The sequence below is a fragment of the uncultured Sutterella sp. genome, from assembly GCF_937923675.1.
Taxonomy (GTDB): Bacteria; Pseudomonadota; Gammaproteobacteria; order Burkholderiales; family Burkholderiaceae_F; genus Sutterella.
Genome location: NZ_CALDXB010000018.1, coordinates 1 through 56,740, shown reverse-complemented (window position 1 = coordinate 56,740; position 56,740 = coordinate 1). Strand labels below are relative to the sequence as shown.

The window sequence follows — 56,740 nt, the reverse complement described above, 5'->3', positions numbered from 1 at the left end:
CTGGGCCTGCGCAGCATCGTCAGACTGTTTGGAAACAGCATTGATCTTCACGAGTTCGCGGGAGCGTTTGGCATCAGCCTGCGCCTGTACGAGCGTCGCGCGCGCCTGAGCAAGGGTTGCTTCAGCAGTCTTCAGCTGCGCGTCATAGATGGCAGGATCAATCTGATAGAGCTGTTCGCCCTCCTTAACTTCCTGACCTTCCTTGAAGAGACGCTTCTGGAGAATGCCGTTTACCTGCGGACGCACCTCGGAAACGTTATACGCGCTGGTGCGGCCCGTCAGAACCGCATCAATGCGCACTGCCTGAGGCTTCACGGTGACCACCACCACTTCAGAAGGCGGCCGGGACTGTCCCTCAGCGGCCTGAACCTGATTAATCAGGCCCTCATGATGGAAATTTGTCAGCAGGAGAGCCGCTCCAAGGGCTGCGCCAACGGCGACATGTATCGCTTTTCTTGTAAACAACATTCTCAATCCAACCTGATTGACGTTTCAATATTGAAATTCGGCATCACCCTGAACATTTGTTCAGGAGTGAACGAGGGTTCAGTTTATAGCACAAGACTGAGGCAAAAATTGGCATCTGCAGAACCTTTACTCAGACTGACGGATGAGGTTGCAGGTAGAATTGCTTAATTTGAAAGCTCTGCTTACATTTTTTGTGCCTTGCATTGAGGAGGCGCCGTACTTTCCTTGAATAACGGCCCGGAATCATGTTCGAAGCCATACATTTCCAATATTTCTTGGGCGGCCTGATCTCGCTCATCACGATTACCAACCCGCCCTCCAAGATTCCGCTCTTCATCAGCCTCACTCAGGGGATGAGCGAAGAGAGAAAGCGCCAGCAGGCCAAATGGGCATTCATCTATGCCGCAGCCATCATGCTTGTCTCTCTGGTTGGCGGCAATGTTCTTCTTGCCTTCTTCGGCATTTCCTACGGCGCCATGCGTATCGCGGGCGGACTTGTCGTTGCGGCCATCGGCTACCAGATGCTGTTCGGCGGCAATACCCCGAACAAAGCGCCGATTGTGCGCCGCGATAGAGAAGACTATGCATTCTTCCCGATTGCCATGCCGGGCATTGCTGGTCCGGGCACGATCGCCGTCGTCATCGGCTTTTCAACGGAAATCGCTGAACTTTCCGACTATATCGACATGACGATTGCATTTGCCTGGACTGCGCTTGCGATCATCTGCGCGACTGCCACGTCATGGTTCGTCATGCGCTATTCGGACGTCATCTCCAACCGGCTCGGACCTTCGGGCACGCTGGTGCTCGGCAAGCTCATGGGATTCCTTCTCATCTGCATCGGCGTGCAGTTCGTCGGATCAGGCATCCGCACGTTTATTGCCGGAAGCTGATTTCGCTTTCAGCTGACTCAAAGAAAAAGCCGCGACATGTCGCGGCTTTTTCTTTGAGTTCAGGCGGAGGTTATTCCACCGTTACGCTCTTCGCAAGATTGCGCGGCTTATCCACATCGGTGCCGCGGACAAGCGCTGCATGATAAGCAAGAAGCTGCAGCGGAACGACATGAAGAATGGGAGAAAGCATGCCGTAATTTTCCGGCAGTCTGATGACATGCATCCTCTCATCAGGAACAATATTGGAGTCGCCATCCGCAAAGACGTAAAGCTCTCCGCCTCTGGCTCTCACCTCAGCCATATTGGACTTGAGTTTTTCCAGCAGCCTGTCATTAGGCGCAACCGTCACCACCGGCATATTGGCATCCACAAGAGCAAGCGGCCCGTGCTTCAGCTCGCCAGCCGGATAAGCTTCGGCGTGAATGTAGCTGATCTCCTTGAGCTTCAATGCCCCTTCGAGAGCAATCGGATAATGCACGCCGCGCCCGAGGAAGAGCGCATGATCCTTGCCTGCGAACCGCTCCGCCCAGTCCATAACCTGAGGTTCAAGAGCCAGCACTGAAGAAAGCGCTGAGGGAATGTGACGCAGCCGCTTGAGTTCTTCTGCTTCCGCTTCCTCATTGAGGCGTCCGTTCATCTTCGCGAGCGTGAGCGCGAGCAGATAAATTGCCGCGAGCTGCGTTGTGAACGCTTTTGTCGATGCCACGCCGATTTCAACGCCGGCACGCGTGATGTACGCAAGACGGCTTTCCCGAACCATGGCGGAAGTCGAAACATTGCAGATCGTGAGCGTGCGCTTCATGCCAAGGTCATCTCTAGCGTGACGCAGCGCAGCAATCGTGTCCGCAGTTTCGCCGGATTGAGAAATCGTGATTACCAGCGCATCCGGATCCGGCACTGAAATTCGGTAGCGGTATTCGCTTGCGATCTCGACATCGCAATGGATGCCTGCCAGTGCTTCAATCCAGTATTTCGCTGTCAGCGCTGCGTAATAAGAAGTGCCGCATGCAAGAAAGAGAAGTCTCGATACGCCGGAAAGCACCTTTTCTGCATCTGCGCCGAAAAGCCTTGGCGTGATGCCTGCAACACCTTCAAGCGTGTCGGCAATGGCGCGGGGCTGCTCAAAAATCTCCTTCTGCATGTAGTGGCGGTAGGGGCCAAGATCCACGGCCCCCGAATAAGCCTGCACCACACGAATTTCACGCTCAACCGGAACAAATTCTCCCGATTCAGTGCGCCTCCATACCTGACACGTATGCGGCGTAATTTCGCAGACATCGCCTTCTGCCAGGTACATGATGCGATCCGTCACTCCGGCGATAGCCATTGCATCCGAGGCGCCAAGCATCTCGCCTTCACCGATGCCGACAACAAGCGGAGAGCCCTGGCGAGCGAGAACAATCTTATGGGGCTCATCGCGGCAGATGATCGCGAGCGCATAGCTTCCGCGCAGTTCCAGAACAGACTTTTTAACCGCCGCCAGAAGATCTCCCTGATAGTTGGAATAAACCAGATGCGCGATCACTTCCGTATCGGTCTGACTCGTGAATTCGTAACCCTGATCCTGAAGCCTCGCACGAATGGACTCGTAGTTCTCAATGATGCCGTTATGCACCAGACCGATGAAATCGTGCGAAAAGAGCGGATGAGCATTCCTCACGGCAGGAGCACCGTGCGTCGCCCAGCGCGTATGCGCAATGCCGGTGACGGCGTTGAGGCCGGCTTCCTTAGCTTCCTCAGCGAGCTGCGCAACACGTTCCGTCGATCGGCAGCGCCGGAGACCGTCAGGACCGACAGTTGCAATGCCGCAGGAATCGTACCCGCGGTACTCAAGACGCCGAAGGCCTTCCAAAAGCAGCGGGACAATATTGCGGCTGCTTGCAGCAGCGACGATTCCACACATGGTTCCTTTCCTTTATTTCTTGACCGGACGATGCCAGCCTTCAATTGTGACCTGCCTCGACCGGGCAACCGTGAGTTTGCCCTCCGGGACCTTTTTGGTAATGGTGGATCCTGCGCCGATCGTAGCGCCTGCACCCACTTCCACCGGAGCAACAAGTTCCGTTCCCGACCCGATAAAGGCGTCGTCTCCGATACGCGTGCGGAATTTATTCACGCCGTCGTAATTGCAGGTAATGGTGCCGGCTCCGATATTGACATGTGCGCCGATATCAGCGTCGCCGATGTAGGTCAGGTGATTAATCTTGGTGCCGATTCCCACCACCGACTTCTTAACCTCAACGAAATTGCCGATATGGTTGCCGCCAATGAGTTCCGCACCAGGACGGAGTCTTGAATAAGGCCCGATCCTGCCGTTCGTGCCGATGCGGGCGCCTTCAATGTGACAGAAGGGAAGAATCTCTGTTTCTTCGCCGATTTCAGCATTCCGAATAACGCAGTTTGCGCCGATGCGCACGCCGTCAGCAATTCGAACGTGTCCTTCGAACACGCAGTTGACATCAATCTCCACATCCTTGCCGCACTCCAGGATTCCGCGAATGTCAATGCGGGAAGGGTCAATCAGCGTTACGCCGGCATCAAGAAGGCGGCGGGCCTGCTCTTTCTGCCAGACACGCTCGAGACTTGCGAGCTGCGCTTTGGAATTCACCCCTTCGACCTCCCAGACGTGCCCGGGATGAACCGTTGTAATCCTTAACCCTTCGTCTGCGGCAAGGCCGATAACGTCCGTGAGGTAATACTCGCCCTGCGCATTTGCGGCCTTAAGCGAAGAGAGCCAGCCATCAAGCCGTGATGTCGGCAGGCACATGATTCCGGTATTCACTTCGCGGACAAGGCGTTCCTCGGGCGAGGCGTCCTTTTCCTCGACGATCGCGCGCACGAATCCTTCATTGTTGCGGAGAATCCGGCCGTAGCCTGTCGGGTTATCCAGTTCAACCGTAAGGAGCACCAGGTCGGACTTATCGGCTTCACTGGCAATTGCCGCCAGCGTCTCTTTTGAGAGCAGCGGAACGTCGCCCAGACACACCAGCGTTTTCGGCTCATTTCGATCAAGCTGTCCGAGCGCCTGGCGAAGCGCATGCCCGGTACCGAGCTGCGGCGACTGCAGGGCAAAGGTCACATCAGACCTGTCCGCAAGATGCTCCATCACGCTTTCAGCGCCGTGCCCCACAACGACAACCCGGGGAGATGCGCTCAGACCTTCTGCGGCATCGAGTACATGGTCGATCATGGGACGCCCGGCAATGGGCTGGAGCACTTTCGGAAGCCGGGAATGCATGCGCTTTCCCATGCCTGCAGCAAGAATGACTATGTTCATCTTTTTTTCACTAAACGCCAGAGGACGGCCGACAGGGCGGCAGATGAACAAAATTGTAGAAGAAGCGGCCCCGCCTCGCGGAGCCGCTTTCATGTCGTTGCAATCAGGCTGTTGCGCTTACCGGCGTAATGGCAGGGAGCCGGCCGCTGCCAATCTCGGCATCCACCGGTCGCTTCATCATGTTCCGGCGGCGTTCCTCGAGAAATCGCTTGTTGTCAGTGGTCGGCAGGAGCGATCCGACAACCATGCCGGCCGCCGCGGCAATAAAGCCGCCCAACACGTTCGGGAAGATTTCTCCTGCAGACGTCCAGGTGAGGAAGACCCACACAGCGCTGCCAAAGAGAATCGAAACGTAGCAGCCCTGGCGCGTCGCCTTCTTCCAGTAGAGACCGCAGACAAGCGGCCAGAATGCCCCTACCACCGGGAACTGATAGGCCATCGCCACCATGTCGTAGATCGGCGCGCCTTCGAGAGCGATCGAATACATCAGCACCAGGATGGCAAAGCAGGCAACCGTAGCGCGCATGGCAAAAAGCATGTTGCGGTCATCGACGCGGGCAAAGTGGCGAAGCACGTTTTCCACGAAGATCGTCGAAGGCGCCAGCATGGTTGCCGATGCAGTCGACATCACGGCCGAGAGCACGGCGCCGAAGAAGAGCACGCGCAGCCACATCGGCATGTAGTCGCGCACGAGCGTCGGAAGAAGCTGCTGAGGATCCTCGGCAAGCATCTTCTGAGCCGCTTCCGGCATCACCAGCACAGCAGCCACAACGATGAACATCGGCACAAAGGCAAAGAGAATGTAGAAAGAGCCGCCGATGATCGGGCCTGCGACGGCCGTCTGCACATTCTTCGCCGACATGACGCGCTGGAAAACGTCCTGCTGAGGAATCGAGCCGATCATCATGGTCATGGCCGCAGAGATCCAGAAAAGCCATCCGGAAGGCGTCGGTTCGGGAAGCGCATGGAAGAGATCCTTGCCGCGGGCATATTCGATGACATTGCCGAAGCCGCCAGCCAGATCAGAAGCGAACCAAAGAATCGCCACCAGACCGAGCACGATGATGATCATCTGGACGAAATCCGTCACGGCAACAGACCACATGCCGCCTACCATCGTGTAGGCGAGCACGATGCCGGCGCCGATCACCATGCCGGTCGTCATGGATACCGCCCCCTCGGTGATCAGATTGATCACCAGCCCAAGCGCGGTTACCTGAGCACCAACCCAGCCAAGGTACGAAATCACAATGGCAACAGAGCAAAGGAGTTCCACGCTTCTGCCGTAACGATCGCGATAGTAGTCGCCGAGCGTGAGAATCTTCTGCTTGTAGAGCTTCTGCGCGAAGAAGGTGCCCACAAGAATCAGGGCCATGCCGGACCCGAAGGGCTCTTCAATCACGCCCGCAATGCCGCTTTCGATGAAACGTCCCGGAAGACCGAGAATGGTTTCCGAACCGAACCAAGTGGCAAATGTAGCGGTAATCACCATCGGCAGCGGAAGGCTGCGTCCGGCAAGTGCAAAATCGCTGGTGCTCTTCACGCGGGTGGAGGCCCACACGCCAATCGCAACGGTTGCGAAAAGATAGAGCAGAACAAAACCAGTCAGCGTCATCCCTTTTATGTCCTTGTAAAAACGACGTTGAACGGAAAATCCAAGAAGGATTTGATTTTTTCGCGCATTGTAGGAATCAATGCGCCGATGCGTTCCTTCAGAAAGGCGCGTTTTTCCCGGCTAATCGGCAGCAATCGGGCAATGTTTCATCGAGATCAAAAAAAATACGCCGCGCTTCAATAAAAACGCAGCGTATTCAATTAGATAAGAGAGAGGCAAATCACCTCTCTCCTCTGGCTATCAAGCCGTGGGGCCGTTCTGACGAATAGCGCAGAGCAGCCAGCCGCGATCTCCCTCAACAGGCTTCGAAAGAACCCAAGTTTCATCGAGATCTTCCGCCTCGCCATTGATGACAAGACGTCCGGTAAAGCGCACGCTGGCAAAGTACTCCTTGCCTTCCTGAGCAATGCCGAGAAGCTCGTTGTCAAGCTTTTCAACTTCCGTCTTGTAGACCTCGCCCTTGCGCTCACGGAGCTGATGCGTAACAGCCGTGAAGATATCGTTGTCGGTGAAGTCCGAAATCTCCATGACGTTGCCGGTATCCCATGCTTTCTGGAGCTTGATGTAGTTCTCACGCGCTGCCTTGAGGAAGCCTGCACGATCGAAATCTGCGGGAGTCACATCCACCGGATTGGCATCTGCGGCGGTCGATCCATTTCCCCCCATCAGCTGATCCATGACGCTTCCGGAACGGGGCGCCTGACCGGAAGGCTGCTGCCAGCTCTGGGGTTCAGGCATTGCCTGCGACTCCATCGGGCGCGAGGGTTCTGCCGGACGCGCAGCTGCGAACGGATCGGAGGAAGCTCCCCCGGCTGCCGCGGTCTGAGTTTGGGGACGCCGACGCGAAAGGAGCATGCGCACCACAAAGAAGGCAACGACAGCAAGAAGCAGTACTGTAATGATGCCCGAAAGACCAGCCCCGCCGAGACCGAGCATGGACAGAAGGGCAGTAATGCCAAGCGCCGCAGCGATGCCTCCGAGCACGCGTCCCATCATGGAAGGCTGCTGCACAGGCGGAGTCGCGGCGGGACGCTGAGCCGCGCCCTGTTGCTGGCGCTGTTGAGCTGCAGGGGCCGCAGCAGGAGCTGCCGGAGCTTTCTGAGAAAAAGTCGGGGCAGGACGGCCGAGGCTGCCGCCGCCGCCAAATCGCTTGGCTGCATCTGCATCAAAAGACGCGGTTGCAAGAGCGACGCAGACTACGAGAGCTGCTACGAGGTTTTTCATCTTGGTCTTTCCTTTTTGATCTGATCTGCACAGGAATGCTTTCCTCAAACATCATCGGGCATCCCGGTAATCGAGTTTCTTTCAGTTTTTCTTCCCGATGTGCAATGCGCAGATTCCGAATGTCAGATTGTGCCATTTCACATCAGAAAAACCTGCGTCGGTCATGAGTTTTGCAAAGGCCTGCTGATTCGGATGCATGCGGATGGATTCCGCTAGATACCTGTAGGACGCCGCATCCGAGACGATTTTCCCTCCCAGCCAGGGCATGAAACGGAAAGAGTAAAAGTCGTAAAAAGGCTTTAAAAAGGCTGAACAACGCGAAAATTCAAGGACCAACAGCTTGCCGCCCGGACGAAGCACGCGAAGCATTTCTCTTAGAGCCCGATCCTTGTGCGTCATATTTCGGATGCCGAAGGAAACCGTCACGACATCAAAGGAATTTTCATCAAAGGGCAGACACTCCGCATCGGCAAGCACTACGTTCGAGCGCACGCCGTGTGCCCGCAGGCGGTCTCGTCCGCAGGCGAGCATTTCGTGATTAATATCCGTTGCCGTAACGTTTTCATCTCCCGCAAGCCTTGCAAACGCCATGGCAAGATCGCACGTCCCGCTGGCGATATCCAGCACCTTCATGCCGGGCTTGACGGCAGCGCTGGCAATGCAGCGCCGCTTCCAGAGTCTGTGCATGCCGAGGCTGAGGAGATCGTTCATCAGATCGTATTTTTTCGCCACACTGTCGAACACATGGCGTACTCGCTCTTCCTTTTCGGCTTCGTCGATCTGGCTGAAGCCAAAATCAATCTGATGCTTTTCGGAAGCTGAATTGCTCTTCGGCTTTTCTTCCATCTTCTCTGCCTTTTTATCCATGGCTGCAGGTCTTCTTGGGCTTCATTCGGGCAAGAAACGGTGCATTTGCAGGATCAGCCGGGTCTCTCGAAGCACCGACGCTTGCGAGCTCTTCAAGATAAGCGCCCCACAGCGCATCATGCTCAGCGCGAAGCTTTTCAAAATAATCCCAGCTATAAATTCCCGTGTCATGCCCGTCGTCGAACATCAGCCTGAGAGCGTACTGTCCGACCGGCTCAACACCCCGCAAGCCAACGTTGGCGCAGCCGACCTGAAGCACAGCTTCCGCCGGTGAGTGTCCCTGAACTTCTGCCGAAGGAGAAAAAACACGCAGAAATTCAAATGGGAAAATCGCTCGCGTACCGTCCTCATAAGCAAGCTCAAGCGTCTTCGCCTTGCTGTGAACAAGCACTTCTACAGGTACTTTCATAGCTAATCCACCACACAAAAAATCCCGCGCCGCATCTGGGAGCGGTACGGGATAACAGGACTTGAGTTTCTCGAAAAAAAGCTCATAAAAATTGGTCCTCGCGTCAGGAGTCGAACCTGAGACACGGCCTTCGGAGGGCCGTATGATATCCATTTCACCACGCGAGGAGGTTTCTGATTATACAGAGCTTCATGCTTCGAGGGGATCAACCTCAAGCGCCCATGTGGTCTTCCCTGGCTTGGGGAGCTTCATCAGTATTGAACTCCACTCAACGAGAAAGCGGTGCAGCGCCATCCGATCCGAACTTTCAACTAGAAGCTGCCCTCTTTCCCTATTCATAAGCCTTACTAAAGGCATAGGCACAGGATCGTATACAAGCACGGCATCACCGCACATATTCTGAGCTGCATTCGCAGCTGCTTCCAGGAAGCCGAGCGACTGCGACAGCATGTCGGCTTCTGCCGTCAAAAGCGCCTGACGAATAAAAGGTACACCCGAACTCTCTTTACGCTCTCTGAGAGCATCCTCTGCGAATTCCACATAGTTCTGATGCGCAAGAGCGGCAAAAAGCGGGTCCTCAGGGAAACGAGTTTGAATCATCACGCGTCCCCGCTCACCCGTACGACCGGCGCGTCCGGCAACCTGCATCAGCGTGGCAAAAAGCTGTTCTCGAGCTCGCGTGGAGGGACTCAATATCTGGGCATCAGGATTCAGTACCAGCACCAGACCTACATTCTGGAAATCATGTCCTTTCGCGACCATCTGAGTGCCGACAAGAATATCCACTTCACCCTGATGAACTTTTTTAAACGCTTCTTCTGCGGCATGTTTTTTTGACGCACTGTCGCGATCGATGCGCAATATCCTCTTGCCAGGGAAAAGTACCGCGAGATCCTCTTCAATACGCTCGGTTCCGGTACCTCTCGGCAAAATATCCACATTGCCGCACTGCGGACAGGCTTCCGGCACCGACCGCCTCCATCCGCAATGGTGGCAGATCAGCGCATTCTCGCGTTTGTGGTAGACCGTAAAGGCTGAACACCTTGCACAAGTACTCACCCATTCACATGCAGGACACGAAAGCACCGGTGAATATCCTCTGCGGTTGAGAAACACCAGTACCTGCCGGCCTTCTGTCAGACAGGACTCCATGGCTTCCCGCGATACCTCGGTAATCATGCTGCGCGCCCCCTTAATCGGCGGAGGCGTTAAAACAACTGCCGGCAATTGAGCATGCTGAGCCGCACGCTTGGTAAGCGTGAGAAGCTTATAGGCTCCCGACTGAGCTTTTGCCCAGCTCTCGAGCGACGGCGTTGCGGATCCCAGAACAACCGGACACTGAAGCCTGGATGCGCGCCAGACGGCAAGATCGCGCGCACTGTAGCGCAGTCCGTCCCCGGCTTTATAAGAGTGATCATGCTCTTCATCGACCAGAATGAGCCTGAGATGGGGCATGCTGGCAAAGATAGCCATTCTCGTACCCACAAGAATTCTTGCCTGCCCCTCATGTGCAGCCAGCCAAGCTGCGGCTCTTTCCCTTTCTGTAAATTCTGAATTCAGCGCTGCAACAACTTCTTCAGGAAACCGGGCGCGAACGCGGTCCACGAGCTGCGGCGTCAGATTAATTTCCGGAACAAGCAAAAGGACCTGAGCTTCAGGATCTCCCTTCAGCACGGCGTCCATCAAATGAAGGTACACCTCCGTTTTCCCGGATCCCGTCACGCCAAAAAGCAGGAAAGAAGCGAATCCGTCCTGCGACAGCACAGCGTTAACTGCTGCACGCTGCTCATCGTTGAGCGCCGGTGCTGCCGCTTTGCTTTTCAGGCATGCATCAATCTTCGGCATGACATTGCGTATGCCGGCTATGCGTTTTTCCTGCTGCGGGGTCGGAGCTCTTCGAAGCGCAAGCGGTATTGCCGGAAGCGCAGCTTCCCCCCATGAACGTATGTAGTAAGAGGCCGCAAATCGCGTAAGCTGTAGCCATTCAGAGCCGAGAGGAGCCGTTATCTTCAAATTCTTCAGAATGCTCTTCAGCCGGCGGGACTCGATATCTGAAGCTGAATGAAGTTCCGCAATCAAACCCACAACCCGGCGCGCCCCCAGGGTAACCAAAACCAGATCCCCCGCGGCCGCGAGCATATCCTCAGGCACCCGATAGTCAAGCGGCGGCAGGCCGGGCGCATCTACAAGCACACGGGCAAACTGATCGATTCTGGTCATGGCTCATTGTTTAAAAATACTGACAGAACTTCTGATTTTATTTATGAATCACTGCTCAGAATGACTCCCAAAATCGAGCGAAAGATGATGAGGGTTGTGGATAACTTTGTGGATTGTTCTTGCGCCAGAAGATCCCTCCGGTGCATTTTTCCATGAGGAAGTCAGGAAATAAGGAGTGGCTCGCATTTTCCGCCTTACTCCCACAACGAAAGATAAGAACTAAATAAGCCCGCCGGGAATCGACGGGCTTATTCACTTATCGGCATCGTCAGCACAAGATCTGTGCACAACTCGTTGATAAGAACTCAACCGGCAGTGTGGTAGCGACGGCTGTACTGATGAACTTCGTCAACAAGGATCTGTACGCTTTCTACTGGCGTGAACTGATTGATGCCATGCCCAAGGTTAAACACATGACCGCCAGCCCCAACAGGACCGAAAGCATCCAAAACCTTGCGCGCTTCACGGCGAATCGTATTCTCGTCCGCAAAAAGCACGAGCGGATCCATGTTGCCCTGCAGAGCAACACGATCGCCTACAACCTTGCGGGCTCGCGAGAGATTGGTCGTCCAATCAAGACCCAGCGCATCACAGCCTATTGCCGCGCAATCAGCCAGCCATTCACCACCGCCCTTTGTAAAGACGATGACAGGCACTTTCTCGCCATCAGGGGTCGTACGCGTCAGGCGATCAACCACTTTCTTCGTTGCTGCCAGTGAGAAGCGCTGGAAATCGCCATCTGCAAGCATGCCGCCCCAGGTGTCGAAAATCTGCACAGCCTGGGCCCCCGCAGCAATCTGAGCATTGAGATACGCCGCCACCGCATCGGCATTAATGTCGAGCACGCGTTCGAAGAGATCCGGACGACGGAACATCATCGTTTTGGCAGTCCGGAAATCACGGCTGCCGCGCCCCTCAATCATGTAGCAGGCAAGCGTAAAGGGAGAGCCGGAAAAGCCGATCAGCGGAACCCGATTATTGAGTGCAGCACGGATGCTTCTCACTGCAGCCATGACATACCCGAGTTTTTCCTCGGGATCGGGCACATAAAGCTTCTCAACCGCTTCTTCGCTCTGTACGGGATGAGCAAAAACAGGACCCTCACCCTGCACGAACGAAAGCCCGAGATCCATCGCATCGGGAACCGTCAAAATGTCCGAAAACAGAATGGCGGCATCCAGACCATATCGGTCAATCGGCTGCAGCGTCACTTCTGTAGCGTAATCCGGATTCTGCGCAAGCCCCATAAAGCTGCCGGCCTGAGCTCTGGTGCGGCAGTACTCCGGCAGATATCGACCTGCCTGGCGCATCAACCAGAGCGGAGTGAAGTCCGTATGTTCGCGCTTAAGCGCACGCAGGAAGCAGTCATTCTGAGGGATCATTTCTTTTTTCCGTTTATTTGCCGCGCTTTTCGCGCAGTCCTTCGCCAGCGAACAAGAAAAAACCGCGCACATAGGCGCGGAATTTTCTAATTAATCTAACTGTGAGAATAAATTCTCATCAGCGGACAATCAGCACCGGACGATCCGCCTGGCTGAGCACTTTCTGCGTCTCGCTGCCCAGAAGCAGTGCGCCGAAAGTGCCGAGTCCGCGGCTTGCCATCACGATATAGGAGGCATTGCACCTGGCCGCACAGGCAAGCACCCCCTGCGCAACCGTTTCAGCATGCTCGGCGATTACCTCGCAGGGGACCTCCGCTTCGGCAGCCTTGCGGGAAATGGCTTCAAGACGCTCCTTGACGACCGGGTCCTCGTCCTCGAAGCCGCCAGCCGGAGCCGGCGTAAGCACAGCCGTCATGCCGACAACCGAGCCGCCTACCTGTTCAGCAAGTCCGATGGCGGTATCCACCGCCTTGTCGCTTAAATTAGAACCGTCCGTCGTTACGAGGATCTTAACTGCGCTCATACTTAAACCTCCATTCAGTTGAGCTCTAATCCCAGCACACTTATTTTTGGTCTGCGAGGGACGAGTGTATGGCTGCAACAAGACCAACATTTCAATGCTTGAAACAGTGGTCCAGTTCAAACTGCTTATGCAGAATGCTAGCGCTTTGACGGAAAGTATGGGTAAGAAAAAGCGGAGATGCTCGTAAGCAGCTCCGCTTTAAAAGGCGTCGTTGGCTTTAGTTGATCAGAGCTTGCTGCGCAGTTTCTTGATAACCGCGAGCTCCGCAGCCAAGGCAGCGATTTCCGCTTCAATGCGTGCAATCTCGATGCTGCCGGTAGCAGTCGCACGGGACGCTTCCGCTGCGGCAAGGGCTTCCTTGGCGCGAGCTTCGTCAAGATCCTTGCTACGGACTGCAGTGTCGGCCAGAACGGTGACTCGATCAGGCTGAACCTCCAGAACACCACCCGCCACAAAGATCTGTTCGACTTCAGATTCACCGGGCTTGTGCACGCGCACAAAGCCAGGACGAATCAGAGTGATAAGCGGGAGATGCCCCGGCATGATGCCAAGTTCGCCAGACGTTCCGGGCAGCGACACGAGTTCGGCCTCGCCGGAGAAGATATGTTCTTCGGCGCTGACGACGTCGACTTTAATGGTAGCCATATAGGTTGCTCCGTTTGTCGGGCGCTTGCGGCAACCCGCTTTTCAGCCGGCTGCCGCAAAGCATTACTTGAGGGTCTTCGCCTTCTCGAAGGCTTCGTCGATGGTACCGACCATGTAGAACGCCTGTTCGGGCAGTTCATCACATTCGCCATCAACAATCATCTTGAAGCCGCGGATGGTTTCCTTGAGCGGAACATACTTGCCGGGAGCGCCAGTGAAGACCTCAGCAACGTGGAACGGCTGCGAGAGGAAGTTCTGGATCTTACGAGCGCGCTGCACCACCAGCTTGTCTTCGGGAGCAAGTTCATCCATGCCGAGAATGGCAATGATGTCGCGAAGCTCCTTATAGCGCTGCAGGGTTTCCTGAACGCGACGAGCGGTCGTGTAGTGCTCAACACCGATGATGTTCGGGTCGACCTGACGGGACGTGGAGTCGAGCGGGTCAACAGCCGGATAAATACCGAGAGCAGCAATATCACGCGAAAGAACCACGGTCGCGTCAAGGTGACCGAAGGTCGTAGCGGGGGACGGGTCAGTCAAGTCGTCAGCAGGGACGTACACGGCCTGAATCGACGTAATGGAGCCAGTCTTCGTGGAAGCAATACGCTCCTGAAGCTTGCCCATTTCCTCAGCCAGAGTCGGCTGATAACCCACGGCAGACGGCATACGGCCGAGCAGTGCGGACACTTCCGTACCCGCGAGGGTGTAACGGTAGATGTTGTCGATGAAGAGCAGAATGTCGCGGCCTTCGTCACGGAAGGCTTCTGCCATCGTGAGGCCCGTCAGAGCGACGCGAAGACGATTTCCCGGGGGTTCGTTCATCTGACCGAACACCATGGCGACCTTATCGAGAACCTTCGACTCGCCCATTTCGTGGTAGAAGTCGTTGCCTTCACGGGTACGTTCACCAACGCCGGCAAACACGGAGTAGCCGCCGTACTGCTTAGCGATGTTGTTGATGAGCTCCATCATGTTGACGGTCTTGCCCACGCCGGCACCGCCGAACAGGCCGACCTTGCCGCCCTTGGCGAACGGGCAGATAAGGTCAATAACCTTAATGCCGGTTTCAAGGAGGTCAACGGACGGAGAAAGGTCGTCAAACTTCGGGGCTTCATTGTGAATCGGACGGATTTCCTCGGCCTCGATCGCACCGCAGTCGTCGATCGGGCGGCCAAGAACGTCCATGATGCGGCCGAGGGTCTTCGGACCAACCGGCACCGAGATTTCACGGCCGGTGGATTCGACAGACATGCCGCGGCGAAGGCCTTCAGACGAGCCCATCGCAATGGTGCGGACAACACCATCGCCGAGCTGCTGCTCGACCTCAAACACCAGGCCCTGTTCGGCGAGGGAGTTCGCGTCGTCGTTCTTAAGGACGAGCGCTTCGTAAATCTTCGGCATCGCGTCGCGCGGGAATTCAATATCCACGACCGCGCCGATCACCTGAACGATCTGTCCGATACTCATGGGTTTTCCTCAGTTATCGATTTTTTAAATTCGATTAAGAAGACACGGCGGCGGCACCACCGACGATTTCGGTGATTTCCTTCGTAATGCCGGCCTGGCGAGTCTTGTTGTAGACGAGCTGCAGATCGTCGATAAGCTTCTTCGCATTATCGGAAGCGGCCTTCATGGCGACCATACGGGCGCTTTGCTCAGAGGCCATATTTTCTGCAACTGCCTGGTAAATCAAAGCCTCGACGTAGCGGCGGAGCAGCTCGTCGAGAACGGTTTGGGCGTCAGGCTCGTAGATGTAATCCCACGAGAATTTGCGCTGAGGCTCCTCGGCCGAAAGCTGTTCGTCCGAAAGGGGCAGAAGCTGCTCAACGACCGGGATCTGCTTCATCGCGTTCACAAAGCGGCTGTAGCAGAGATAGACCTTATCGACCTTCCCTTCCTTATACGCTTCAATCTGAACAGCAATGGCTCCAATCAGACGGTCAATCGACGGGCGGTCACCGAGCTGAACCGCCTGGCTCAGCACGGGCACTCCCAAGCGCTGAAGGAAGCCAAGGCCCTTGTTGCCAAGGGCGGAAGCTTCAACCTGAATGCCCTCAGCCGACCATTCACGCATGCGCTGCAGGAGCACACGCTGAATGTTCGTATTGAGAGCACCGGCAAGGCCCTTGTCGGTGGACACAAGAATAATGCCCACCTTCTTGGCGCCTTCATTCTGATTCAGGAACGGATGACGATAGTCCGTCACGTTCGCGCGCGCGAGATGCGAGCAGATTACTCGAATCTTGTCGCCGTACGGGCGGGCAGCGTGCATCCGATCCTGCGCCTTGCGCATTTTCGAGGCCGCAACCATCTCCATCGCTTTGGTGATCTTGCGCGTGTTCTGCACGCTCTTGATCTTGCCGCGAATTTCCTTTGTACTGGGCATGGAATTGGGTCCTCGATTAGACGTTAGACAGCGCCGTTCTTCTTGAACTCGGCGATAGCACCCTTCAGGCGCTCTTCATCTTCCTTGGAGAGAGCCTTATTGGTTTCGATCGAGTCAACGAGATCAGCGTAGTGAGTCTTGAGGTATTCGCGCATAGCACGCTCAACCTTCATGGCATCACCAACGTTGACATCGTCGTAGTAGCCGTTGTTGACGGCGTACAAAACGAGAGCTTCTTCCCAAACCTGAAGCGGCTGATACTGGGGCTGCTTCATGAGTTCGGTAACCATGCGGCCGCGTTCGAGCTGCTTGCGGGTAACTTCGTCCAGGTCAGAAGCGAACTGAGCGAAGGCCGCGAGAGCGCGGTACTGAGCAAGGGCGAGACGAACACCGCCGCCGAGCTTCTTGATGACCTTGGTCTGAGCCGCACCGCCCACGCGGGACACCGAAATGCCCGGGTTGATAGCAGGACGAATACCAGCGTTGAAGAGGTCGGTTTCAAGGAAGATCTGGCCGTCGGTAATCGAAATCACGTTGGTCGGAACGAACGCGGTGACGTCGCCTGCCTGCGTTTCAATGATCGGCAGAGCGGTCATCGAACCGGTCTTGCCCTTGACGGCACCCTTGGTGAAGCGTTCCACATACGTGGGATTCACGCGGGCAGCACGTTCAAGCAGACGGCTGTGCAGGTAGAAGACGTCGCCAGGATAGGCTTCACGTCCAGGCGGACGACGCAGCAGCAGGGAGATCTGACGATATGCCCAAGCCTGCTTGGTCAAGTCGTCATAAACGATCAGGGAGTCTTCGCCGCGGTCGCGGAAGTATTCGCCCATCGTGGCGCCGGCGTACGGAGCGATGTACTGCATGGCAGCAGACTCGGAAGCCGTAGCGGCAACAACGATGGTGTAGTCCATAGCGCCATTCTCTTCGAGCTTGGCGACGACATTGGCGATGGTAGAGGCCTTCTGACCGATAGCGACGTAAACGCAGATCAGGTCCTTACCCTTCTGGTTAATGATCGTGTCAATGGCGACAGCGGTCTTACCCGTCTGACGGTCGCCAATGATCAGCTCACGCTGACCGCGGCCGATCGGCACCATCGAGTCGATGGACTTCAGGCCGGTCTGCACCGGCTGAGAAACGGACTGACGATCGATGACGCCAGGGGCGACCTTTTCGATAACGTCAAATTCCTTGGCTTCAATCGGACCCTTGCCGTCGATAGGCTGGCCGAGCGCGTTGACAACGCGGCCGATCAGCTCGCGGCCGACCGGAACCGAAAGAATGCGGCCGGTGGTCTTCACCGTGTCGCCTTCGGAAATACCTTCGTAGTCACCGAGAATAACGGCGCCGACGGAATCGCGTTCGAGGTTCAGAGCGAGGCCATAAACCTCACCCGGGAACTCCAGCATTTCGCCCTGCATCACGTCGCTCAGGCCGTGAATACGAGCAATGCCGTCGGACAGCGAGACCACGGTGCCCTGTGTGCGAAGATCAGCGGAAACGCCGAGGCCTTCGATACGCTTCTTCAGCAGTTCACTGATTTCACTGGGATTGAGTTGCATCTTACAGCTCCGAATTTTATGCGGTAAGCGCCGTCTTCATCTGACTGAGACGCGCGCGGATCGAGGCGTCGAGGAGCTTGTCGCCAACGTGCACGCGCACGCCGCCGATCAATTCCTTCTCGACCGAGACGACCGGGTGAAGCTTCACTCCCGGGAACTTCTTCGCTAGCGCTTCCAGCAGTTCCTTCAGCTCATCATCGGTGAGCGGGAAGGCCGTCTCGATGTAGGCGTCAGCGACGCCTTCGGAACGGTTCTTCAGGATGCGGAATTGCCGCGCGATTTCAGGCAGCGCATCGATGCGCCCGTTCTGAACCACGACGCGAAGCAGATTCTTGACTTCTGCCGGCTGATCGGCGTCAAGCATGCCGTCAAGCACACCATAAAGCTGATCTTCCGTAAGTCCGGGATCACCCGCGAGCTGATTGACCTGAGGATCACGAGCCACCTGCGCAAGCTGCGCAACGGCGTCAAGTACCCGAGTCATTTCTTCTGCGCTGGCTTTACGCTCCTGGAGGGCCTCCATGAGGCCTTCAGCGTAAGGGCGCGCTATCGTAGAAAGTTCCGCCATAGTTAGAGCTTCGCCTTCAGTTGATCAAGCAGTTGAGCATGAACGTTCTTGTCGACTTCGCGAGCAAGAATCTGTTCAGCACCCTGGACAGCAAGCGCAGCCACCTGATCGCGGAGCTGATCGCGAGCGCGCTGAACCTGCGTGGCAGCTTCAGCTTTAGCGGACTCGATGATGCGGTCGGCTTCAACCGTAGCCTGAGCCTTGGCATCCTCAACGATCGCAAGCGCACGCTTTTCGCCATCGGCAACGATGGTGGAAGCACGGGCGCGAGCGGCCGCTTCAATGGCCTTGCCCTGCTCGGTAGCCACAGCAAGAGCCTTCTCGCCCTTGTTGGCTGCGGCCAAGCCGTCAGCAATCTTCTTCTGCCGCTCTTCAATCGCGTGAATCAGCGGTGGCCAGATGTACTTCATGGTGACCCAAGCACCAAGGAAGAACACGACCATCTGTACAAACAGAGAGGCATTAATGTTCATTGTTGAACCCCGTTAAGTCAGCAGCGCCGCGCATGTCTTTGGGCGGCGCCGCGGACAGCGTCATTGAAAAGAAAGACGTTGGTCGTACGGCTGAGTATTAGCCGACGAAGGGGTTGGCGAAGGCGAACATCATGGCGATACCGACGCCGATCAGGAAGGCCGCGTCGATCAGGCCGGCGAGAAGGAACATCTTCGTCTGGAGCGGCTCCATGAGCTCGGGCTGGCGAGCAGAAGCTTCGAGGTACTTCGCACCCATCAGAGCGATGCCAAGGCAAGCACCGAGAGCGCCGAGGCCGATGATGATACCGCAGGCGATAGCGACTAAAGCGACGTTGGTCATTTTTGAAAGACTCCTAGATCTATAAAAAAGGGAGTTGACAAAGTTGAAGAAAAAAATTGTCTGTTAGTGGCTGCTGTGAGCTTGCCCGATATAGACCAGCGTCAGCATCATGAAAATAAACGCCTGCAACAGAACAATCAGCACATGGAAGAGCCACCAGACCAGGCCGGCGATGACTTGTCCAAGTCCAGCAGCTGCAGCGCCCGGGAGAGCAAAATCAAGCATGAAGCCGCCCAGGAGCGCAATCAGGAAGAACACGAGCTCACCGGCATACATATTGCCGAAGAGTCGCATACCGAGCGAAACGAACTTCGCGCAGTACTCAATGAGGTTCATCAGGAAGTTCACCGGCCAGAGCAGCGGGAACTTGCCGAACGGAGCAGTAAAGAGTTCAACGATAAAGCCGGAGAAGCTCTTGACCTTGATGCCGTAATAGAAAAGAAGAAGCAGAACGCCGAAAGACAGACCGAGCGTACCGTTAAGGTCTGCCGTCGGAAGCGGGCGAAGGTGATCAAGACCAAGGAAGCCGGCGATCCACGGGAACAGATCGACCGGAATAAGGTCGATGCAGTTCATCATGGCAACCCAGCAGAACACCGTCAGAGCGAGCGGCGCAATATAAGTGCGGTCGCCATGAACAATATTCTTGGCCTGGTTATCCACCATTTCGACCAGCATCTCTACTGCACACTGCATCTTCCCCGGAACGCCGGAGGTAGCCTTTTTGGCCCCCATGCGAAGCAGGAAGAACACAACCAGGAGCGCAGCAAGCGAAAAGAAGATCGTGTCGTAATTGATGACCGAGAAGTCAACGATCACGTTCTGATGCATTGACTGCAGATGCGCCATGTGATGCTGAATGTACTCAGTAGCGCTAGGGCTCTCGACTGCCATGAGGACCTATCCTTAGTTTTTCTTGAACAGCAACACAAAGTAGCTGTTCACCACCGCTATCAATGAGATGAGGAAAGCGGGCCAGTTCAACGCGTCATATTGCTGAGCTACAACGAGCAACAACACTATAACGCTTAAAATTTTTACAAATTCGCCAAGCAGCATTGCCATAACGCCGGCACCAACGCTGATTTTCATTTTTCTGCCCATGATCAAAAAGAGCATGAGCAGAGTCGACATAAACGCATAAGAGAGCCCCCCGAGCAGAGCAGACAATCCAGCGTCGACATTGAAAAATAGCGCCCCCATAAGGGCTGCCAGCACAGCAACAACGTACTGCGCAAGAACGACGCGCATCATATCAGAACAGCCGAACATTCTTACGCACTACAAGCTTGAATTTGAGTCGGTGGAAGTTTACTTCTTGAAGCATCTCGCAACAATCTACGAAAGCACTATAGAAAGTAACACTTCAGAGATAGATTGCACCATAAAAGGACGTGTAAAGACAAGAAATTTATTTTCGAATGTGATCCACAATTCCCTGGAGCTGATCCAAGTTGGAGAATTCAATCACAATTTTTCCCTTGCCTTTTGTATTTGCCGTGAGCTTCACAACGGCGCCCAGCGTTTCCGCCAGCGCCTCTTCCAAACGTTCGTTATCGCGCGTCTTGATCACGACTTTTTTCTGAGGCTGAGGGCCCTCAAGCAAACGCCGGACAAGATCTTCCGTCTGGCGCACAGAGAGGCAACGGGCAACCACAGTTTTGGCAGTTGTGATCTGATCTGCCCCGGAGAGAGCGAGTAGGGCACGGGCATGCCCCATCTCCAGCTCGCCCTGCATGACCATGTCTTTCACTTCATCTGTGAGTGACAACAGACGAAGAAGGTTGCTTGTGGCAGGCCGGGAACGACCAATTGCCTTAGCGGCATCCTCATGCGTGAAGGAAAACTCGCTGATGAGCCGCTGAAGGCCCTGAGCCTCTTCAATCGGATTCAGGTTTTCACGTTGGATGTTCTCAATCAGCCCGATGACTAGTGCATGCTCATCATCAACGTTCTGTAGAAGAACCGGAACCTTTTCAAGCCCAGCCAGCTTTGCTGCTCGCAGACGACGCTCACCGGCAAGAACCTCATATTCTCCGTCGTTAAGTGCACGAACAAGAATAGGGCTGAGAAGCCCCTGTTCTCGAATTGAGTCAGCCAATTCACTGATAGACGCTTCGTCCATGCGCGTACGCGGCTGATAGCGCCCCGGATGAATATGAGCGGTCTCAACCTCCAGCAATCGACGTTCGTTTACAGCATCATCCAGTGCATCCGGACCTACTTCCCCCATGAAAAGGGCATCCAGACCGCGTCCAAGTCCTTTTTCTTTCTTTTTCACAGCATTCACCCGTTTGTCTTTTTCGCTTCCATGCGGGAGATGATCTCGTCGGCAAATGCTTTATACGCCATGGCGCCTCGGCTCGACCGATCGTAGACCACCCCTGGCTTGCCATAGCTTGGCGCTTCCGCGAGCCGAACATTGCGGGGAATAATCGTATTGAAGACCTTATCCCCAAAATGCTTCTTGAGCTGCTCACTTACCTGTTGCTGGAGCGTAATTCTGGGGTCGAACATAACGCGCAGAATGGAGATGATCCGCAACCCGGGATTCTTTTCGTTATGAACCCTGCGAATGGAGGCAACGAGATCCGTGAGCCCTTCGAGCGCAAAGTATTCGCACTGCATCGGCACGATAACGCCGTTGGCGAAGCAGAGTGCATTAAGCGTGAGCATGGAAAGGCTGGGCGGACAATCGATCAGGATATAGTCATAGCGATCCATGACCGGTCCAAGCGTCTTCTTCAGCCTCTGATCTCGTTCCCTGATGCTGATAAGCTCGATTTCAGCGCCCGAAAGCTCACGATTAGCCGGAAGGACATCAAAGCCGCCTGTTTCGCTGCGTCGCACAACATCATCAAACGACTTCAGCCCCAGAAGAAGCTGGTAAACAGAACATTCAATTTCCCGCTTATCGATCCCACAACCCATCGTGCCATTACCCTGAGGATCGAGGTCGACAAGCAGCACCCGACGATCCCGGAGCGCCAGAGCAGCCGCAAGATTGACAGTTGTTGTGGTTTTGCCCACGCCGCCCTTCTGATTGGCAATGCAGAAAACTTGAGCCATGAGAAATAAAAATCCCGCGGTCGGTCTTTATCTGGACTCTGGCCGCGGAAAATCACAAAGAGGTTAAAAAACAGACCCTATTTTATAGAACAAGGCTATGACGTCCCGTTCCGGCTTATTGCTGACCGAGCTGGAGCCAAAGCTCGGAGAAGCCCTGCCAGAAAATTGACACGCCGAGGCAAATCAAAATAAAGGCAAAAATTCTCGCAAGGGCATCTGCGCCTGCAGCGCCGACCGATCGACTGACGCGATCGCTGTATCGGAAGCAGATCCAGATCACGAGGACGGTAGCAAAAATCGCAAGAATCGTTCCCCCTAAATTACTGGCGGTATAAGGGAGTGTGGTACCTAGAGCCACCGTCACAGCGATTGCCCCGGGTCCCGTTGTGAGCGGCAGTGTAAACGGATAGAACGCCATTGCCTTCAGGCGAGAACGAGGCAGCGCCAGAGGCGGCTCCTTAGAGCCTTCATCATGAGATGGAGCATTCAATGCATTCCAGCCTGCAGCAAACAGCACCAACCCGCCGGCACAGCGCAGAACACCGACGGAAATGCCGAAAAATCCAAGAATCAGATGCCCCGCAAAAAGGCATACTACAAGGATAACAAAGGAAAAAATGGCAATACGTCCAGCAACATAAGCCCGATCAGAGTCAGAAAGGTGACTCGACAGCGTCACAAAAAACATCGCGCCACTGAACGGATTGATCACCGGAACGAGCGTCGTGAATGTATAGATGAAGGCGCTCAATAATGTAGCAGGAAGGAAATCCATTCTTTTTCATCCCTATCAGGACTGAGACAGCACTATCAGATGCCGAGTTTCTTCAAGACCAGGAACATGAATCGGCTCAAGCATTTCAACAGTTATGCCTTGAGGAAGTGCAGAAATCTCCTCTTCTGTTTTTGCACCTTTCATAGCCAGCCAACGCCCCCCTGGAGAAAGGAGAGGGCGAGTCAGCGTAACAAAGTCGGTGAGCGATGCAAAAGCCCGGCTCGTAATCATGTCCCATTTGCCCTGGAGTTTTTCTACCCGAGAGTGCCGTGCTCGCAAATTTCTGAGGCCCAGCTCAATCGCAGCCTGATTTACGAACGCCACTTTCTTCCCTACAGCATCAACGCCTGTAACTTCCAGATCCGGACGAAGGATAGCTACCGGCACCGATGGCAGCCCGCCTCCGCAGCCAACATCGAGAATATTTTTAGCATTCGGAACCACACGCCTCAGCCATGGCACCAACGCAGCTGAATCGAGCAAATGGTGCGTAAGCACCTCTTCTGGTCTGCGTATCGCCGTCAGGTTGTAAACGCGATTCCACTTCAGGAGAAGTTCTGCATAGCCTAAGAATGAATGAATTATGTTTTCATCGACAGGCAGGCCTTCAGCCTCCAGTCCGGCACGCAGCTGGGAACTATCAATTGCAATTGAATTCATTAGAGAAGCATTCCGAAGAAACACTTTAATTTCCAGCCGCCGGCCGATCAACCGGTACTGAGCCCTTATCCCGCTGATAGTAATAGCGGCGCTTTAGGTGAACAAGCAGAAGCGCCACTGCTGCGGGCGTCACTCCAGAGACACGGGATGCCTGACCAAGCGTTTCCGGTCTTGACGCTTTGAGCTTCTGTCGAACTTCAAAAGAAAGTCCTGTCACCGCGTCATAGTCCATAGCATCCGGAATTGCCAGCGTTTCATTGGCGAGCGCTTTTTCGATTTCATCCTTCTGCCGCTCAACGTATCCAGCGTACTTCACTTCAACCTCAACCTGAGCCTTTTCGACCTCATTGAGTTCAGAGAAATCCGCAGCCAGAGTGCCGTCCGTACGACGAAGTGTCGCCAAGTCAGACATCCGGACATTCGGTCTCGCAAGCAAGCTTCTGAGAGGATATTCCCGTTCAATCGAGGTCCCTAGAACGCGCTCAGCCTCCGCTGCGGCAATGATCTTGGGATTCACCCAGGTATCCTTGAGCCTTTCCAAGGCTTTCTGCACACGCTCGATTTTTCGATTGAAGTACTCCCAGCGCGCATCGTCCACCAGGCCAAGACGACGACCAATCGGCGTGAGACGGGTATCGGCATTGTCCTCTCGCAAAGAAAGCCGATATTCCGCACGACTTGTAAACATGCGGTAGGGCTCCGTAACGCCCTTTGTCGTCAGATCATCCACCATAACGCCAAGGTAGGCTTCATCGCGGCGGGGCGTCCAGCCTTCATCTCCTCTTGCGTAGAGAGCAGCGTTTAGGCCAGCCAGAATTCCCTGTGCAGCTGCCTCTTCATAGCCCGTTGTCCCGTTAATCTGCCCGGCAAAAAAGAGGCCCGGCATTGCCTTCGTTTCCAACGTGCGCTTAAGACCGCGCGGATCGTAGTAATCGTATTCAATGGCATAGCCCGGGCGAATGAGATGTGCATTCTCCAGTCCCGGCATCATCCTGACCATGCGGTACTGCACGTCAAATGGGAGACTCGTAGAAATGCCGTTTGGATAGAACTCCTGAACGTCAAGCCCTTCAGGCTCAAGGAACACCTGATGGCTATCCTTCGAAGCAAAACGCTTGACTTTGTCCTCAATCGAAGGGCAGTAACGAGGGCCAACCCCCTGGATCACTCCGGCGTACATCGGCGAACGATCGAGGTTGGCCAGGATGAGTTCATGCATCTCCTTTGTCGTGCGCGTGATCCAGCAGGGCATCTGCCTCGGGTGCGCATTTGCCGGTCGAATCAGCGAAAAATCCGGAACAGGATCCAAATCACCCCACTGCTCCTCGCAGCGGCTGAAATCAATTGAACGGCCATCGATTCGAGCGGGAGTTCCTGTTTTCAGACGCCCCTGAGGCATACCGAGTTCCTTTAAGCGCTCGGCAAGCCTGACGCTCGCAGGATCTCCCATGCGTCCCGCCTGATAATGCTCCAGTCCGATATGCACCAGACCATTAAGGAAAGTGCCGGAGCAAATAACTACAGACCGAGAGTGAAATCGTATGCCTGTCTGCGTGACTACGCCGCGAGCTTCACCGTTTTCGACGATCAGATCATCAGCCGCCATCTGGAATACGGTAAGGTTTTGCTGCGCCTCAATGCGCCTGCGCATCTCCCGCCGATAAAGCTGACGGTCAATCTGCGCGCGCGTTGCGTGTACAGCCGCACCTTTAGAGCTATTCAGAATACGGAACTGAATGCCTGCGGCATCTGTCACCTGAGCCATGGCTCCGCCCAGGGCATCAAGTTCTTTAACGAGATGTCCCTTGCCGATGCCACCGATCGATGGATTGCAGGAAAGCTGCCCGACAGTGTCGAGATTATGCGTAATAAGAAGAGTCTTTCGTCCCATGCGCGCAGCAGCAAGCGCAGCTTCAGCACCCGCATGTCCGCAACCGACAACGATGACCTCGTAGCTTTCTGGGTATTCCATAGCTTTCAAATCCAGAGTCTTTGACTCACTTGCCGATGCAGAATCGGCTGAAAATGATGTCGAGGAGTCCTTCCGCATCCGTCTCCCCAAGGATTTCTCCAAGGGACCGACCAGCAAGGCGCAGCTCTTCGGCAAGGAGCTCCATCATACCGAAGCCGCTGTCGGCAATCTCCAGGGCTTTGCGGATGTGAAGGCCTGCGCAGCGCAAACATTCGAGATGACGCTCTCGTGCAAGAAACACCTCTTCGGTGCCTCCCGCCATATCGGAAAGGTCGAGAACTCTTGATTTCAATTCCTCGAGTCCCGCGCCTGTTTTAGCTGAAATTGCAATGGCGCCCTTTGAATGCAGTTCGTTGAGAACGCTTTCCGAAGCCAGATCGCACTTATTGGCAATATGGAGAACCGGAGTTCCGAAACGGACCGTCTCTTCGACGCGTTTTAATGCGTCGCCATCGTCCGCCACGCGCCCCGAAGCATCCGACAGCGCCAGGACAATATCAGCTTCCTTAAGGGCCTGCAGCGAGCGCTCAATGCCTTTCGATTCAACCACATCGGTTGTATTTCGCAGACCTGCCGTGTCCACGATGCGAAGCGGTACGCCGTTAAATGCCGTCCAGTGCTCGATCCTGTCCCGCGTAGTCCCGGCAATATCCGTCACAATGGCAATTTCCTCTCCGGCCAGCGCATTGAGCAGACTCGATTTACCAACATTTGGCGCGCCGACAAGAGCAACAGTGAGCCCCTCTGCAAGCACAGCACCTTTCCGTGCAGTCTTCAGAAGTTCATCTATGCGGCTTGCTGCAGTTGCCATTCTTTGAATAATTTCATCCGCCATCAGGTCATCGAGTTCCTCTTCCGGGAAATCGAGCTGCGCTTCCGTAAGCGCCCGTGCTTCATCCAAAAGATTTCCAACGTCATGAATGCGTCTGGAGAAGTCGCCGGAAAGGGAGCGGGCAGCAGCCTGCGCCGACGCCTCGCTCACTGCATCAATCAAACCGCTCACGGCTTCAGCCTGTGCGAGATCGATGCGTCCGTTAAGAAAGGCTCGTTTGGTGAATTCGCCAGGCTCTGCAATCCGAATGCCGATAAAGGCAAGCTTTTCAAGAACAGACCGCAGAATCAGCCTGAGAAGCATTGGCCCGCCGTGAGCCTGAATTTCCAATACAGTTTCCCCGGTATAACTTGCCGGAGCCGGGAAATAAAGGACTATAGCCCGATCAAGCAAAGCTCCTTTAGCATCCGTTACATCTAGGAGATGCGCATGCCTTGGCTCAAGCAAAACGCCGGGGAAAAGCGTACTGAGCACTACATCCGCATGATGGGCAGGCACGGAAAGACGCACGACGCCGATTGCGCCGCGTCCGGCAGCCGTCGCGATAGCGACGATGGGAGTTTTGTCATTGAGCTGCATATGGCACATCTCTTCTTTTTTTAGAATGCAGAGCGCGATTCAACCTCAACAAGGCAGCTAACCTCATGTCGCTTCAGGATCCTCGTTCCTCCAGGCGCGGACAATTTTTCGGCTCTGCGCTTGCCGGCGTCTGCACTGCAGTCATTCTCTCCGTCCCGGCAGCAGCCTATACGGCCCGTTTTTTTGGGGACAGCTATGAAACCAGATCTTTGATCTACTGCGGATTCATGCTGTGGGTAGTCTGCGGTGCAATCGCCGTTTTTGCCAAAACCTGGAAGACGGAGGAGAGCCGGCTTTCAGTCAGAAGAATTTTCCTCTGGTTTGCCTCTGTTTGGCTCTGGCCGCTTCTCTTGGCAGCCTCGTCTCTGAATTCGAAAAAAAGCCTTCGTAAATAAATGAAGGCCGGGCGGCTCTTTCTTTGAAAGAGCTTCTCGCCCGGCCGACTTGTCAACGAACTTGGCACCTCAGGAGTGCCAAGTCGCGGCTACTTATTTTTGTTTTGCCAGCCGCTTCGCGCGTTCTTCGGCGATCGTCTTGTTGATCCACCACTGCTGAGCAATAGAAAGGATATTGTTCGTAAGCCAGTAGAGAACCAAACCTGCAGCGAAGATGAAGAACATCACCGAGAAAACGACCGGCATGATGTACATCACTTTTGCCTGCGTCGGATCAGTAGGCTTCGGATTGAGGAAGATCTGCAGGAACATGGTGATTGCCATCAGGAGAGGCAACACAAACCAAGGATCAGGCATCGCAAGGTCATGCACCCAGAAAATCCACGGTGCCCCGCGCAGCTCCACTGAGCCCTGAAGAACCCAGTAGAGAGCGAGAAACACAGGAATCTGCAGCATGATCGGGAGACATCCGCCAATCGGATTGATCTTCTCAGTGCGATAGAGTTCCATCATCGCCTGGTTGAGGCGCTGCTTGTCGTCCTTATATTTTTCCTGAAGCGCCTTCATGCGGGGCGTCACTTCCTTCATGCGGGCCATCGATCGATAGCCGGCCGCCGAAATCGGATAGAGCACAGCCTTCACAATGCAGGTGAGAAGCACAATTGCCCAGCCCCAATTGCCGACGATCCCATAGAGGAAGTCCAGCAGCCAGTAGATCGGCTTCGCGAGGAAAGTAAGCCAGCCGTAGTCAACAACCAGTTCAAGCCCGGGAGCAAGCTGCTCGAGTCGAGCCTGTTCCTGAGGACCGGAGTAGAAAGTTGCGCGATCCGTCACAGAGGCTCCAGGAGCAATTTCCTTCATGGAGACCAGGGTGCCGATAGCGTAGAGATCCTTAGAGACTTCACGGGCGTAATTCTGACGGGATTCTCCCTGCGACGGAATCCAGGCACTCACAAAATGATGCTGCACCATCGCCAGCCAGCCGTTATCGGTCTTCTCTACGAAGGATGCATCCTTATCGTGAATATCAGAAAAATCGAGCTTCTGGAAGTTCTCTTCACTGGTGTAGAAAGCCGGTCCAGTAAACGTCGAATACATCGAGCTTTCGCCAGCAGGCTTACTCGAGTCGCGCGTGATCTGATAGTAAATCTGAGGCGAAACAGCCTTTTCAGTCTGGTTCGTAACGGTCGTGGAGACATCCATGCCGTAATAGCCGCGCTTGAAGGAGTAGGTCTTTGTTACCTTAACTCCGCCTTTGTCTGCTTCAAAGACCACATCAAGCTTGTCGGAACCATCCATGGAAAGCGACTTGCTCACCAGCTTGAATTCATCGGCATGCGTCGGATAATCGCCGCCCACAAGCCCGCTCTGAGCCATGTAGGTATGCGCGCCCTGAACATTAAGAAGCTTGACGTTGCCAAGATCATCAGCAGGCTTGCGGCCGAGAATCATGCCGGCAAGACCGACTTCAGTCCAGTCTGCTTGCTGCGGGAAGAGAAGCATCTCCGTACCAATTACACGGGCGCCCTGAAGATCAAAAGTGACCTTCATTCGATCCGTAGTAACGACCACCGGTTCCTTAACCGGAGTCGCCGCGGCCTGAACTTCAACAGCCCTTGCATCCTGAGCCGGAGCAGGAATATCCGCTGCCCCCGCACTCTGCGAGGCTTCAACAGTCTCTTCAGGAGCAGCAAAGAAAGACTTACCGCCCTTATAGACTTGATAATTGTCCCATAGCATGAAAAGCGATCCGAAAAGGATCACCCACAAAAGGGCACGCTGAACTTCTCTTCCCATAAAGCTCTCTTGGATTGAGTTAGGGGTAATTTAAAGATTAAAGAAGGATCGCCCGCTCGAGTTCGCTCCTTCTTCATGAATGTCCTTGCAGTCCCTGCACCAGCATCGCCAGCGAAAGGTATTCGGGACCGGATCATACCCTCTGCCGCCCAATGGATGGCATCGCAGAAGCCTCATTACGATCATCCACCCGCCTTTCAGGGCGCCATGACGCTCCAAAGCTTCAATAGCATACTGCGAGCAGGTAGGCAGATAGCGGCATTCGCGCCCCACCCATGGCGACAAAGTCAGCTGGTAGAGTCGAATGAGTCCGATCATCAGCCGCTTCAGGAAATTCATTTTTTTCCTTCTTTTGCGGACTGAGCTTTGCGGCGTTGATCCGCTCGGCGCACAACCTCCTCAAGAAGGACTGCTGCATCGGCACGAAGCTTTTCCTTCAGACTGCTGCGTGAGGATGCACCGAGAGAACAAAGCTCGGTTTTAAGCCTCAAAGAAATATCCAGCCCAAGATTTCTAGAGGCCAGCACTTCTCTGAGTTCAGGAAGCCGCAGTCTTGCAGCTTCCCTCAATGTACGCTTAACGATCGCCCTGTCAACAGAAAGCGGCGCATTGCGCTTTCCGACCGTAATGCCTACACGAACGCGATGCGGTTCTGAATTCTCAAGGCATCCAGCAGTGAAATACGCAGAATGGACGCGGAACGACTGCGCATTCCGCGTCCTCAATATCACACCGAAGTCAGAGCTTTTAATGAGGCGACTGCTTCGGGGAAATCCGTAGTTCTCCGCCGGGCTTCCGGTCACGGCAAGCATCCAGCCGTGTTAGGGCAACCGCTATTAGAGGGCGAGAACGTGACGGCCCTTGGCGCGACGACGAGCCAGAACGCGGCGACCGCCCTTCGTACGGCTGCGAACGAGGAAGCCGTGAGTGCGGGCACGCTTGGTCTTGGAGGGCTGATAGGTACGCTTGGTAGCCATGATGTTGTTTCCTTTGTCTCGAGGGAGAAGCTTGTAGAGACTGAATTGTCTCTACTCAGCGGATGAAGAATCCAAAGCAGACTGAGTGCTGCTCTGACGCATTCCTCTTGGTCTCCGACGACCCTGGATACAGGGCGGGACTGGAGGAAGCCTAGAAAAGCTCGCTATTACACAACAATCTGCGTGGTCTTGTCAAACCTCGGACTGTGGAAAATTGCATTTTCACCCGGAGACTGGTTCTGCGCAGAAGAAGTGAAAAACGCTTTCAGTAGTAAGGTGATACACGAGAATACTATATATAGATGTTTCTTTCCAAACAACAACATTCTCTTGTGTACATCACCGAAATGTAAGTGTTTAATCTCTTAAATTGACTAGAGCTTCAGAGAATCCCTATTCACATCATTTTGTGGATAATTTAAATATTCATAGTCTTTCAAATCTTCTGTGGATAACTTTTTTAGTTATATTTCAATTAATTAATGAGTTATCCACAAAGAAAACGCCATTCCCTAAAGAAAACTTGGTAAAATGAACGATCCCTGCCTGTCAGGCAACAGCAAGATCGAAATCTGATTCCATCTTGTCCTTCAACGTTTAGCTCTTTATTCGGCCTATGCAAGTCTTTTGGCAAAAGTGTCTGGACAACCTGAGAGAGTTTGTTCAGAGCGCACCAAAAATCTATGACACGTGGTTCAAAGTAATCAATCCCGTTGCCTGGGATCCGGATAATGGAGTGCTGACGCTCGAAGCTCCGGCTTCCAAAGTTCGCTTTCTTAGAGATACGTACCTCAAGAATATCCAGCGGATCGCCACCCACGTCAATGACGATCGGCCTGTGACCGTCTCTCTCATTGCCGCTCAGAAAGAGGCTGCTGAAGTTCAGAAGTCCTCTGTCGGCACGTCAGAGTCCGACGTGCGCAGAAGAGAGGAAACCGGTCTCCTTCCGGGGCTGACGTTTGAAAACTATGTCAACGGCAATGCCAATCAGCTTGCCGTTGCCGCGGCAGAGCACGTTGCCACAACCACCGGCACTCAGTACAACCCGCTCTACATTTACGGTGGGGTGGGCCTGGGCAAAACACATCTGATGCAGGCGATTGGACATCGTTACCTTGATCTGCATCCCAAGGCAAAAGTCCGTTGCGTTTCTGCTCAGGATTTCATTAATGAGTACACGGCTGCTGTCAGGGAGTCTGCCAATAAGACCCATGCAAGCCTGGAAAAATTCGATGAGCGCTATCGCAACCTCGACCTGCTCCTCATCGACGATGTTCAGTCGCTCTCCGGCGCCAAAGGCTCTCAGGGGCAATTTTTCCGCGCGTTTGAAGCGCTTGTTCCTCACAACAAGCAGCTGGTTATTACTTCAGATACTTATACGCGCGGACTTAAGGATATCGAGCCTCGCTTGATTTCCCGCCTTTCCCAGGGGCTGTCCGTCGCTATTGAACCTCCTGAATTCGAGATGCGCACAGCCATTCTGCTCAATAAGGCGAAGGCCATGGGCGTCAATCTTCCTGATGAAGTAGCTGCCTTTATTGCCAAGCGCCTTAAATCCAATGTTCGCGAACTCGAAGGCGCCCTTCAGCAGGTCGTCGCTTATCAGCAGTTTCAGCCGTCTGCATCGCGCGAAATTACCATTGATATTGCGAAGCGCGTGCTGAGAGATCAGTTCCAGGTCGTCAATAGCCTGATCACCATTGAAAATATTCAGAAAACGGTTGCTGACTACTACAAGATCAAAGTCGCAGACATGCATTCAAAGCGTCGCCCCGCCTACATTGCATTACCGAGACAAATCGCCATGTATCTCACGAAGGAACTGACCCAGCATAGCCTTCCTGAAATTGGTGAAAATTTTGGCGGCCGGGATCACACAACCGTTATGCATGCGGTTCGTAAAATCACTCAGGAACGGCAGAGCAATGCTGAACTCAATCATGAGATTCATGTGCTTGAGCAAATGATCCGCGGTTAAATCGCGACCTGCCATCCAATCAACATCGATAAATCACGAATTTTCAGTCCGATCATGAAGCTTATTGCCAGTCCTGTTGAGAACCTGTTCAAACCCGTCAAAACGGTATCGGGCATTGTTGAACGCAATCAGTCCCTGCCCGTGATCAGCAACATTCTGATCGAGCAAAGGGACGAGTCCGTCACATTCTCAACAACGGACCTTGATATTCAGATCCGTACCTCTGCGCCTGTTGGCGTCGCGGGAGCGGAAGGCACCTTCACGGTTTCCGCACAGAAAACATCTGAAATTCTTGCGGCACTCCGCCCGCTTGATGTTGTCGAAATTGACGTCGGTGAGGACGGCCTGGCCGCCTTTTCTGTTTCCGGAGGCAGCTTCACCGTTCAGACGCTTCCGCCGGAGGACTTTCCGGTCATTAAGACCCAGACACCTGTAAGCTCGTTTACATTACCCGCTAAAACCCTTCGCTACCTTCTGACGATGACCTCCTTTGCCATGGCCGCAAAGGACATTCGTTACTATCTGATGGGGGTTCTGCTCGTTGCTCAGGGCTCAAAACTCCGCGCTGTCGCAACGGACACGCATCGTCTCGCCTATTGCGAAGCGGTAGTGGACGGCATGATGCAGGATGAAAAGGTCGAGGCAATTGTTCCACGGAAGACTGTGCGCGAACTGATGCGCATTCTCCCGGAAGACGATTCACCGGTTGTTGTCAATCTTGGCGACACGCAGATCTGCTTCAAGTTCGACAATGTTGAATTCATCTCTAAGTTGATTGAAGGAAAATTCCCTGATTATCAACGCGTTATGCCGACAGAAGATACAAATCCGCAGTGCGTTCGCCTTAATCGGGAAGAACTTCTTCTGGCGCTTCGGCGGGTGCAGATTCTCACCAATGAAAAATTCCACGGCATGCGCTGGCTGTTCAAGGAAGGGGAGCTGCTCATCCAGGGCAATAACGCCGAACAGGAAGAAGCCAGTCAAACAATTCATGCTCCTTGGACATGGGGAGAACTCGATATCGGCTTCAATCTGCTCTACATGATTGAACTTCTCACAAACCTGAAGAATTCCGAAGTGGACTTCCATTTCGCGCCCACGCCGAAGAGCGTCCTGGTCACGATGCCGGAATCTTCCAGCTTCCGCTATCTCATCATGCCGATGAGAATTTAAGCAATGCTTTTGCAATAGAGGCGCATTCGGTCAGGAAATGCGCCTCGCCAAGGCCTTTTCGACTTGCACCTAACATCAATTCGCCCCATTCATTCTGTTTGCCAGGGCGAAGCCAAGGATTAAAGATTTCATGTCCGAAGCGGAAAATCACATGATTGAAGCGCCTGAAGCGCTGCCTCAGGTCCAGAATCTGGATGAAATACATCCGGATCAGAATCCCAGCGCCTATAACGAATCAAGCATTCAGATTCTTGAAGGATTAGAGGCCGTCAGGAAGCGCCCTGGAATGTATATCGGCGATACGGCCGACGGTTCTGGCCTGCACCATCTCGTCTATGAAGTTGTCGACAACTCCATTGATGAGGCGCTTGCCGGATTCGCGACGCACATTGAAGTCACGATTCATACCGACAATTCTGTTTCGGTCGTAGACGATGGCCGCGGCATTCCCTCTGCAATCAAATGGGACGATAAGCACGATCCTAAGCGCAGCGCTGCAGAAATTGCGCTTACGGAACTCCATGCCGGCGGCAAATTCGACAATAACGGCTACAAGATCTCTGGCGGCCTCCATGGTGTGGGCGTTTCCTGCGTCAATGCGCTTTCATCTTGGCTTCGCCTTACTGTGCGCCGCGACGGAGAGGCAAGGTTCCTTGAATTCCGCAAGGGCTTAGTGCAGAACAGGATTGTGGAGCAACTCCCCGATCCCCTTACCGGCAAGCTCGAAAACGTTTCTCCTATGAAGCTTCTCGGGCCTACGAATCGTCGCGGTACTGAAGTTCACTTCCTTCCTGATTTAACGATCTTTGAAAAGGTCACGCAGTTCAGCTACGACACGCTGCTCTCGCGCCTGCGCGAACTCTCATTCCTGAATTCAGGGGTGAGCATTACGCTCAAAGACCTGCGCACCTCGCATGAAGCACACCTGAAGACCGACAAGGGTTTGGTGGCTTATGTTGAATATAAGAACCAGTCCCGGACGGTGCTTCATCCCAAGATTTTTCACGCCAAGGGAACGGTGCTTTCCAGCGGAACGCCCGTGGAAGTGGAAATCGCGATGCAGTGGCAGGACAGCTATAACGAAAGCCTCACTGCCTATACGAACAACATTCCGCAGCGCGACGGCGGCACGCATGTGACGGGACTGCGTGCAGCAATGACGCGCGTGCTGAAGAACTATATCGCCAAGAATGAGCTTGCCAAGAAGGCTAAGGTCGATCCGGAGGGCGATGACATGCGCGAAGGCCTCACCTGCGTGCTGTCTGTAAAAGTTCCTCAGCCTAAATTTAGTTCCCAGACAAAGGACAAACTTGTTTCGAGCGAAGTCCGTCCTGCGGTAGAAGATATCGTCGGCCGTGAACTGGAGCTTTATCTCGAACAGAATCCGACTGATGCCAAGATCATCTGCGAGAAGATCATAACGGCTGCCCGCGCACGCGAAGCCGCTCGCAAAGCACGCGACCTCACTCGGAAAACCGGTGTGGGCGGCGGTCTGCCCGGGAAACTTGCTGACTGTCGCGAAAAGAATCCTGCTTACTCCGAACTTTTTCTCGTAGAGGGCGATTCCGCCGGCGGGTCTGCCAAACAAGGGCGAAACTCCCAGAATCAAGCCATTCTTCCGCTGCGCGGCAAAGTGCTCAATGTTGAAAAGGCAGCTCAGGATAAGCTCCTTGATTCCGAACAGATCCGCATGCTGACGCTTGCCCTCGGCACCAACATCGGTAAGAACTTCGATATTTCAAAATTACGCTATCACCGCATCATCATCATGACCGATGCGGACGTGGATGGCGCGCATATCCGCACGCTGCTTCTTACGCTGTTCTACCGTCAGATGCCCGAACTCCTTGAAAACGGGTATGTGTATATTGCACAGCCGCCGCTCTATAAAGTCCAGAAGAACAGCAAGGATAAGGGGCGCTTCCTCAAGGATGAGGCGGAAATGAGCGCCTATCTGACAGATCTTGCTCTCAAGGGTGCTGAGCTTTATCCCAATGAAGAAGCTGTAAAAAACAACTCTCCGATACGGGGAAGCGCACTTGAGTCTCTCGTGGCCGAATATCTCCAGGCCCACGCCGTCATTTCCCGCCTGGGCAACGTCCTTGATACCGGCGTGCTTCTCGCCATTGCGGCCGGCACTGAACTCTCGCTTGAAAATTCCTTTGATGCTGAGGAAAGCGCCAAACGCCTGGAAAGGGAAATGCGCGACCCCAACGTTAAGGTTGAAGCGCAATGGAACGAAGAGGAGGAGAAGCACGTCCTCAAGGTCCACCGCATGAAGCACGGCAATGCGAAAACCACAACCGTTCTGCCGGAGTTCATCCTGTCGGCTGACTATCAGAAGCTTCGCGAAAGCTCCCGCATGCTCCAGGGCGTAATTGGCGAAGGCGCTCGCGTAAAGCGAGACAAAGATGAATCTCCCGTCAAGAATTTTGCTGAAGTGGTCAGCTGGCTGATGCGTCAGGCTGAAAAAGGCCTTATCCGTCAGCGATACAAAGGGTTGGGTGAGATGACTCCGGAGCAGTTGCGGGATACCACAATGGATCCGAAAGTACGCCGAATGCTCAGAGTACGCATTGAAGATGCTGCCAATGCCGATGCAATCTTCTCAATGCTCATGGGCGACATCGTAGAGCCGCGCAGAGCCTTCATTGAGAGTAATGCACTATTCGGGAATATCGATACCTGATGCCCTAGTTCCAGGCGTCCGGAAATCTCTTCCGGGCGCCTTTTTCTTCCAAGAATTCCTAGATGACTGCCCAAACTGAACAGTTAGTCGTTGCTGTCTCTTCCAGAGCCCTTTTCGACCTAGAAAAAGAACATCAGCTTTTTGAAACCCAAGGGTATGAAGCCTTTCGGGACTATCAGGTCAGAATGAAGGACGAGCCTTTGAAGCCAGGCGTAGCCTTTCCCTTCGTCAAACGGTTCTTAGGCCTGAATAAGCTCTTTCCCAACCTGGAACCATTTCGCGTAGTTGCGTTATCGCGCAATTCGCCGGAAACGGCCAGACGCTTCTTCAATTCCTGTCGACATTACCAACTCCCGATTCATGCCGGCGCCTTCACTTCCGGACAATCCACCTTTCCCTACATCTCAGCATTTAAGGTCTCGCTGTTCCTATCCGCCAACGCAGCCAATGTTTCCCGAGCGATTGAAGCGGGACTTCCGGGCGGCTTGGTGTTGCCGAACCCTATGGCAGATGACGATGGCGACATGATCCGACGCTAAGGATTGCTTTTGATTTCGACGGCGTTCTTGCTGACGATGAATCCGAGCGTTGCTATCAAAAGGAAGGCCTCTCCGCGTTCCATAAGAACGAAATGGAAAAAGCGGAAACCCCGCATGCTCCTGGCCCCCTGAGAGACTTGTTTGCCCGGCTTTCAGCTTTCCAGCGCCTCGATTATCAGACCCGGGGCATCAAGGACCCTTACTTTAAACCTGCCATCCGCATCTCCATTGTCACCTCCAGAGGCGCACCAAGTGAAGAACGATTGATCACAACCTTAAAAAGCTTCGGCATGAGCGCGGCAGAACTCTTCCTGCTTGACGGTCTTGATAAAGGCAGCATCCTGGAGGCTATTCGTCCCCATATCTTCTTTGATGATCAGGCTAGGAATCTCGAAAAAATGCAGGCTCAGATACCCAGCGTACTTGTTCCGTTCGGCATCCACAATGAGCAATAGAAAACCATAAATTTCAACAAGTAACGTAATGATACCAACAGGAAATTCACCAATAACTCATACAGTATCCACAGACAATCCACAGGCTAGAATGAATCTCCTTGGAAACTTTCCTCAATTCCCTTATTCAATTAAATCTTTATATTTAATAAGCAGTCGTTAGTAGTAGGTAAAACGTTTTCTGTGGATAACTTGATTTTATTCATTGCTATCATGCAGATAAGAGTCGTGTTTTGCTGTGGATAGATGGATGAATGCATTGTGGGCAAGCATGGATAGACTGGGGATGAATTCCTGGGAATTTCGGGCTAGCCGTGAGTTGTCCACAAAATGCACCATCAACATAAAAGTTGTTCACGCGAGTTGTTCACATAGTTGACAACATTTTTGTTTATATGTCTATAACCTCCGCTTTTCTGCCTTGGTTCGCGCCGAAGCTCTCGCGCTCTATGCGGGGAGTCATCAATAACCTTGGGCATCGAACAGTCTTCATGCGAGGAGAGCGCATTTATGAGTCGCCGGGCTTTTTCCAGAAGCTGATGCTGGTTGAACGCGGTGTGGTTGCGAAGGCTCTCCTCGATCCTTTTCATAAGGATCCTCTGTTGATTTCGCTTTCTGGTCCTGGTGCGTTCTGCGGCAGTTATGAAACGCTTTTTTTACAGGACAGAATGCAGCGACGGCATTGGTGTATGACTACCACGGAAGTTGTGGTTGCCAATGCGGATCTGTTGCTGCGCATTTGTGACCAGAATCCATCGTGGCAGCGAGAACTTTCACACTACTCCTCTATCTGCGCCGTATCTGATCGCCTCGGCCTGTTGGTGACGCACTCTGCCACGGTAGAAGAACGCCTTGCGATTTTTCTTGTAGCAAACTCAATTTCCGCGAATCAGGATTTTCAGGATCTTCTTCGGGAAGGCGTTGTTGAATGGGTAGCGCTCAGCGTCATTCCTTCTCTACAGGTGGCATCTTCCGTTATTAATACCTCGCCTGAGCAAATACGGGGGGTGCTTAGACAGTGGCTGAAGGAGGACAGGATCCGATATCTCTCGCATAAAGTTCTCATTTCACGGGAACTGCTCTCTGGAAGCTGGCAGAAAATTCAGCCGATTCTCCAGACTGCAAATGTTTACGAAGCGGAAGCCCTCAGGACTTCTTTACCTGTGCGCGATCTCGAACTGCCTCGCTAAACTTCTAAAACGCTTTCGGCTTTCGGTTCATCTCTTTTTACGGTTGATGGTGCACATGCAGCGAATCTCATTCAGAAAGGCTTCCCTTGCTCTTAGCTTGTCGGTCGGTGTCGTAATGCTTTCCGGGTGCATAGCCGCCCCACTGATTGTTGGCGGGGCGGCCGCAACAACGGCATCGGTTGTAACGGACCGTAGAACTGCCGGTTCCATCGTGAGCGATGAAGTTGTGGAAAAGCGCGTGTCCTATGAAATAGAACAGGCTCTTGGGAAGAGTCAGCCGCATCATGTGACGGTGACCGCCTATGATGGACGCGTTTTGCTCTCGGGAGAAATTAACTCTCTGGGGAATAGAAAGGCTGTTGAACAGATAGCCACTGCAAGTCCGGATGTTCGTGGCGTAGTCAATGAGCTTGCGGTTATGGAGCCCTCATCGCTCTCGACGCGTCTTTCTGATTCGCTCCTCGCAACCCGGGTTCGGACTTCTATTGTCGGAAACAGCAAGATTTCTCTGAACCAAATGAAGGTTGTGGCCGAAAGAGGCATCATCTACCTGATGGGGCTCGTGACGGGAGATGAGGCTCAGATTGCTGCGCAGACAGCGGCAAAGATTTCCGGCGTTCAGAAGGTCATTACCTGCTTTACGATTGCTACGCGCGAGGAAATTGAACTGCGCATGAAGACTGTTGAGCAGAATCAGCCCAAGGAAGATTAAGGCTGCTGCACCGAGCAGTCTTCACGCATAAAAAGCGGGCTTTTGCAATCTCAATTGATTGATAAAGCCCGTTTTTTCTTAAAGCTTCCCGACAAAAACAGCCAGGATGCATCCTGTCGCAAAGAGCAAGGAGAAGATGCCTTCGAGCTTTACGCAGCCAAACATAACGGCATTTAGTGCCTCGTGTTCTTTCTGAGCAAGATTTTTTGCAATGGAAACGGCCAGAGGAAGGGTTGCCAAGGCGATAAGAATCGGCCAATGAGAGGGGCTGTTTACACCCATGATGACAAGGGCGGCATAAGGCACAAGCATCAGGCAGTGAAATAACTTCAGGAAACCAGGCTTGCCGATGACGACAGCCAGGGTATTGCGCCCAATACTGGCATCGTGTTCATAGTCGCGGAAATTGTTGACTGCAAGAACGCCGGAGGCAATGCTGCCGAGTGCGAGGCCAAGGAGGCATGCATTGATCGATATGCTGCCAGTCTGAAGGAAATAGGTGCCGCATACGGCGGTCAGGCCGAAAAATACCAGGACGACAAGCTCGCCGAAAGGCGTGTAGGCAATGGGCTTCGGGCCGCCCATGTATGAATAAGCTGCGATGAGCGAAGCCAGGCCGATCAAAAGGAAAATCCATCCGCCGATCCAGATGAGCACGGCAGTATTGATGAGCGCTAAAAGCGCCCCGATTCTGATCGCAATACGGGCTGTCGAGAGGCTGATCCATCCCATGGTGGTTGCTCTCGGGAGGCCTCTGCGGTTTCCTCTTTCGGCGTTTCTTTCCGCATATCCCAGGTCATTTTCCATGTTGGAAATGGCTTGCATCAGGATAGCAATGGAAATAGTGAAGAGTGCTGTAAGAGGTGCAAAGGTCTTGGTTTCACTCCAGGCAAGCGCCAGAGAAGCAATCACCGGGGAGACAGCTATTAACCAGGTTTTCGGGCGTGTAAAGGCCAGCCAGGAACGGATCAGTCCAGGATTTTCGCGGGCAGTGGGGGTCATTCTGTTTTTAAAGGGCGTATTTCACCATCGGACAGGCCGTGAGCGCACGGTACATGTCATCGAGCTGTTCTCTCGATCTCGCTGTAACCGTTACCGTCACGCACTGATATTTGCGGGTTCTCGACCAAGTGACGGCAACGTTTTTTTCGTCGAAGTCTTCGAAATGAGATTTCGTAATCCCAATGATTTCTTTAGGGAAAGATGGAGATGCATCGCCCATGACCTTAATTGGAAATTCCATGGGGAATTTCATGAGCGCTTCGGACTGTTCCACGGCCTCTTTCAGCTGTTCGGACTCCTTGTCTTGAACGACTTCAGAATCCATGGTTACAACATCCTTTTTTTCCGCTTCAGTCATTTTCTTCACTCAAGGAAATAAGAAATAAGGGCGCCTCTACGCATCAGGGATGCAGAGCATCCTGGTCAAGCGCGATACGGAGCGTATCGCGAAATCTTGCCCAGAAACCACCGAGAGGAACATTTTCCGCCGCTGCGAGCGGGGCTTTTGCAATTTCGCGGTTGTCGGCATAAATCTTCACTTCCGCGATGAGATCCCCTTGCGCGACAGGCGCTACAAGGGGAGAAGAATAGCTCACGCGGATATCAAATGCGTTTGAGCCGTTGCTGATCATCTGTTCTCTGGAAAGCGTTGCAAACAAATCCTCATTGAGTACCGCCGCCACTTTTCGGGTGCGCCCCTTGAAGACGGGAATCTGCGCAACAATGGCTCCCTTGTCGTAAATTCGGAGTGTTTCATAGTCGCGCCATGCTCTGAGAAAGAGGGCGGAGAGGCGATCTCGCAGGGCTTTTTGACCCGGAGCGTTGAGTTCTACCGCAAGAAGCCTGCGGATGCGGTTCCCGGAGTTTCTTGGATTCTCTGAAAGTACGACGGCACATGCATTCTTCTCATCAGGAGCAATAAAAATCCCTGAGATTGCAGGACTATGAATCAGCAGAAAGTTGGATGTGGTCTGAGGCGGCAGACCGGTTGCCGTAAAGCGTTGTTGAGCGGCCCATATTCGCGTAATAGAAAAATCCCGGTAAAGCGCCTGTGCCAGATGCGCAATATCTTCTGCAGAAGATGTGCAGGGCTCTGAATTCGTGCAGGGATAAGAAAACTGCGAGGAGGTCATGCCAAGTTTTTCAGCACTCTTTCGCATGCGCTGGGTAAATTCTGCGTGAGTGAGACCGAGGGATGGCGCAATTGCCTCTACAGCATCCGGGGAGCCGTTCATCAGCGCACTCTGCAGGATCGTCGCGAATTCGACAGTTTTGGGCGATTCGGCAGCGTCTTTTCTATTCTGAACTTTGCCTAACCAGGGGTTGGGCACGTTCTCAAAAAGATCGAATGCAGTGTTTTTAGCGATATCAAGCGCTGTATAGACCGCCATCAGAGGCAGCATAGGTTCAGCAGAAACCGGAGCAGCCGGAGCTTCCTCAAGTATGGTCTGATTACTTTCAAGATCAATGAGCAACGTTGCGGCCTGCGCGGATTGAAAAGTAAAGACCGCCGCAAGTGCAACCAGTGCGGATGTGAATCTGGGGAACAACCGGAGCATGCGTGATAAGAGAATCTCAGGAGAAGAATAGTCGGCTGGTGGCTGTGTCAAAATGAAGCGTTTCAACGTCTTGATTGATCTTAGCCAAGCTATTGCAGAGCGTCTATGTCTAAAAATTCTTTCCTCGATGCATTAACAGACTCGCTTCCCGCTTCTGTGGAAGTGATGTGGCGGCAGGAAACGGGATCTACCAATGATGATCTGAAGACGGCGGCGCGGCAAACTGCTTTCAGTCATCCGGTGCTGCTTACTGTGGAGCGACAGAATGCCGGTCGGGGCACGCACGGTCGAGGCTGGCGGATGGCAGACCTTTCAGTGATTTTTTCGTTGGGGCTGCCGCTCAGGAAAGGATTGCTGATCGCTCCGCCTGGCATCCTTTCGATTGCGGCGGCGATGTCCATTGCTCAGTCAGCCTCTATGGCTTCCGCTGAAAAGGTTCTGGTTAAATGGCCGAATGACATCTGGACTGCCGGAGGAAAAGCCGGGGGCATTCTTATTGAAACAGTAGGAGACGCAAGCGGGGATCGCAGCGTCGTTATAGGAGCAGGCTTGAATTTGAGTATTGCTCCGGGAGGCGTGACAACTGCCGGATGGCCTATCAGGGCTATTTCGACTCGCGTCAGCATGAATGACCCGACAATGCGTGGAGAGTTTCTTGGCCTGATCGTCTCAGATCTGATGCACACATTCAGTGCAATTGAAAAATCTAATAATTTTTCAGAAATTATTGATAAATGGCCGCTTTACGATGCTTTCTACGGAAAATCGGTAGCCTGGCGCACGCTGGATGAGCCCGACGTAACGCTCGAAGGCATAGACAAGGGAATAGATGCTTTTGGCCGGCTTATTCTGCAAGGGCGGCGCGGCGAACAGTCGGAACTATCCGGTGAACTGGTTTCTCTGCTCGGGAATTCTCATAGGGAGTGATGAAGTTGAAGACTCTTCTTATTGATCTGGGAAATACGGCGCTCAAATGGGCGCTTCTCGGGGATGAGCGCACTCCTCATACGGTGGTTCACCGCGGACAGAGCGGCTTCAAGGAAAGGCTCTATTCAGACTGGCTTGAACTGGCGCCGGACCGCGTCATCGGCTGTACGGTTGCCGCGCCTGAGCTCGCATTTTCAGCAACCAAGTTCTTTAATGATCACGATATTTCCTGGAACTGGGTTCGCTCACAAAACGCATTTGTAAGTGATGATCTCACCCTGAGGAATGCATACAGTGCCCCCGGGAAACTCGGAGCTGATCGATGGTGCGCTGCTCTGGGCGCCATAGATGCAGCCCCGGGACAGTCTCTTTTGGTCGTGCAGATGGGTACAGCCACGACAGTAGATGCCGTGCTTTTCGAAGCAGAAGGACAATATGCATTTCTGGGCGGGCGCATTGCTCCGGGGCCTACGATGATGAAAAAGTGTCTGGAGGACGGTATTCCGCTTCTGAAAGGGGAGCTCGGAGAGTGGCAGGACTTTCCTCAGAACACGCTGAATGCAATTGCCACAGGCATCATGGATGCGCAGGCCGGTCTGGTGAGGCTTGCTTATGAGGAACTGGTGAAACGAAGCGGAAGTGCACGTGTAGTGCTGGCCGGAGGTGCCGCGCGCTTCATCGAGCCAAGGCTCAGAGGACTTGTACCGAATCTGATGCTTCAGCACAACCTGGTGCTGCTTGGGCTGGCAGCTCAGGCGCGGCATCGGCCGAGAAAGGCAGACATGCTATGAGAGTACTTGCAGTCATTCTTGTGTTCGTCGCTGCAGGCTTTGCAGCGCTTCTCGCAATGAAGAGCGATGAGACAGTGCAGAGAACGGTCCCTGCCTCAGCAAACGTCTCTGTAGATGGCGTCACGCTTGCAAAGCCTGTCACTGTAGCCGCGTCTGAAAACCTTCGTGCGCAAGAGTCTTCCGGGAGAGACAAGGAGGCCGGAGAGCTTATTCCAAGAGAGATCCCTCAATTTGAAAGGGTAGAGTCAAAACTACCGCCGCCCGAAGAGGCCGTCTGCCTGAAGTTCGGTCCAATCCCGGAGAAAAAACTCCAAAAATTAAGAAACTCCATCGAACGCATTGGCTGGATGGATAGAGTTCAAATTAAGTCCGTGGATCTTGCCGAACGCATTGTGTATGCAGGACCTTACGGCACGGAAGCAAAGGCCGCAAAGGCGCTTGAAAAGCTCATCCGGGAAGGACTCCGGAATGGGAAGCTGTTTGCGCTTGATGAGAAAGGCTGGGGAATTGAGATTGCCCGGACGCCGGAGCGGCTTCAGGCTGAAAACTGGGCGCGAGAAGCTGCACAGGCCTGGGCTCTCAAAAATGTCATCGTAATGGAGCGCAATTCGCGTAAAGGCTATGTGGAGCTTGTCTTCCCCAATATCTCGCAGGATGAAAACAAGCTCCTCATAAAAACCTTCAAGGGACGGGAAGGAGGCGAATTCGCCGCTTGTCAACCCTGAATGCGCTGCCGTTCAACTTCGGCAAAGCGTTGGATGAGCTTGGGGAGCAGCTCCAAAGCTTCTTTGCGGCGGTTCTGGGAAAGCTCTGCCTCAACCGGGCGTTGACGAGGCCCCCAGGGGCATTCCGGGAACCAGCCGTCATCCTTCCAGCGGGCAATGAGGTGCCAGTGCAGGTGTGGAACCATATTGCCGAACTGCGCCCAATTCATTTTGTCAGGAGCAAGTGCCGCAATCATTTCTTCTTCTGCGGCATCCAGCAGGGCGCGCAGCTCTGTTTTGAGTGCCGGGCTGAGCATGCTCATCTCGGCCACATGATCGCAAGCGACGATGCGGATGTATGCAGGGAAATCCTCGTTGCCGGCATCAATGGCATAAAAGTGACGCCCTCTCCAGAATTCCCCGGCGGGTTTTTCGCTGCAAAGTGGACAATTCATGCGAAATCTCCTGAAAAATCAGTCTGCAAGCCTGAGCGTACCTTCCTCGTCCTCCACGATTCGGTAGTCCCACTTTTTCCGGCCCGACATGTCTTCAAGCCATGCCGCGATGGGTTCTCCCAGTTCGTCGAGCATGTAGTTGATGTAGTTTTCAGCCTCAAAAGGCGTGGCGAAGTTGTCTTCTTCGCCATCGCTCCAGCGAACAATGACCTGAGTAACGCAGTCCCGGCGCATAGGATCAGTCCTTCTGCGGAACTGCCGCGACAATGTCAGCGAGCGCTTCAGTCAGCTTTCTCACATAGTCGAGAGGAAGAGACTCATTCGGGGCATGCGCATTTTCTTCGGCACCGAGCACCCCCAGATTCAGGAAGGAGGCATTCGGGAATGCTGAGGAGAAATCCTTCATCGTGCCGATTGTTGCGCCTTCAAAGCAATATTCGAAGTCGTTCCCCCATAGCGCTTTACTTGCCGCGTGCGTCGCCTCCTCAAGCCAGGGGGCAAGCGCCGGCGCTTCAAAACCGCCTTCCGCCCGGCAATCCCAGACGGTGACGCGGGCATGCGAGGGCACATTTTCAGTCACTGCGGCAACAGCGGCTTTAAGCGCCGCCTGGGGATCAACACGAGGAGGAATGCGGAAGGAGAGCGCCAGGCTCGTGGAGGCTCTCAGGAGCGCGCTTGCCTCGGAGGTGGAGGGAAGACCATCTGCGCCGAGAATGGACAGGGTCGGCTCCCATGTATTTCTGAGAATGGCCTGAACGGGATCTGCTGAACGCGGCTCCGTATTGCCGGCGAAGGGGAATTTGATGGCATCTTTGCCAAGAATCGCGGCGCATCTTTCAATGGCCTTTTTATGCTCCTCAGGAAGAGACACGTGAAATTCAGGGAGAAGCACCCGTCCGGTTCTGGGATCCTCCAGGCGATCAAGAAGCTCACGCATAACCGCAAAGGAACTTGGAACAATGCCGCTGGCAATGCCGGAATGTACGGGGTGCGTGAGAACTTCCACCTTGAGCTTGAAGCCGACGACGCCGCGCAGGCTGCTCGTGAGCCAGAGACGATGGTGGTCGCAGATTCCAAGGTCAAGGATCGCGAGTACGCAGGGGTTGCCGCAGCGGGGCGCTATTTCATGCAGGTAGGCGCCGAGATCCTTGGACCCTGATTCCTCGTCGGTTTCAAAAAAGCCCACAATGCGCGGATGAGCTGTGCCTGCCGCTTCAAGCGCCTGAATGGCCGTCAGAGCAGTGTAGAAGCTGTAGCCGTCGTCTGCAGAGCCTCTGCCGTAAAGGCGATCGTTCCTGACTACCGGCAGCCACGGGCCGAGCCCTTCGGACCAGCCGATGGTTTCAGGCTGCTTGTCGAAGTGGCCGTAAAAAAAGACGGGACGGCCGGCATGTCCATTGGTAGCAGGGAGGTCAATGAAGAGTGCCGGGGTAACTCCGGGCTTTGAGAGGATCTCAAAATTTCCTGTCGGAAAGCGTTTTTTGCCCCATTGAGCAGCGTCCTTCACAGCTTCCAGAAGAAACCCATGCTTTTCCCACTCAGCATCAAAGGCAGAACTTTTGGAAGGGATGCGAATGAAAGCCTTCATGGCATCCAGGGTTTCGCCTGCCCAGGCGTGGTGAATGTATTCCTTAAGCGTCATCATTTTTTCTGTGCGTTCAGCAATTCACATATAGGGGAAGGAGGCTCGGCCGGGATTCCGGGAGGCATCTTTCCCTGCGTATGGATGCAATCCTATTCCTTCTTTCGCAGGACAAAGTTTGAGCGCCTGGTCATCGCTCAATGCTGAAAGCCTGAACGCCCAGTTCAGAGCTGATGCTGCGCGCGAATTGCGCGGCTTTGTCATGCGTCATTCCACTGCCGACAATTACCCTCCAGAGAGAGCCGTCCTTGACAATGCGTACGCCCTTGAGGCCGCCTGTTGCAGAAAGAACAGCATCGGCATGGGCGGCGTAGCTTCGCGCATTGCTTTCCTGCGAGAAGGATCCGATCTGCACGCCCCAGCCTGCTCTGGCTGACGTGATGCCTGCAGTATCCGAGGGAGCTTTCCAAGTGGGCTGGGAGAGCGGTGTTGTGCTGGGGCTGCTCTGCTGCCAGGAGCCGGATTTGATTTCAGCCCAGGTAAGTCGGCGCACTTCAACATTGGCTGTGCCGGCGCTCGAATAGCCGAGCGTTTTGGCCGCAGCATACGAAAGATCAATGATGCGGTTATGCAGGAAGGGGCCTCTGTCATTGACGCGCACGATGATGGAGCGGCCATTGGCAAGATTCGTTACGCGTGCATAGGAAGGCAGCGGCATCGTCGGGTGCGCGGCGGTTGGCTGATACATGTCGTATATCTCGCCGATCGAGGTTTTATTGCCATGGAACTGTTTGCCGTACCAGGATGCAACGCCGCGCTGACGCAGAGGCGCGTCGGTAGTCATTGGTGTATAGGTTGAACCGAGCACCGTATAAGGCCGATTGGCTGCTGCCCGGAAAGGCTCGACTTTAGGGACTGCGCTTTCAGCTCCGGTTCCGGTGAAAACCGCCGGCGGGCCGTCGTTGCCGTAGTAGCGGGAGCTCGTGCTGCAGCCTGAAAGCGTCAGCAGCGCAGCAGCGCCGGCCAGAATGGAAAGATAAGAAATGACGGGGAGCCGCATGAAGGAGGCCTCCTAATCTTTTGATTCTGCGGATATGGAAAGCAGTATGCCTGTGGAGATGCCGAGGATCAGCAGAGCCGTTCCGCCGTAGCTCATGAAGGGCAGCGGCACGCCGACCACAGGAAGAATTCCGCTTACCATGCCGATATTGACAAATGTATAGGTAAAGAAGATGACGCCGATAGCGCCGGCGAGAAGTCTTGAAAACCGGGAGGGCGCCCAGGCAGCAATAAAAAAGCTTCGAGCTACAAGCGCCAGGTACATTACGAGAAGGAGCACAGCCCCGACAAAGCCGAATTCTTCGCCGAAGACGGCAAAAATAAAGTCCGAAGTACGCTCAGGAATAAAGTCGAGATGTGCTTGAGTGCCTTCCATCCAGCCTTTGCCCGTAAAGCCTCCTGAACCAATGGCAATTAGCGCCTGCAGAATATGAAAGCCTTTGCCCAATGGATCGAGCGTTGGATCGAGCAGAGTAAGAATGCGTTCTCGCTGATAATCATGAAGGAGCGTCCAGCAGAGCGGCAGCGAGAGAAGCGCCAGACAGACGCAGGCGACGACGACCCTGATGCTTACACCGGCAAAGAATATGACGGAAAGCCCGGCAATAGAAACCAGGATGGCCGTTCCCAGATCGGGCTGACGCATAATGAAAATTGCTGGAATCAGGAGCAATCCGAAGGCGACGATATGATCCCACCACGCGAGTGATTCGCTTCTTTTCCAGTAGTACCAGGCAAGCATCATCGGCACGGCGAGCTTCATGATTTCAGACGGCTGGATGCGAATGCCGATATTGAGCCAGCGAGTGGCGCCTTTTACCGTGATGCCTGCCACTGCGGTTGCGAGAAGCAGAAGGCAGCCGACAGCAAAGCACGGCAGTGCAACGCGCCGTATCCACTTCACCGGAATGAGCGAGGTGGCAAACATAGCGCCTGCCGCAACGATGAGATTCCGGATCTGATCTTCAATGCGCCAGGGGAAGGAATATCCCGCAGAGAAAAGCGTGATAAAGCCGATAGTGATGAGGCACATCACTATCGCAAGCAGCATCAGATCGAAACGCAGGACTCTGGAAAGAAGCCAGCGCCCGGAGAGAGCAGACAACCGGGAGAATTCATTCGTCATGACGGATTGCTCCTCTTCTGACGGCGCTCCTCCTTCGATTTCGTGTCAATAAGAGGCACACCCTTGGGAGGCGGCAGACCGAGCTTATTTTCTCCTGTGAGCCAGTAGTCCATCATTTCCCTGGCAATCGGAGCTGCTGCACGGGCGCCGAAGCCGCCGTTTTCAACGAGAACCGCCAGCGCAATGCGCGGGTTGCGGGCAGGCGCAAAAGCGATGAAGAGTGCATGGTCATGGAGCTCCCGCGAGAGCTTCTTTTCGTCATAGCGCGAATCCTGAGCAATGCTCACCACCTGAGCCGTGCCTGTTTTGCCGGCCACGCTGTAGGGAGCATCACGGAAAATTCCCCGAGCCGTCCCGGAAGTCGTGACATCCGTCATGCCGGCAGTAACCACATCAATATTTCTGGGCTTAAGCGGGATTTTCCCGGTCGGCTCTGCATCAACACGGGTTACTTCCCCGGTCATCGGATCTTCAATGCTCTTAACAAGGTGCGGAGTCATGATGACGCCGCGGTTGGCGAGCGTAGCCGTTGCATGGGCAAGCTGCAAAAGCGTGAAGGCGTTGTAGCCCTGGCCGATGCCGAGGGACGGCGTATCGCCTACGTACCAGGGTTCCTTAATGCGGCGTTCCTTCCATTCCCTGTTCGGGAGAATGCCGGTTTGCTCGCCTACAAGGTCGATGCCGGTTTTGGCGCCGAACTTCCACTGCTTCATGAAGTTGTAGATGCCGTCAACGCCAATCTGCGTGGAGAGCCAGTAGTAGTAGATGTCGGAAGAAACCGCAATGGATTTGCGCAGATTAAGCGGCCCCTTCGGAGAGCCGGTAACGTCGCGGAAGCGATGGTTGCCGACCTGAAAGACGCCGGTGTCGTTGAGGATGAAGTCGGGCGTTACCGCGCCCGTCTCAAGACCGGCGAGGGCCATGAATGGCTTGTAGGTTGAGCCGATGGGGTAGATGCCGCGCATGGCTCTGTTGAGAAGCGGCTTTGATTCTGCAGTATTGAGATAGTTCCAGGACTCGGGGTCAATGCCGCCCGGAAAAAGATTAAGGTCGTATGTGGGAAGCGAGACGAAAGAAAGGATCTCGCCGGTACGCGGCTCAATCGCGATGATGGCGCCGGTTTTTCCCTTCATGGCATTTTCTGCAACGCTCTGCAGGTTCATGTCGACGGAGAGGCGCAGATTTTTTCCGGGATGAGCCGGGATCAGCTCAAGCGTGCGGACAGATCTGCCGTCGGCAGTAATTTCGAGCGTTTCATGACCCGGCGTGCCGTGCAGAACGTGTTCATAGCTGCGTTCGAGCCCTACCTTGCCGATCTCGCGTTCGCCCTGATAGAGGGCGAGAACGCCTTCGGAGTCAAGGCGCTTCTTATCGTTCTGCGAGAGTGAGCTGACATAGCCAATAATGTGGCTGCCAAGAGCATTTTCCGGATAAATACGGTGTTCTCTCTGGTTGATGTCTACGCCGGGGAAGCGCCAGCGCTGAGCCGTAAAGGCGGCTACTTCCGCGTCGGTGAGATCTGTGCGGATGGGGATGCCGTCGTATCGATTCAGATCTTCCCGCAGCCGGCGAAAGCGTCTGCGGTCGGCAGGCGTGATTTTGATCACTTCCGCGAGACGGTCGATCAAGCGGTTTACGGGTTCAACCGTTTGGTCCTGCGTAATTTCAATTGACCAGGAGAGGCGATTGCCGGCAATCAATGTCCCGTTGCGGTCAAAGATCAACCCTCTCGATCCCTGATTGGTTGTAGTGACGGTGCGGTTTTGCTCTGCACGCTGCTGATAAGTATCCTGCTTGATGATCTGCAGCCAGGCGAGACGCATGACGAGCACGCTGAAGCAGAGAATCACCATGCCGAAAGCAAAGGCAAGGCGTCTCCTGAAAGCTCCAGCGTCAGAGTCCTCCTCCTTGAATTCCAGAGATTCGAGGGCCATGAGTGCATCTTCCCCGGGGATCAGAGTGAAGTGACGCGCGATGAGCGCGGTTTGAGAAGCTTGGCCCACAGCGGCCAGATGGCGGCGCCCGTCAGGCTCTGCAGGAACCACTCCCAACCGGGCCAGAGTCCGTCAAACCAGAGACGAACAAGCATTACAAGCACTTGCGAAAGCAGCAGGAGCGGCAGAATGTGGAGACTTTGTCCGAAAGGACCAAACCAGGAGATGCGCCTTGCGAGTGTTGTTGTGAAGTAGCAGAGCGTCACGAAGGCAAGCGCCTGCTGTCCGAGAACAGAGCCATTCAGCACATCCATCAGAATGCCGCAGCAGAAGGCAACAGTCATGCCGGCGCTCTCAGGTTGCCGCAGCGTCCAGAAAATAATCGTCAGAGCCAGAAAATTAGGCATCCAGAAGCTTTGCTGGGCCGCAATGCTGATGACGATGGAAAAAAAGAAGGTAAAGACTACCCACGAGAGCGAGGCAGGATGCTCGAGCTTGCCTGCATCGCTGTCGTCGGGCAGCGATGAATAATCAAGCTTGGTCATCGACGGGACCTCCTCTCAAAACGCGAGGGGGCGGCGACTTCTTCAAGCCCGGCGGCGGGATTGGGATTCGCGAGAACGACTGTGGCGAACTGAATGTCTTCAACATCAGCAACGGCTGCCGCCTCCACTCTTTGATACGGTTCTCCAGGCTGATAACTGGTAGCTGTCACGCGGGCCGCCAGAATAGCCTTCGGAAAAAGGTTGTCGAGTCCAGAGGTAGTCAGTTCATCGCCGGGGCGGATGTCCGCTGAGGGCAGTGCGAAGAGAACGGAGAGCGTGTCGTCTCCTGTGCCCGAAAGGATGAAGAAAGCACCGGTTCTGCGGTTGATGACGGAAAGGCGGATGGTGTGGTCCGTGAGGAGCGTCACTTCAGAGAGACGGTTCACGACACGAGAAATTTGCCCGAGAACCCCAAAGGGGCCGATTACGGGCATGCCGACTTCAACCCCTTCGCGCGAACCAATATTGATCTGAATCCGTCGGGAGAAAGGATCTGCAATGCGGCCGATAACTTCTGCCGTTGCAACTTTATCCGCTGCTCTGGGGACAGTATTGATGAGGCGCCGCAAAGACTCGTTTTCCTGCTGCACTTCCTCATAGCGCGCAGCCGAGAGCTGCAGCAGCTGGTTTTCTTCGGAGAGGCGCTGCACTTCCTCATTGAGGCGGCGCTTGCTCATGAAATAGCCCTGTCCTTCGCCGAGAATCCGGCCGGGCAGATGAATCGCCTCCACGATGGGAGAAGTAAAGCTCACTACGGTGCTTCTAAGGCCGTCAAGCGAACGCAGGCGGCCATCAACAAGGATGGCTGCCAGCGAGAGCATAAGAAAGAATAGAAAACGCGCGCGGGCGGATACGCCCTGGCGGAATAGCGGCGGAGCTCCGTAGGCCATTGCCGGCTCGACAATCAGCCGACGGCGAAGGCAGTGCGGAGCTTGTCCATATTCTCAAGCGCAATGCCGCAGCCTTTCACCACGCAGTTGAGCGGTTCTTCGGCAACATGCACCGGCAGGCCGGTCTCTTCCTTGAGCAGCTGATCCAGGTCTCTCAGAAGAGCGCCGCCGCCTGTCAGCATGAGGCCGTGCTCTGCAATATCGGCGCCAAGTTCCGGCGGCGTTTTTTCAAGTGCGTTCTTGACGGCGACAACGATCTGATTGAGCGGTTCAGAGAGCGCCTCAAGCACTTCATTGGAATGGACGGTAAACGTGCGCGGCACGCCTTCGGCAATGTTGCGGCCCTTGACTTCGATGGCCATCATCTCGGACGCCGGGAAGGCGGAGCCGATCTTTTTCTTGATGAGTTCAGCCGTGGGTTCGCCGATCAGCATGCCGAAGTTGCGGCGGATGTAGTTGATGATCGCCTGGTCGAATTTGTCGCCGCCCACGCGGATGGATCCTGCATAGACCATGCCGCCAAGCGAAATCAAGCCCACTTCAGTAGTGCCGCCGCCGATGTCCACCACCAGGGAACCCGCAGCCTCATTGACGGGGAGGCCCGCGCCAATGGCGGCAGCCATGGGTTCTTCGATCAGATAGACCTCGGATGCGCCGGCAGCGAGCGCGCTTTCCTTGATGGCGCGGCGCTCTACCTGGGTGGAACCGCAGGGCACGCAGATGATGATGCGCGGGCTCGGTGCGAAAAGCCTTGACGGATGCGCCATGCGGATGAACTGCTTGAGCATCTGTTCGGTGACCGTAAAGTCTGCGATCACGCCGTCCTTCATCGGACGGATGGCGCTGATATTGCCCGGAACGCGGCCAAGCATTTGCTTGGCGGCCTTGCCGACAGCGTGAATGGTCGTCTTGCCGTTCGGGCCGCCTTCCTGGCGGATGGCGACAACGCTCGGCTCATTGAGAACGATGCCTTTACCGCGGACGTAAATCAGGGTGTTGGCCGTACCGAGATCGATGGCGAGATCGTTGGAGAAGTAGTTTCGAAAGAAGCCGAACATCGTTGTTTCGCTTTGAATCGCCTCGCGCAGACAGGCAGAAATCCAGTACCCGGCCGCTCGTGGCCGACTACCGCACGCATAAATAAGCAATGATAAACTAACTCACCCTTTCCAAGGAGCAGCGCCTCAGGCCTCGCCCTCTGGCCTTTGTGTGGGATTGTTACGGATTTTTTGTCTGTTTCCGCCCTCTGAACGCATGCTCCTTTTCATCCCTTTCCGGAAGACGTCACTATGCCTTTAAGCGCTGGCGATATTCGCCGTATCGCAGATCTCGGCCGCATTGATATTTCTGAAGAACAGATCAAGGTCATGCAGGGCGAGCTCAACGATATTTTCCAGATGATTGAAGAAATCCGTTCGGTTGATACCGAAGGAATTGAGCCTATGCCGAATCCGCATGACGGAGTGGAGCGCCTGCGTGATGATGTGGTCACTGAAGGCAATAACCGCAGTGAGAACATGAAGAATGCTCCGGAAAAATCCGAGGGCTATTTCCTTGTCCCTCAGGTGATCGAATAACGTTTCCGGAAGAGTTTCACCCATGGAAAAAGCTTTTGTCTCCGTCGCCGAACTGTCCCGGCGACTTCAGAGCCGCGAGGTTTCTGCCGTTGAACTTGCCCGCGACTATCTCGAACGCATTGAAGCTGGCCGCAGCCTGAATGCCTTCCTTGATGTCCGTCCGGAGGAAACGATCCGTCAGGCTGAGGAAGCCGATCGACGAATTGCCGCCGGGCAGGCGACGCCGCTTACGGGCATTCCCATCGCTCATAAAGACATTTTTGTCACCAAGGAATGGGCCTCTACTGCCGCGAGCCGCATGCTCGATGGCTATATGAGCCCCTTTGACGCGACTGTCGTGCGCAGTCTCAAGGACGCCGGCATGGTCTGCATGGGCAAGCTGAATTGCGATGAGTTCGCGATGGGCTCGGGCAATGAAAACTCCGCTTACGGTCGTGTAGGGAATCCCTGGGATGCCAATGCCGTTCCCGGCGGCTCTTCGGGCGGTTCAGCCGCAGCAGTCGCTGCGGGACTGGTGCCGATTGCAACCGGGACGGATACGGGCGGTTCCATTCGCGAACCTGCCGCGTTCTGCGGCATTACCGGCATGAAGCCCACGTACGGACGGCCGTCGCGACTCGGCATGATTGCCTTTGCTTCGTCTCTCGATACGGCTGGTCTTCTTGGTCAGTCGGCGGAAGACTGCGCCATGGTGCTCGGCTCCATGGTTGGCCACGACCCCTGGGATTCGACGAGCGTTGATATGCCCCGGGAAGATTTCTCCCGTGACCTTGGCAAATCCGTGAAGGGACTGAGAATCGGCGTGCCGCGCTCCTGGATGGGCGACGGCCTTGATGACGAAGTCCGCGCTTCCATTGATGCCGTTCTTGATTTCTATCGCCGCGAAGGCGCAGAGATCGTCGACATTGAGCTTCCGATGGCCAAGCTCGGCGTCCCGGTTTACTACGTTGTTGCCTGTGCTGAGGCGAGCTCCAACCTTTCGCGTTTTGACGGCGTGCGCTATGGCCATCGAGCGGCCGAATACACCGACATCGGCGACATGATGAAGAAGTCGCGTGACGAAGGGTTTGGTCCGGAGCCGAAGCGTCGCATCATGATCGGCACCTATGTGCTGTCGCACGGTTATTACGATGCCTACTACTTAAAGGCTCAAAAGGTTCGCCGCCTCATCGCTCGCGAATTCCATGAGACTTTCCGCAAGGTTGATGCCATTGCCTGCCCGGTAACCACCGGCACGGCTTATGACTTTGGCGCGAATGCCGATCCGGTTTCCGCCTACCTATCCGACCTTTATACGGTTCCGGCTTCGCTCGCCGGCCTGCCTGGCGTATCAATGCCCTGCGGCATCCATTCGAACGGCCGTCCGATCGGTCTGCAGCTTCTCGGCGAACACTTCACCGAAGCGAAGCTTTTGCAGCTTGCTGACGCATGGCAGAAAGCCACTGACTGGCATCAGCGCCATCCGAAGGGCTATTGAGCAGACGAACGCTTAAAGGGAAAAAATCAAGATGAAATGGGAAGTTGTCATTGGTCTTGAGACGCACGTTCAGCTCTCGACCCATTCCAAAATTTTCTCGGGTGCGCCGTGCCACTTCGGCGACGAACCGAATGTGAACGCCTGCTACGTTGACCTCGCTCTTCCGGGGGCGCTGCCGGTGCTTAACCGGGGAGCTGTGGACCGTGCAATTCGCTTCGGTCTCGCTATTGGCGCCCGCGTGGCCAATCATTCGGTTTTCGACCGCAAAAATTATTTTTATCCGGACCTTCCGAAGGGCTATCAGATCAGTCAGTTTGAGCTGCCGATTGTCGTCGGCGGCAAAGTGACTTTTGCGGTGGAGCCGAAAAACGGCGAGCCCTACATGAAGACCATTAATCTCACCCGAGCGCATCTTGAGGAAGATGCCGGCAAGTCAGTCCATGGCATTGTTCATGGACACTCCGGCATTGACCTTAATCGCGCCGGAACGCCGCTTCTTGAGATTGTGACGGAGCCGGAGCTGCGTTCTGCAGCTGAAGCAGTGGGTTATGCCCGCGCGCTTCATGCGCTGGTGGTTTGGCTCGGCATGTCGAAGGGCAACATGCAGGAGGGTAACTTCCGCTGCGACGCCAACGTCTCCGTACGTCCTGTCGGTCAGAAAGAATTCGGCACCCGCTGCGAAATCAAGAATCTCAATTCGTTCCGCTTCCTCGAAGAAGCCATCAACTATGAGGTTGAGCGTCAGATCGAACTGATTGAGGGCGGCGGAAAGGTGGTGCAGGCTACGCGTCTCTATGACCCGGATAAGGGTGAAACGCGTCTCATGCGCACGAAGGAAGATTCGATGGATTATCGCTACTTCCCGGATCCCGATCTGCTCCCGCTTGAAGTGAGCGATGAGTGGATCGAACGGGTGCGCAGCGAAATGCCCGAGCTTCCTGATGCCATGCGGGCACGTCTTATGAAGGATTTTGGTCTTTCTGAGTACGATGCATCCATTCTTACGGGCAGTCGCGATATCGCCGACTATTACGTCGCCGTAGCAGACGGCGTGAAGGATAAGAAGATCGCGGCCAACTGGGTGATGGGTGAAGTTGCTGCCGCCATCAACCAGACGGAAGGCATGAGCTTTGCGTCTGCTCCGGTTACGCCTGCAACTCTTGTGAAGCTTCTCTCCCGCATTGCGGATGGAACCATTTCCAACAAGGGCGCGCGCGAAGTCTTCACTGCCATTTGGGCGGGAGAAGGTCAGGACGTGGATGCGCTTATTGAAAGCAAGGGGCTGAAGCAGATTTCCGACACCGGTGCGCTTGAAGCGATTGTTGATGAAGTGATCGCCAAAAATCCGAAGTCTGTAGAAGAATTCAAGGGCGGTAAGGAAAAGGCTCTCAATGCACTTGTCGGCCAGTGCATGAAGGCAACGAAGGGCAAGGCCAATCCCGGACAGCTTAATGAGCTTCTGAGAAAGCGCATTGCCGGTTGATCAGATCCTCTGACAATCTGAAAAGAAATCCCCGGGGCCGTTCAAGCTTTCCGGGGATTTTTTTGAGGGTGCTGTTTCACGTGAAACAGCTTGCTGATCTTAATCAGGCTCCGTAGCGCTGACGATACTGCGCAACGGCATTACGGAAGCCGGCAACAGCTTTTGCTTTTTCCGAAGGGCCGTCCATAAAGGCAAGCAGATCGTGAAGATTGATGATGGAAGCGACGTGGAGCCCGAAAGTCTTTTCCACATCCTGTACGGCAGAGCTTTCAGTCATCACTTCGGCATTGCCGCCGCGTTCCTGGCGGTCAACAGCAATGAGCACACCGGAGGGCGTGGCACCGGCAGCTTCAATGATTTTCACCGATTCGCGGACAGACGTGCCGGCAGAGATGACGTCGTCGATGATGACGACGCGGCCCTTGAGCGGAGCGCCGACGATCATGCCGCCTTCGCCGTGGTCCTTGGCTTCCTTGCGGTTGAAGGCCCAGGGCACATCGCAGCCGAGACGAGCAAGATTCATGGCAACGCTCGCGGCAAGGGGAATGCCTTTGTAGGCAGGTCCGAAAATCATGTCGAATTCAATGCGGCCTTCCTTGCGGGCAGCAAGAAGCGTCTCAGCGTAGAAAGCCCCAAGCTTGTCAAGAAGCGCACCGGTATTGAAGAGCCCGGCATTAAAAAAGTAGGGGGAGAGACGTCCGGCCTTGGTTTTAAATTCGCCGAAGCGAAGAACGTCTGCATCCAGGGCGAATTCGATGAACTGCTGCTTGGTCGATTGCATGATGTGAAAGAGGGAAAAATCAAACAGCGGCAGCTCGAATGAGTCATCTGCTCAAATGGATGGCTGCCGCAGACATGTACGGGAGTGTTTATCCCGCAAATTATAGTTAAGGGGCCGGAGGCTCCTGGATGGTTTTTCCAAGACTGAGCAGGGCTGACGATTACAAATATTTATTGAAGCTCAGCCCTGTATAGTTTTATC

General features: G+C 54.4%; 56 protein-coding genes and 1 tRNA gene (1 of these 57 cut by a window edge). 14 read left to right on the top strand and 43 right to left on the bottom strand.

Annotated features, from left to right (window positions below):
• A protein-coding gene (locus tag Q0106_RS01555; RefSeq protein ID WP_297607945.1) for an efflux RND transporter periplasmic adaptor subunit crosses the window boundary here: on the bottom strand, nt 1-468 show its 5' portion. It extends 729 nt beyond the left edge of the window; only the first 468 of its 1,197 coding nucleotides appear in the window; its start codon is at nt 466-468; its stop codon lies off the left edge, out of view.
• Nucleotides 469-713: 245 nt separating this feature from the next.
• On the opposite strand from Q0106_RS01555, the gene Q0106_RS01550 reads away from it, so the two are divergent.
• A complete protein-coding gene (locus Q0106_RS01550; protein WP_152157474.1) occupies nt 714-1,361 on the top strand; it encodes a MarC family NAAT transporter in 648 nt (215 codons plus the stop codon).
• A gap of 70 nt (nt 1,362-1,431) precedes the next feature.
• Here Q0106_RS01550 and glmS read toward each other — a convergent pair whose 3' ends face one another.
• The 29 genes from glmS to rpmH form a co-directional block, all read right to left on the bottom strand.
• On the bottom strand, nt 1,432-3,264 hold the full coding sequence (gene glmS / locus Q0106_RS01545; protein WP_297607942.1) for a glutamine--fructose-6-phosphate transaminase (isomerizing): 1,833 nt from the start codon (nt 3,262-3,264) through the stop codon (nt 1,432-1,434).
• A 12-nt stretch (nt 3,265-3,276) separates the two neighbouring features.
• The gene (glmU, locus tag Q0106_RS01540; RefSeq protein ID WP_297607939.1) at nt 3,277-4,638 is read right to left on the bottom strand and encodes a bifunctional UDP-N-acetylglucosamine diphosphorylase/glucosamine-1-phosphate N-acetyltransferase GlmU; all 1,362 of its coding nucleotides are present in this window, start codon (nt 4,636-4,638) and stop codon (nt 3,277-3,279) included.
• 103 nt (nt 4,639-4,741) lie between these two features.
• Entirely contained in the window at nt 4,742-6,253 is a 1,512-nt protein-coding gene (locus tag Q0106_RS01535) for a sodium:solute symporter family protein (RefSeq protein WP_297607936.1), read from the bottom strand.
• Between the two features lie 240 nt (nt 6,254-6,493).
• Complete coding sequence (locus Q0106_RS01530; protein ID WP_297607933.1) at nt 6,494-7,477, bottom strand: TIM44-like domain-containing protein; 984 nt, start codon at nt 7,475-7,477, stop codon at nt 6,494-6,496.
• 81 nt (nt 7,478-7,558) lie between these two features.
• On the bottom strand, nt 7,559-8,323 hold the full coding sequence (ubiE, locus tag Q0106_RS01525; RefSeq protein ID WP_297608062.1) for a bifunctional demethylmenaquinone methyltransferase/2-methoxy-6-polyprenyl-1,4-benzoquinol methylase UbiE: 765 nt from the start codon (nt 8,321-8,323) through the stop codon (nt 7,559-7,561).
• 13 nt (nt 8,324-8,336) lie between these two features.
• The gene (locus tag Q0106_RS01520) at nt 8,337-8,753 is read right to left on the bottom strand and encodes a DUF971 domain-containing protein (RefSeq protein ID WP_297607930.1); all 417 of its coding nucleotides are present in this window, start codon (nt 8,751-8,753) and stop codon (nt 8,337-8,339) included.
• Between the two features lie 92 nt (nt 8,754-8,845).
• A tRNA-Arg gene (locus tag Q0106_RS01515) sits at nt 8,846-8,920 on the bottom strand.
• A 22-nt stretch (nt 8,921-8,942) separates the two neighbouring features.
• Entirely contained in the window at nt 8,943-10,973 is a 2,031-nt protein-coding gene (gene priA, locus Q0106_RS01510) for a primosomal protein N' (protein WP_297607927.1), read from the bottom strand.
• Nucleotides 10,974-11,278: 305 nt separating this feature from the next.
• Entirely contained in the window at nt 11,279-12,355 is a 1,077-nt protein-coding gene (gene hemE / locus Q0106_RS01505; RefSeq protein ID WP_297607924.1) for a uroporphyrinogen decarboxylase, read from the bottom strand.
• Nucleotides 12,356-12,473: 118 nt separating this feature from the next.
• Nucleotides 12,474-12,878 (bottom strand): universal stress protein, encoded by a 405-nt coding sequence (locus Q0106_RS01500; protein WP_295488875.1) that lies wholly within the window; start codon nt 12,876-12,878, stop codon nt 12,474-12,476.
• Nucleotides 12,879-13,103: 225 nt separating this feature from the next.
• Entirely contained in the window at nt 13,104-13,523 is a 420-nt protein-coding gene (locus Q0106_RS01495) for a F0F1 ATP synthase subunit epsilon (protein WP_152156893.1), read from the bottom strand.
• 63 nt (nt 13,524-13,586) lie between these two features.
• Complete coding sequence (gene atpD / locus Q0106_RS01490; RefSeq protein ID WP_139688341.1) at nt 13,587-14,990, bottom strand: F0F1 ATP synthase subunit beta; 1,404 nt, start codon at nt 14,988-14,990, stop codon at nt 13,587-13,589.
• Nucleotides 14,991-15,024: 34 nt separating this feature from the next.
• Nucleotides 15,025-15,909, bottom strand: a complete 885-nt coding sequence (atpG, locus tag Q0106_RS01485) for a F0F1 ATP synthase subunit gamma (RefSeq protein ID WP_139688340.1) — start codon at nt 15,907-15,909, stop codon at nt 15,025-15,027.
• 23 nt (nt 15,910-15,932) lie between these two features.
• Nucleotides 15,933-17,474: a F0F1 ATP synthase subunit alpha gene (gene atpA, locus Q0106_RS01480; protein WP_139688339.1), complete on the bottom strand. Its 1,542-nt coding sequence runs from the start codon at nt 17,472-17,474 to the stop codon at nt 15,933-15,935.
• Between the two features lie 16 nt (nt 17,475-17,490).
• Nucleotides 17,491-18,042, bottom strand: coding sequence for a F0F1 ATP synthase subunit delta (locus Q0106_RS01475; protein ID WP_152158951.1), 552 nt, complete (start codon nt 18,040-18,042; stop codon nt 17,491-17,493).
• A 2-nt stretch (nt 18,043-18,044) separates the two neighbouring features.
• The gene (locus Q0106_RS01470; protein ID WP_139688337.1) at nt 18,045-18,515 is read right to left on the bottom strand and encodes a F0F1 ATP synthase subunit B; all 471 of its coding nucleotides are present in this window, start codon (nt 18,513-18,515) and stop codon (nt 18,045-18,047) included.
• A gap of 97 nt (nt 18,516-18,612) precedes the next feature.
• A complete protein-coding gene (atpE, locus tag Q0106_RS01465) occupies nt 18,613-18,855 on the bottom strand; it encodes a F0F1 ATP synthase subunit C (protein ID WP_139688336.1) in 243 nt (80 codons plus the stop codon).
• 63 nt (nt 18,856-18,918) lie between these two features.
• Entirely contained in the window at nt 18,919-19,749 is an 831-nt protein-coding gene (gene atpB / locus Q0106_RS01460) for a F0F1 ATP synthase subunit A (RefSeq protein ID WP_139688335.1), read from the bottom strand.
• A 12-nt stretch (nt 19,750-19,761) separates the two neighbouring features.
• Entirely contained in the window at nt 19,762-20,109 is a 348-nt protein-coding gene (locus tag Q0106_RS01455; RefSeq protein WP_297607914.1) for an ATP synthase subunit I, read from the bottom strand.
• A 157-nt stretch (nt 20,110-20,266) separates the two neighbouring features.
• Nucleotides 20,267-21,136 (bottom strand): ParB/RepB/Spo0J family partition protein, encoded by an 870-nt coding sequence (locus Q0106_RS01450; RefSeq protein WP_297607911.1) that lies wholly within the window; start codon nt 21,134-21,136, stop codon nt 20,267-20,269.
• A 5-nt stretch (nt 21,137-21,141) separates the two neighbouring features.
• Nucleotides 21,142-21,924: a ParA family protein gene (locus Q0106_RS01445; RefSeq protein ID WP_152157204.1), complete on the bottom strand. Its 783-nt coding sequence runs from the start codon at nt 21,922-21,924 to the stop codon at nt 21,142-21,144.
• Nucleotides 21,925-22,039: 115 nt separating this feature from the next.
• Nucleotides 22,040-22,699 carry a MarC family protein gene (locus tag Q0106_RS01440; RefSeq protein WP_139688331.1) on the bottom strand — a complete coding sequence of 220 codons (660 nt, stop codon included), beginning with the start codon at nt 22,697-22,699 and terminating at the stop codon, nt 22,040-22,042.
• A gap of 15 nt (nt 22,700-22,714) precedes the next feature.
• Nucleotides 22,715-23,359, bottom strand: a complete 645-nt coding sequence (gene rsmG, locus Q0106_RS01435) for a 16S rRNA (guanine(527)-N(7))-methyltransferase RsmG (protein ID WP_297607907.1) — start codon at nt 23,357-23,359, stop codon at nt 22,715-22,717.
• Between the two features lie 25 nt (nt 23,360-23,384).
• Nucleotides 23,385-25,331 carry a tRNA uridine-5-carboxymethylaminomethyl(34) synthesis enzyme MnmG gene (gene mnmG, locus Q0106_RS01430; RefSeq protein WP_297607904.1) on the bottom strand — a complete coding sequence of 649 codons (1,947 nt, stop codon included), beginning with the start codon at nt 25,329-25,331 and terminating at the stop codon, nt 23,385-23,387.
• A gap of 25 nt (nt 25,332-25,356) precedes the next feature.
• Nucleotides 25,357-26,742, bottom strand: a complete 1,386-nt coding sequence (gene mnmE, locus Q0106_RS01425) for a tRNA uridine-5-carboxymethylaminomethyl(34) synthesis GTPase MnmE (RefSeq protein ID WP_297607902.1) — start codon at nt 26,740-26,742, stop codon at nt 25,357-25,359.
• Nucleotides 26,743-27,230: 488 nt separating this feature from the next.
• Nucleotides 27,231-28,934 (bottom strand): membrane protein insertase YidC, encoded by a 1,704-nt coding sequence (gene yidC / locus Q0106_RS01420; RefSeq protein WP_152157210.1) that lies wholly within the window; start codon nt 28,932-28,934, stop codon nt 27,231-27,233.
• A gap of 30 nt (nt 28,935-28,964) precedes the next feature.
• Nucleotides 28,965-29,252, bottom strand: a complete 288-nt coding sequence (gene yidD / locus Q0106_RS01415) for a membrane protein insertion efficiency factor YidD (protein WP_297608059.1) — start codon at nt 29,250-29,252, stop codon at nt 28,965-28,967.
• Between the two features lie 17 nt (nt 29,253-29,269).
• Nucleotides 29,270-29,746 carry a ribonuclease P protein component gene (locus tag Q0106_RS01410; RefSeq protein ID WP_297607900.1) on the bottom strand — a complete coding sequence of 159 codons (477 nt, stop codon included), beginning with the start codon at nt 29,744-29,746 and terminating at the stop codon, nt 29,270-29,272.
• Nucleotides 29,747-29,770: 24 nt separating this feature from the next.
• Nucleotides 29,771-29,911 carry a 50S ribosomal protein L34 gene (gene rpmH, locus Q0106_RS01405; protein WP_005429158.1) on the bottom strand — a complete coding sequence of 47 codons (141 nt, stop codon included), beginning with the start codon at nt 29,909-29,911 and terminating at the stop codon, nt 29,771-29,773.
• Between the two features lie 616 nt (nt 29,912-30,527).
• Here rpmH and dnaA point away from each other — a divergent pair.
• From dnaA to Q0106_RS01375, 7 genes are all read left to right on the top strand, one after another.
• The gene (gene dnaA / locus Q0106_RS01400; RefSeq protein WP_297607898.1) at nt 30,528-31,889 is read left to right on the top strand and encodes a chromosomal replication initiator protein DnaA; all 1,362 of its coding nucleotides are present in this window, start codon (nt 30,528-30,530) and stop codon (nt 31,887-31,889) included.
• 54 nt (nt 31,890-31,943) lie between these two features.
• The gene (gene dnaN / locus Q0106_RS01395; RefSeq protein WP_297607895.1) at nt 31,944-33,062 is read left to right on the top strand and encodes a DNA polymerase III subunit beta; all 1,119 of its coding nucleotides are present in this window, start codon (nt 31,944-31,946) and stop codon (nt 33,060-33,062) included.
• Between the two features lie 130 nt (nt 33,063-33,192).
• Nucleotides 33,193-35,751, top strand: a complete 2,559-nt coding sequence (locus tag Q0106_RS01390; RefSeq protein ID WP_297607893.1) for a DNA gyrase subunit B — start codon at nt 33,193-33,195, stop codon at nt 35,749-35,751.
• A 62-nt stretch (nt 35,752-35,813) separates the two neighbouring features.
• Nucleotides 35,814-36,290: a 5'-nucleotidase gene (locus Q0106_RS11850; protein ID WP_366139456.1), complete on the top strand. Its 477-nt coding sequence runs from the start codon at nt 35,814-35,816 to the stop codon at nt 36,288-36,290.
• Nucleotides 36,291-36,292: 2 nt separating this feature from the next.
• Entirely contained in the window at nt 36,293-36,745 is a 453-nt protein-coding gene (locus tag Q0106_RS11845) for a 5'-nucleotidase (protein ID WP_366139459.1), read from the top strand.
• Nucleotides 36,746-37,194: 449 nt separating this feature from the next.
• Nucleotides 37,195-37,935 carry a hypothetical protein gene (locus tag Q0106_RS01380; protein ID WP_297607890.1) on the top strand — a complete coding sequence of 247 codons (741 nt, stop codon included), beginning with the start codon at nt 37,195-37,197 and terminating at the stop codon, nt 37,933-37,935.
• Nucleotides 37,871-38,647, top strand: a complete 777-nt coding sequence (locus Q0106_RS01375) for a BON domain-containing protein (RefSeq protein WP_297607887.1) — start codon at nt 37,871-37,873, stop codon at nt 38,645-38,647. Before Q0106_RS01380 ends, Q0106_RS01375 begins: the two co-directional genes overlap by 65 nt.
• 78 nt (nt 38,648-38,725) lie before the next feature.
• On the opposite strand, the gene menA is transcribed toward Q0106_RS01375, so the two are convergent.
• The 3 genes from menA to Q0106_RS01360 are packed head-to-tail and all read right to left on the bottom strand — an operon-like array spanning nt 38,726 to nt 41,274.
• On the bottom strand, nt 38,726-39,649 hold the full coding sequence (menA, locus tag Q0106_RS01370) for a 1,4-dihydroxy-2-naphthoate octaprenyltransferase (RefSeq protein ID WP_297607884.1): 924 nt from the start codon (nt 39,647-39,649) through the stop codon (nt 38,726-38,728).
• Nucleotides 39,650-39,656: 7 nt separating this feature from the next.
• Nucleotides 39,657-40,007 (bottom strand): DUF493 domain-containing protein, encoded by a 351-nt coding sequence (locus Q0106_RS01365; RefSeq protein ID WP_297607881.1) that lies wholly within the window; start codon nt 40,005-40,007, stop codon nt 39,657-39,659.
• 43 nt (nt 40,008-40,050) lie between these two features.
• Nucleotides 40,051-41,274 (bottom strand): D-alanyl-D-alanine carboxypeptidase, encoded by a 1,224-nt coding sequence (locus Q0106_RS01360; protein ID WP_297607879.1) that lies wholly within the window; start codon nt 41,272-41,274, stop codon nt 40,051-40,053.
• Between the two features lie 39 nt (nt 41,275-41,313).
• Between Q0106_RS01360 and Q0106_RS01355 the strand changes: the two genes are divergently transcribed.
• The 3 genes from Q0106_RS01355 to Q0106_RS01345 are packed head-to-tail and all read left to right on the top strand — an operon-like array spanning nt 41,314 to nt 43,651.
• The gene (locus tag Q0106_RS01355) at nt 41,314-42,135 is read left to right on the top strand and encodes a biotin--[acetyl-CoA-carboxylase] ligase (RefSeq protein WP_297607877.1); all 822 of its coding nucleotides are present in this window, start codon (nt 41,314-41,316) and stop codon (nt 42,133-42,135) included.
• 5 nt (nt 42,136-42,140) lie between these two features.
• On the top strand, nt 42,141-42,926 hold the full coding sequence (locus Q0106_RS01350) for a type III pantothenate kinase (RefSeq protein ID WP_297607875.1): 786 nt from the start codon (nt 42,141-42,143) through the stop codon (nt 42,924-42,926).
• Nucleotides 42,923-43,651 (top strand): hypothetical protein, encoded by a 729-nt coding sequence (locus tag Q0106_RS01345; protein ID WP_297607873.1) that lies wholly within the window; start codon nt 42,923-42,925, stop codon nt 43,649-43,651. Before Q0106_RS01350 ends, Q0106_RS01345 begins: the two co-directional genes overlap by 4 nt.
• Here the strand turns inward: Q0106_RS01345 and Q0106_RS01340 are convergent.
• From Q0106_RS01340 to Q0106_RS01300, 9 genes are all read right to left on the bottom strand, one after another.
• Nucleotides 43,642-44,085, bottom strand: coding sequence for an HIT family protein (locus Q0106_RS01340; protein WP_297607871.1), 444 nt, complete (start codon nt 44,083-44,085; stop codon nt 43,642-43,644). The genes Q0106_RS01345 and Q0106_RS01340 overlap by 10 nt on opposite strands.
• Nucleotides 44,086-44,103: 18 nt before the next feature.
• Complete coding sequence (locus Q0106_RS01335) at nt 44,104-44,319, bottom strand: hypothetical protein (protein WP_139688311.1); 216 nt, start codon at nt 44,317-44,319, stop codon at nt 44,104-44,106.
• A 4-nt stretch (nt 44,320-44,323) separates the two neighbouring features.
• Complete coding sequence (locus Q0106_RS01330) at nt 44,324-45,730, bottom strand: M20/M25/M40 family metallo-hydrolase (protein WP_297607866.1); 1,407 nt, start codon at nt 45,728-45,730, stop codon at nt 44,324-44,326.
• A 127-nt stretch (nt 45,731-45,857) separates the two neighbouring features.
• Nucleotides 45,858-46,727, bottom strand: coding sequence for a septal ring lytic transglycosylase RlpA family protein (locus Q0106_RS01325; RefSeq protein ID WP_297607863.1), 870 nt, complete (start codon nt 46,725-46,727; stop codon nt 45,858-45,860).
• A gap of 12 nt (nt 46,728-46,739) precedes the next feature.
• A complete protein-coding gene (gene rodA, locus Q0106_RS01320; protein ID WP_297608056.1) occupies nt 46,740-47,777 on the bottom strand; it encodes a rod shape-determining protein RodA in 1,038 nt (345 codons plus the stop codon).
• 71 nt (nt 47,778-47,848) lie between these two features.
• Nucleotides 47,849-49,786, bottom strand: a complete 1,938-nt coding sequence (gene mrdA, locus Q0106_RS01315; RefSeq protein ID WP_297607861.1) for a penicillin-binding protein 2 — start codon at nt 49,784-49,786, stop codon at nt 47,849-47,851.
• A gap of 20 nt (nt 49,787-49,806) precedes the next feature.
• Nucleotides 49,807-50,331, bottom strand: coding sequence for a rod shape-determining protein MreD (mreD, locus tag Q0106_RS01310; protein WP_297607859.1), 525 nt, complete (start codon nt 50,329-50,331; stop codon nt 49,807-49,809).
• Nucleotides 50,328-51,221 carry a rod shape-determining protein MreC gene (mreC, locus tag Q0106_RS01305; protein ID WP_297607857.1) on the bottom strand — a complete coding sequence of 298 codons (894 nt, stop codon included), beginning with the start codon at nt 51,219-51,221 and terminating at the stop codon, nt 50,328-50,330. Before mreC ends, mreD begins: the two co-directional genes overlap by 4 nt.
• Before the next feature lie 14 nt (nt 51,222-51,235).
• Nucleotides 51,236-52,279: a rod shape-determining protein gene (locus tag Q0106_RS01300; RefSeq protein ID WP_152157231.1), complete on the bottom strand. Its 1,044-nt coding sequence runs from the start codon at nt 52,277-52,279 to the stop codon at nt 51,236-51,238.
• 231 nt (nt 52,280-52,510) lie between these two features.
• Here Q0106_RS01300 and gatC point away from each other — a divergent pair, with 231 nt between their 5' ends.
• The 3 genes from gatC to gatB are packed head-to-tail and all read left to right on the top strand — an operon-like array spanning nt 52,511 to nt 55,758.
• Nucleotides 52,511-52,798, top strand: coding sequence for an Asp-tRNA(Asn)/Glu-tRNA(Gln) amidotransferase subunit GatC (gene gatC / locus Q0106_RS01295; RefSeq protein WP_152157232.1), 288 nt, complete (start codon nt 52,511-52,513; stop codon nt 52,796-52,798).
• 22 nt (nt 52,799-52,820) lie between these two features.
• Complete coding sequence (gene gatA / locus Q0106_RS01290) at nt 52,821-54,275, top strand: Asp-tRNA(Asn)/Glu-tRNA(Gln) amidotransferase subunit GatA (RefSeq protein ID WP_297607853.1); 1,455 nt, start codon at nt 52,821-52,823, stop codon at nt 54,273-54,275.
• A gap of 31 nt (nt 54,276-54,306) precedes the next feature.
• Nucleotides 54,307-55,758 (top strand): Asp-tRNA(Asn)/Glu-tRNA(Gln) amidotransferase subunit GatB, encoded by a 1,452-nt coding sequence (gene gatB / locus Q0106_RS01285; RefSeq protein WP_297607850.1) that lies wholly within the window; start codon nt 54,307-54,309, stop codon nt 55,756-55,758.
• A gap of 103 nt (nt 55,759-55,861) precedes the next feature.
• Here gatB and pyrE read toward each other — a convergent pair whose 3' ends face one another.
• Nucleotides 55,862-56,539, bottom strand: coding sequence for an orotate phosphoribosyltransferase (gene pyrE, locus Q0106_RS01280; RefSeq protein WP_297607847.1), 678 nt, complete (start codon nt 56,537-56,539; stop codon nt 55,862-55,864).
• Nucleotides 56,540-56,740: the final 201 nt, after the last annotated feature.

Coding starts and splice junctions, on each gene's coding strand:
- Q0106_RS01535 (WP_297607936.1), bottom strand. CDS start 6,253: ATGACGCTGACTGGTTTTGTTCTGCTCTATCTTTTCGCAACCGTTGCG.
- atpG (WP_139688340.1), bottom strand. CDS start 15,909: ATGCCCAGTACAAAGGAAATTCGCGGCAAGATCAAGAGCGTGCAGAAC.
- hemE (WP_297607924.1), bottom strand. CDS start 12,355: ATGATCCCTCAGAATGACTGCTTCCTGCGTGCGCTTAAGCGCGAACAT.
- Q0106_RS01345 (WP_297607873.1), top strand. CDS start 42,923: ATGAGAGTACTTGCAGTCATTCTTGTGTTCGTCGCTGCAGGCTTTGCA.
- dnaN (WP_297607895.1), top strand. CDS start 31,944: ATGAAGCTTATTGCCAGTCCTGTTGAGAACCTGTTCAAACCCGTCAAA.
- mreD (WP_297607859.1), bottom strand. CDS start 50,331: ATGACCAAGCTTGATTATTCATCGCTGCCCGACGACAGCGATGCAGGC.
- rsmG (WP_297607907.1), bottom strand. CDS start 23,359: ATGAATTCAATTGCAATTGATAGTTCCCAGCTGCGTGCCGGACTGGAG.
- Q0106_RS01500 (WP_295488875.1), bottom strand. CDS start 12,878: ATGAGCGCAGTTAAGATCCTCGTAACGACGGACGGTTCTAATTTAAGC.
- Q0106_RS01530 (WP_297607933.1), bottom strand. CDS start 7,477: ATGAAAAACCTCGTAGCAGCTCTCGTAGTCTGCGTCGCTCTTGCAACC.
- gatA (WP_297607853.1), top strand. CDS start 52,821: ATGGAAAAAGCTTTTGTCTCCGTCGCCGAACTGTCCCGGCGACTTCAG.
- ubiE (WP_297608062.1), bottom strand. CDS start 8,323: ATGGAAGAAAAGCCGAAGAGCAATTCAGCTTCCGAAAAGCATCAGATT.
- priA (WP_297607927.1), bottom strand. CDS start 10,973: ATGACCAGAATCGATCAGTTTGCCCGTGTGCTTGTAGATGCGCCCGGC.
- atpE (WP_139688336.1), bottom strand. CDS start 18,855: ATGACCAACGTCGCTTTAGTCGCTATCGCCTGCGGTATCATCATCGGC.
- glmU (WP_297607939.1), bottom strand. CDS start 4,638: ATGAACATAGTCATTCTTGCTGCAGGCATGGGAAAGCGCATGCATTCC.
- gatC (WP_152157232.1), top strand. CDS start 52,511: ATGCCTTTAAGCGCTGGCGATATTCGCCGTATCGCAGATCTCGGCCGC.
- Q0106_RS01325 (WP_297607863.1), bottom strand. CDS start 46,727: ATGCGGCTCCCCGTCATTTCTTATCTTTCCATTCTGGCCGGCGCTGCT.
- mrdA (WP_297607861.1), bottom strand. CDS start 49,786: ATGGCCCTCGAATCTCTGGAATTCAAGGAGGAGGACTCTGACGCTGGA.
- Q0106_RS01410 (WP_297607900.1), bottom strand. CDS start 29,746: ATGCTTGCCGTGACCGGAAGCCCGGCGGAGAACTACGGATTTCCCCGA.
- Q0106_RS01355 (WP_297607877.1), top strand. CDS start 41,314: ATGTCTAAAAATTCTTTCCTCGATGCATTAACAGACTCGCTTCCCGCT.
- Q0106_RS11850 (WP_366139456.1), top strand. CDS start 35,814: ATGACTGCCCAAACTGAACAGTTAGTCGTTGCTGTCTCTTCCAGAGCC.
- dnaA (WP_297607898.1), top strand. CDS start 30,528: ATGCAAGTCTTTTGGCAAAAGTGTCTGGACAACCTGAGAGAGTTTGTT.
- Q0106_RS01340 (WP_297607871.1), bottom strand. CDS start 44,085: ATGAATTGTCCACTTTGCAGCGAAAAACCCGCCGGGGAATTCTGGAGA.
- yidC (WP_152157210.1), bottom strand. CDS start 28,934: ATGGGAAGAGAAGTTCAGCGTGCCCTTTTGTGGGTGATCCTTTTCGGA.
- mreC (WP_297607857.1), bottom strand. CDS start 51,221: ATGGCCTACGGAGCTCCGCCGCTATTCCGCCAGGGCGTATCCGCCCGC.
- atpB (WP_139688335.1), bottom strand. CDS start 19,749: ATGGCAGTCGAGAGCCCTAGCGCTACTGAGTACATTCAGCATCACATG.
- Q0106_RS01495 (WP_152156893.1), bottom strand. CDS start 13,523: ATGGCTACCATTAAAGTCGACGTCGTCAGCGCCGAAGAACATATCTTC.
- Q0106_RS01330 (WP_297607866.1), bottom strand. CDS start 45,730: ATGATGACGCTTAAGGAATACATTCACCACGCCTGGGCAGGCGAAACC.
- gatB (WP_297607850.1), top strand. CDS start 54,307: ATGAAATGGGAAGTTGTCATTGGTCTTGAGACGCACGTTCAGCTCTCG.
- Q0106_RS01455 (WP_297607914.1), bottom strand. CDS start 20,109: ATGATGCGCGTCGTTCTTGCGCAGTACGTTGTTGCTGTGCTGGCAGCC.
- Q0106_RS01300 (WP_152157231.1), bottom strand. CDS start 52,279: ATGTTCGGCTTCTTTCGAAACTACTTCTCCAACGATCTCGCCATCGAT.
- pyrE (WP_297607847.1), bottom strand. CDS start 56,539: ATGCAATCGACCAAGCAGCAGTTCATCGAATTCGCCCTGGATGCAGAC.
- Q0106_RS01445 (WP_152157204.1), bottom strand. CDS start 21,924: ATGGCTCAAGTTTTCTGCATTGCCAATCAGAAGGGCGGCGTGGGCAAA.
- Q0106_RS01550 (WP_152157474.1), top strand. CDS start 714: ATGTTCGAAGCCATACATTTCCAATATTTCTTGGGCGGCCTGATCTCG.
- menA (WP_297607884.1), bottom strand. CDS start 39,649: ATGACCCCCACTGCCCGCGAAAATCCTGGACTGATCCGTTCCTGGCTG.
- atpD (WP_139688341.1), bottom strand. CDS start 14,990: ATGAGTATCGGACAGATCGTTCAGGTGATCGGCGCGGTCGTGGATATT.
- Q0106_RS01520 (WP_297607930.1), bottom strand. CDS start 8,753: ATGAAAGTACCTGTAGAAGTGCTTGTTCACAGCAAGGCGAAGACGCTT.
- yidD (WP_297608059.1), bottom strand. CDS start 29,252: ATGATCGGACTCATTCGACTCTACCAGCTGACTTTGTCGCCATGGGTG.
- mnmE (WP_297607902.1), bottom strand. CDS start 26,742: ATGCAGCTCAATGACAAAACTCCCATCGTCGCTATCGCGACGGCTGCC.
- Q0106_RS01335 (WP_139688311.1), bottom strand. CDS start 44,319: ATGCGCCGGGACTGCGTTACTCAGGTCATTGTTCGCTGGAGCGATGGC.
- rodA (WP_297608056.1), bottom strand. CDS start 47,777: ATGCTGCTTGCGATAGTGATGTGCCTCATCACTATCGGCTTTATCACG.
- Q0106_RS01365 (WP_297607881.1), bottom strand. CDS start 40,007: ATGACTGAAGCGGAAAAAAAGGATGTTGTAACCATGGATTCTGAAGTC.
- Q0106_RS01380 (WP_297607890.1), top strand. CDS start 37,195: ATGCGGGGAGTCATCAATAACCTTGGGCATCGAACAGTCTTCATGCGA.
- glmS (WP_297607942.1), bottom strand. CDS start 3,264: ATGTGTGGAATCGTCGCTGCTGCAAGCAGCCGCAATATTGTCCCGCTG.
- Q0106_RS01375 (WP_297607887.1), top strand. CDS start 37,871: ATGTTTACGAAGCGGAAGCCCTCAGGACTTCTTTACCTGTGCGCGATC.
- atpA (WP_139688339.1), bottom strand. CDS start 17,474: ATGCAACTCAATCCCAGTGAAATCAGTGAACTGCTGAAGAAGCGTATC.
- Q0106_RS01440 (WP_139688331.1), bottom strand. CDS start 22,699: ATGGATTTCCTTCCTGCTACATTATTGAGCGCCTTCATCTATACATTC.
- rpmH (WP_005429158.1), bottom strand. CDS start 29,911: ATGGCTACCAAGCGTACCTATCAGCCCTCCAAGACCAAGCGTGCCCGC.
- Q0106_RS01475 (WP_152158951.1), bottom strand. CDS start 18,042: ATGGCGGAACTTTCTACGATAGCGCGCCCTTACGCTGAAGGCCTCATG.
- Q0106_RS01470 (WP_139688337.1), bottom strand. CDS start 18,515: ATGAACATTAATGCCTCTCTGTTTGTACAGATGGTCGTGTTCTTCCTT.
- mnmG (WP_297607904.1), bottom strand. CDS start 25,331: ATGGAATACCCAGAAAGCTACGAGGTCATCGTTGTCGGTTGCGGACAT.
- Q0106_RS01390 (WP_297607893.1), top strand. CDS start 33,193: ATGTCCGAAGCGGAAAATCACATGATTGAAGCGCCTGAAGCGCTGCCT.